Below are 56,139 nucleotides of genomic sequence, written 5' to 3'. Positions count from 1 at the left end.
ATGAAATAGCGCGTGTTAAGTGATCCGCCGTTTCTGGCAGCAGATAGCAAGACCGGTTTTGGGATCACCATGTTGGAAACATCGCCAAGCCCCATGGCAAGCCCTGCTTGCAGGCGAATTTTTTCAAGACGGGCCATAAACTCAAGGTCAGCATCCAGCTCAGCTGGGCTTTCGTACCCGGTTTTACCCAGTTCGTGGGCGTGTACCACGACCATCGGCATCGCCATATCAATGCAGGTCGCTGAGACGCCATCGAACACATCGCGCACATTGCCGGTTGGTAACAGGCTTCCGGTCTTTGCCCCGGCTGCATTGAGAAACGTCAGCTTGATTGGCGCGGCACTGCCGGGAACACCGTCAATACAGGTTGCACCGTCGTAGCGGACTTTACCCTTTGGGGTCATGACCTCAGAGTCGACAAATGTATGGGTGTTGAGGTTGCGAATGCGCACCCGGGTTACCGGTGATTTTGCATTGACTAATCCGTGCTCGATGGCGAATGGCCCAATGGCGCAGAGCATGTTGCCGCAGTTTGGGGCTGTATCGACACGCCGTTGGTTAACCAGAACCTGCACAAACAGGTAGTCGACATCAGCATCCGGGTGCGGTGAGGTACTGACTATTGCAACCTTGCTGGTTTGTGCACTGCCACCGCCAATGCCATCAATTTCAAGCTCGTGGCCCGAACCCATGATTTTGATCAGAAGCTCGTCGCGTAGCGCAGGATCGCTGGGCAGATGGTTCGCCAGAAACACTGGACCTCTCGATGTCCCACCGCGCATTAAAACGCAAGGAATGGCTTGCATGATGTCTCCGATGCATGAAATATCGTTATTGTTGCGTTACACAGATATTGCCAATTTGCTTTGATTTGTAAATTGCATATATTTGAAGAATTGTTTTGTTTGGTGCATTAATGTGCGAGTTGGAATTTACTCAGCACATGGCGATTTGCCAAAAATGAGCGGCTTCACCGGCTTCAAATGTTTTCGGTGCAATAAAGTTTTCTGATTAATAGGCTTTGCGCATGAATTACGAACTGCAAGACATACGTGCTTTCGTCAAAATTGCTGAGCACGGAAGCTTTCACGAGGCGGCTGATGCGATACATCTATCGCAACCTGCATTAACAAGACGCATGCAGAAGCTGGAGGAAGGGTTAGGTATTCAGTTGCTTGACCGCACGACAAGGCGGGTGAGCCTGACTGCTGTAGGACGTGACTTCCTGCCAAAAGCCCAGCGCTTGCTGGATGATTTTGAACGCTCGATTCTGGGTATTCAGGAGTTAGCGGAGCGTCAATCAGGGCAAGTAACCTTGGCTTGCATCCCCACCGCTGCCTTTTATTTCTTGCCGATCGTTATCCGTGAATTTAACCAGCAATACCCCAAAGTCCGTATTCGTATCCTCGACCACAGCGCGCATGAGGGGCTGGAAGCCGTATTACGCGGCGAGGCAGACTTTGGGATCAGTATGCTCAGCGGCCAGAGTGCCGAAATTGATTTTACGCCGCTGGTTAATGAGCCTTTTGTACTGGCTTGTAGACGCGACCATCCCTTGGCGAAGCAAGAGCAGGTGGCGTGGCGCGAGCTGAGTGATTACCGTCTTATCGGCGTTGGGCGTATGAGCGGAAACCGTGTGCTTCTGGACCACGGTCTGGCGAATCTGGATTGGCGCCCGAGCTGGTTTTATGAGGTCCAGCATTTGTCCACTTCGTTGGGCATGGTCGAAGCTGGGCTCGGCGTTTCGGCACTGCCCAGTTTAGCGATGCCTGCCGACGATCACCCGATATTGGTCCAACGCCCGTTGGTTGATCCGGTGATCAGCCGTACGCTGGGGTTGGTTCGCAAGCATGGCTCTTCGCTCTCGCCTGCGGCTGAAAAATTTATCGACACACTGCTCCGGCATTGGTCAGGCAATGCGTCATTGATCAAGCAGCCGAGTGAGTAAACCTTTACTGTTCTGAGTAACCACTGTGCTGCCCGCCTGTGGCCAGGCGAGCAGCTGCGACGCCGCTTGCTCAGCCCATCGTCAGGACAATCTTGCCGATATGCTCGCCGCCTTCCATGCGCTTGTGCGCCTGCGCCACTTCGGTGAAGGGGTAAACCTTATCGATGATCGGCGTGCAGCGTCCGGCGGCAAGCGCGGGCCATACCTGATCGCGCAGTTGTTGTGCGATTGCGGCTTTCTCAGCGTCGGTGCGCGGACGCAGCAGTGAGCCGGTAACGATTGCCCGCTTGCCCAGAATCGCCATCAGGTTAGCGTCCTGGGCTTTGGCGCCGCCTAGGAAGCCAATCATGACCAGGCGGCCGTCCATCGCCAGTGCGCTGATATTACTGTTGAAGTAAGAGCCGCCCATGATGTCGAGGATCACGTCGACGCCCTGGTTGGCGGTCTTGTCCATGATCACCTGTGCGAAGTCCTGTTCGCGGTAGTTGATCGGCTCAGCGCCGAGCTCGCGAATTGCAGCACATTTCTGCTCGCTGCCAGCGGTGGCGAAGGCTTCGATGCCAAACTCGCGGCAGAGCATCAGTGCGGTGGTACCAATACCGCTGGTGCCGCCATGAATCAACACCCGCTGGCCTTTGCTCGCTTCGCCAAGACCGAATACGTTAGCCCAGACAGTGAAGAAAGTTTCTGGAATCGCTGCCGCCTGAATCCAGTCCAGCCCATCGGGAATTGGCAGGGTTTGCCCGGCAGGTGCCACGCAGTACTGTGCATAACCACCGCCGTTGGTGAGCGCGCAGACTTTGTCACCAACCTTGAAGTCACGAACGCCAGCGCCCAGGGCGACTATTTCGCCAGCTATCTCCAAGCCGGGGATCGGACTCATGCCTGGCTTCATCGGGTATTTGCCTGCACGTTGGATTACGTCGGGACGATTAACTCCGGCAGCCTGTACATGGATCAATACTTCCCCAGCACCTGGGCTCGGCACTGCCGTTTGCCGGGGTTGCAAAACCTCTGGCCCACCGGGTTCGGTGATCTCGATCTGGGTCATTTGGGTTGGAACAGTCATGTTCGAATGCCTCCGTAGTCGATTGAGGTGAATGGTATTTGAAACCTGCGCCAGCTCCAGCATAAGTGCACAGCAGTGATTAAGCCTATCAGTGCCAAGATGTGCTGTGCAGCGCGAGGGCAATGTTTGAAGGCGTAGACTGATTGAATGATGTCTTTGCGCTAATATTCAAGTGTCGGCCAGTGAGTGTAATGAATTGTCAGTTCAGCAATCTCAATAGCATCAGGCGTGTTTGTGCACTGAGTGCTTTTGAGTCGCAGCGTCAGGTTCAATGCGTTTAAGTCCCGCTAAGGATGTTCTTAACACCACAATTATTAAGGGTGTTTATGCACCGCAAGGTATTCGCCAGTAAGGTGTTTGATCGCAAAGTCGTGCTGATTACCGGTGGTTGTGCGGGTATTGGTCGCGCAATAGCGATGCGTGCTGCTCAAGGCGGCGCCCGGCTGGTGATTCTTGACTTGCAGCAGGAGTCACTCGACAGCCTGGTTCAGCACCTCGAAGATCATCACAATGTTGAGGCACTGGGCCTGTGTTGCGATGTTGCCGATGCCCAGGCGGTCGAGGATGCCGTGGCGCTCGCAGTTGAGCGCTTTGGCGGGATTGATGTGCTGGTCAATAATGCTGGCATTACCCATCGCAGTAACTTTGCAGACACCGAGCTTGAAGTGTTTCAGCGGGTCATGGCGGTCAACTATTTTGGCGCGGTGCATTGCACCAAGGCCGCATTGCCTAGCCTGATTGCCCGTGGCGGGCAAGTTATCGTGCTCAGTTCATTGTCGGGTTTTGCGCCGCTGCTTTATCGCAGTGCCTACAACGCCAGTAAACATGCCCTGCATGGATTATTCGAGACCTTGCGCTCCGAACTCAAGGGCTCTGGCGTCAATGTGATGTTGGTTTGCCCTGGCTTTACCGCTACAGATCTGCGCAAAAATGCGCTGGTTGGCGATGGCTCCGTTGCACCGCAACCGCCACTGGCGATTGGCAAGGTTGCCTCCGCCCAGGATGTTGCCGAAGCCATCTATCAGGGGGCATTAAAGCGTAAGCGTCTGTTGGTCTTGTCCAACGTCAACTGGCGTGCGCGGTTGTTGGCGAGGTTCTTTCCGCGTTTATTCGAGCGTGTGTTATTGCCTCGTCTTTCTGGTCTTAAACCCGAGCGGATGGGGGCACGCCAGTGAGGGCCGCTTTACTGCTGGTTGCCATGCTGTCGAGCTTTCAGGTAGTTGCGGAGTCGTTAACGCTTAAAGTGATAACTGACGTCTGGCCACCGTTTCGTATGCTCGATGCCGACGGCAAGTTGTATGGGCTGGATATTGATTTGCTGCATGAGATCGAGCAGCGCAGCGGTTATCGATTTGTTGTCGAGCGGGCGCCTTGGGCGCGTGGCTTGGCCGCATTGAAGTCTGGACGGGCGGACATGATGGCCGGGGTGGCGAAGACTCCGGCGCGTGAGCATTACATCAACTATTTGGAACCGGCCTATTACGCCTGCGCGCCACGAATCTACATGGCGCCTGAGTCTGCACAATTGTTGACTCGCTACGAGCAACTTGCGGGTCTACGCATTGGCTATGTGCTTGATTCAGCTTACTTCGAGCCCTTTGATAGCGATACAACCCTGACCAAAATCGCCGTGTCGAGTGAGTCGCAGTTGCTGGGAATGTTAGCCCGTGGTCGTATCCAGGCATTTGTTGGCACTGATTGTCAGGTTGACTTTGAGTTGCGTGACCCAAAGAACGCCAAAGGTATAGCAAAGGCTGCCTATCGACCCGAGAGTTATACCAGTTTGTACCTGGGGTTTAGCCGTGAAGGCGATCATGCGGCAGCGATAAAGCGCGTTACTGAAACATTGCATCAACTACGTGCAACCGGCTGGGTAGCGCGTCGCGCAGAACACTATGGTCTAGAGAAATCGAGCCTGCCTGAATATCGTGCGCGCTTGTTGCCTGTGGCCGATTAGCCTTCAGCGGGTTGCTCTTTATGCAACATAAACATACGAAACAACACGACGCTGGCGAAAAGCTGCAAGAAGTTGTCGGTGCTATTGAGTAACACTTCAAACAAGCCGCTCGTATCCGGGCCTTGAGTGGTTTGCAGCCAGCCGCTGAGCAGCCACAGCGGCACCATCACGATAAGTACACAACCGGCAATTTGCCAGAAGTAGCCCCGTGTCATTTCAAAGCTCTCATGCAGCGCCTTGATCGGGCTGAGGCCGCGCAATACCAGCAGGTACTCAGCAAATGCCAGCTTGATCATGAACCATAAGCCCGGAATGATGAACAGCGACGCTCCAAGTGCAATCACCAGTGTGCTAATGGCGGTGAGCAGGGCAAACGTCGGCCACATGGTTAAGCTGGTGGCGAGCAGGTTGCGTACCTGCGGCGATTCATTGCGGCTGCGTGCATCGAGAAACAAAATCAGCGCGCCGGTATAAAGCGGATAGAACACCAGGCCGAGCATGATCCCGTAGACCATCTCGTTCTCTGGCCCCGCGATTGAGCTGACCCATTGATGCAAAAACGACTCAACAAGAATCAGCGGCAGGCACAGTTTGGCAATGCTCCGCAGGTTATTGCTAAAGAAAAACCAGGAGTCACGCAGAATCGCAGTGATATTCATCGTCGTCTTGATCATCTGTGGTGGGTCGCCAAAGGTTGTCACTCTAGCCGATCTGAGTGTGCCAGCCCAACCCCGGCGTGCTTCTCGCAGGAGTCCAAGCTGTAACCCTGTATGACCTGGCTCAGGCTTGGACGGCGAAACGCTCAAGTAACCTGGCGTAACTGACGACTTCGGCATACTCATCGCGAAGATTGGCCATCGCCATGTTATGCACCGCATCGGCGCTGCGCTGATTGCCGGCGAAATCGGTTTTATCGAAGGTGTAGCAGGCATCATTGACCACCACAGTTTTGAAACCCAGGTTACTGGCGCTGCGTGCTGTGGCTTCGACCGAGTTCTCGCTGGCCACGCCAACAATCACCAGTTGCTTGATACCGCGCACATGCAGCCAGCGTTCAAGTGCCGAGTGGCAAAAGGCGTCTGTGACATTTTTTTCCAGCACATACTCGTTGGCTAACGGCTCGAGTGCAGGTTGAAACAGCGCACCGCTCTGGCCCGGCGCAAATACGGAGCCAGCCTGCCTGGAAATATGGCGAATATGCACCAGCGGCCAGTCGAGGTTGCGCCAGTGCTTTTGCAGTGTCGCGATATGCTGCTCGGCCTCGGGGTTGTTGCGCGGCAGGTTGACGCGCTGAATGCCTTGCTGCATGTCGATTGTCAGCAAGGCGGCGGGCAAGTCAGGCAGGGCAATTGTGGACATGCTTCACCTTTTAATCTCAGGGTTGTAACTGAGTGAAAGTAACAGGCAAACGAACTACTGGTTTACAGCAGGTTTTATCGGTTTAGCGGCCTTTTTCCTGCGGTATGGATGCAGGGCTGGCATACTGCTGTGTATCTTGCATGCAGTTGCCCGTCTGCCGCCACCCGAGGAATTCCGGTGAAAAAAATCGCCCTATTCGCCGATGTACAAAACCTCTACTACACCGTACGCCAAGCCTATGGTTGTCATTTCAACTATTCGGCGCTGTGGGAGCAGGTCAGTCAGAACGGCGAGATTGTCGAGGCCTACGCCTATGCAATTGATCGTGGCGATCCCAAACAGCAGCAATTCCAGCAGATATTGCGCAACCTCGGCTTTACCGTAAAGCTCAAGCCCTATATCCAGCGCAGTGACGGTTCGGCCAAAGGTGATTGGGATGTGGGAATCACCATCGACATTATGGATGCCGCGTCACGAGTCGATGAAGTTGTATTGGCCTCGGGAGACGGTGATTTCGCGATCTTGCTGGATAAAATTCGCGCCAGCCAGGGTGTTGACGCCATTGCTTATGGCGTGCCTGAACTAACGGCCCAAGCCCTGATGCGTGCTGCCAGCAAATATGTGCCAATTGAAGGCAGCTTGCTGCTCAAGTAATTTTTCCAGTCTGGCTGAGTCGATACAGTGAACCTTGGCCAGCAGGCCAAGTCACTATGAAACTTGAATATCAGGATTTCCTGCGTGCAACCGATTGCCGTTATTGATTTTGAAACTACCGGTGTGTCTCCTGCACAACATGACCGAGCCACTGAAATTGGCGTTGCCATAGTGCAAGATGGGCAGATTGTCGCGCGCTATCAAAGCTTGATGAATACCGGCACCTGGGTGCCGCCGTTCATTGAGCAGTTGACCGGCATCAGCAACGCCATGCTGCGTGATGCACCACCCGCTGCCCAGGTGATGAACGAGGTCGCGGATTTTGTGGGTGATATCCCGCTGATGGCGCACAACGCCGCCTTCGACCAGAAATTCTGGGATGCCGAATTAGCCTTGGTTCAACGCAAGCGCGTGCAGCCGTTCGCCTGTTCATTGCTGTTATCACGCCGCCTGTTGCCGCAAGCACCGAGCCACAAGTTGGGGAATCTCAATCGCTGGGCGCAGCTACCTTCGACAGGTCAGGCTCACCGCGCCCTTGCCGATGCCGAGATGGCGGCGAACTTGACCTGCTACATGAGCACCCTGCTGCGTGAGCGTTACGGCATTAATGAAGTATCCCATGAGCTGTTTTGCTCATTGCAGAAAATTCCCGCGGCAAAAATGGGGCAGGCACTTGAAGGCCTGCGTCAGGCATGAGCTGACGCCACCTGAAACCTTGCTCGGCCTGCTAAACTACGCGGCATTATTTTTCGCGTTACTTCATCAGGTTATTCACCATGACTTTTGCTTCGCTCAACTTGATTGAGCCGCTGCTGCGCACCCTTGACGGCCTTGATTACAAAACCCCGACGCCGGTGCAGGCGCAAGCTATACCGCCGATTCTGCAAGGCCGTGATTTGATGGCCGCAGCGCAGACCGGCACTGGCAAGACCGCAGGCTTTGCCTTGCCATTGTTGCAACGCCTGATGATGGAAGGCCCCAGCGTTGCCAGCAATTGCATACGGGCGCTGGTGTTGGTGCCGACGCGCGAACTGGCCGAACAGGTTCAGCAAAGTTTCCAGACTTACGGTCAGCACCTGCCGCTGCGCAGCTATGCGGTGTACGGCGGCGTAAGCATCAATCCGCAGATGATGAAGCTGCGCAAAGGGCTGGATGTGCTGGTGGCAACGCCAGGTCGCCTGCTCGACTTGTATCGCCAGAACGCGGTCAAGTTTAATCAGCTGCAAGTGCTGGTTCTGGATGAAGCCGACCGCATGCTCGACTTGGGTTTCGCCCGCGAGCTGGATGATTTGTTCAGTGCTTTGCCAAAAAAGCGCCAGACGCTGCTGTTTTCCGCGACTTTTTCTGATGCCATCCGCCGTATGGCCGGTGAGATGCTGCGCGATCCGCTGAGCATCGAGGTCAGCCCGCGTAACGCGGCGGCTAAATCGGTCAAGCAGTGGCTGGTCACTGTGGATAAAAAGCGCAAGGCCGAACTGTTTCTGCATCTGTATGAAACCAAGCGCTGGCAACAGGTGTTGGTGTTTGTGAAAACCCGTAAAGGGGTTGATGAGCTTGAGGCCGAATTACAGCGCAACGGCATCAGTGCCGATGCGATTCACGGTGACAAGCCGCAGCCGACTCGCTTGCGTGCATTGCAGCGTTTTAAGCAGGGCGAGGTCAAAGTGCTGGTCGCCACCGATGTGGCGGCGCGTGGCCTGGATATTGACGACATGCCCTTGGTGGTCAACTTCGACTTGCCGATCGTGGCCGAAGACTATGTTCACCGTATTGGTCGTACCGGTCGTGCCGGTGCAACGGGGCAGGCGGTATCTCTGGTTTGTGCCGATGAAGTGCAACTGCTGGCGGCAATCGAAAGCATGATCCAGCAAGTTTTGCCGCGCGTGGATGAGCCCGACTTTATTCCCGATCACCGTGTGCCACAAACCGTTGCTGGTGGTGCGGTGATTAAAAAACCAAAGAAAGCCAAAAAACCTAAAGTGGTGGGCGGCAATAAGGCCGGTAGCCTGGGGCGTTGGTTGGAAAGCGATGAACCAGCAGAGCCACCGATCAAAGCCATCCGCAAGGTGCCAAGCTTTGGCGGCAAGCCGGTGAAACGCGGTAAATAAAGCCTTGGCTGCCTCGCAAGGCCCGCGAACCGTAAGGTGGATAGCGCTTTTTTATCCACCGTTTTCGGTTTGACGCACACCTACCGATCAGGAACCAGATAATGAGCCAGGACAAAGCCAAATTCTCGACCCAGGTGATCCACGCCGGTGACCAGTCGAGCTACGCTGATAACGCTATTTTTCCGGCAATTGTCACCGCCAGTTCTTTTGTTCAGCGTGGCCTCGATGAACCCAGCGAGTACGCATACAGTCGTGTCAGCAACCCGACGCGACATGCCTATGAAAGCTGCATCGCCCAGCTTGAAGGTGGCACTGGCGCGGTGGCATGCGCCTCCGGCATGGCCGCGACTTCAACTGTGTTCGAATTGCTGGAAAAGGACGCCCACGTCATTGTGATGGCGGGCGTCTACGGCGGCACCTTCCGCTTGCTTAACGATTACCGCAACAGAACCTCTGGCGTGACCGTAAGCTATGTCGATCTCAATGACCTTGACGCCTTGGCCGCCAGCCGTACCGACAAGACTCAGTTGATCTGGATCGAAACCCCCACTAATCCGATTCTGCAGCTCGTCGATATTGCCCCGGTGGCGGCGTTCGCCCGCGAACAGGGGATTCTTACCTGTGTCGACAACACCTTTTGCTCACCCTGGAACCAGCGGCCGATCGAACATGGGATTGATCTGGTCATGCACTCGGCGAGCAAATACATTGGTGGCCACTCCGACCTGATTGGCGGTGTGGTGGTGGCGGCCAATGAAGATTTGTTTAAGCGACTGCGTCATATCAGCATGGCCATTGGTGCGGTGCAAGGGCCATTCGATTGCTACCTGGCCTTGCGTGGCTTGAAGACGCTGGATGTCCGCATGGAACGCCAATCCAGCAATGCGCTGAGCGTCGCACAGTTTCTCAGCCAGCACCCGCAGGTCGATGCAGTGTTTTATCCGGGGCTGCCGAGTCACCCGCAACATGCCCTCGGCCAGCGGCAAATGCGCAGCGGCGGCGCGGTGGTGTCATTGCGCCTGAAGGCAGATCGCGCAGGCACTGCACGTTTTATCGAGCAGCTGTCGATCTTTGTTCTGGCGGACTCCTTGGGCGGGGTCGAAAGCATGATCAACCATTCCTACAGCATGTCGCATTGCTCGCTCAGCCATGAACAAAAAGCAGCGTTCGGGATTACCGAGAACCTGCTGCGGTTGTCGATCGGTATCGAGCATGTCGATGACCTGATTGCAGACTTGCAGCGCGGCTTCGCTGCTGTTTCAGCCGAGAAGGAAGGTCAATAAATGACGGATTATGGTCTCTGGTCAATCATGCCGCCGCTGCTGACAATCTTTCTGGCAGTGTTCACCCGCCAAGTCATCCTGTCGCTGGTTGCCGGTGTCATTGCCGGTTTCCTGGTGCTTTCGGACTTCCACATAGGCCCCGCTCTGGCCGGTTCGGCGCAGGGTTTGGTGGACGTATTTAAATCGGATGGTGCGGTCAAGACCCTGCTGTTTGGCTTGATGGTCGGCGCGATTATTCATTTGGCGCGCATCACCGGCGGCATGAGCAGCCTGGTTAATTTGCTGACGGCGCGTGAACGCGTGGTCAAAGGCCCAATCAGTACACAATTGCTGGGCATGGCCATCGCGACCTTGATCTTTATCGAAAGCAATTTGTCGCTGCTTACCGCAGGTACTGTGACCAGCGGCTTGGCCAGCAAGTACCGGGTGTCGCGCGAGCAGATGGCTTATGTGATCCAGGGTACTGGGCTTAGCGTGTGGTCGTCGATTTTATTCAACGGCTGGGGCGCGGCGATGATGGGCGTGATCGCGCTGCAGGTCGGCAAGGGTTTTGTCAGTGGTGAGCCGTTCAGCATTCTCGCCCAGTCAATGCTCTACAACGCCTACGCCTGGGCGTCCATTGGCTTTGTCTTGCTGAGCATATTCAGCCGTTTCTCGTTTGCCGGTATGCGTCGGGCCAACGCGCGGGCGGCGCAAGGCATCGAGCTGCGTGAAGGCGCGATTCCCTTGATGGCGGAGTTTGATGAAGAGTCGGTGCGTGAGCCGAGCACGCACAGCGTCTGGAACCTGCTGCTGCCGCTGTTGGCGATGATTATCAGTGTGCCCATCGGCTTGTATATCACCGGCGATGGCCAGTTGAGCAAGGGCTCTGGCTCGACGGCGGTGCTTTGGGCGGTGCTTTGCGGTCAGTTGGTCGGCGCGGTGCAATACGTGCTGATCAAGCGAATTTTTACCCTGGATGAATATTTTCGTGAGTTGCTGGCCGGGTATCAATCGATGATACCGCTGACGGTAGTGATGACCTTGGCCTTCATGATCGGCAATATCAGCGGCGATCTCAATGTCGGTGGTTATCTGGCGCAGCACATCAACGATTATGTGCCGGCTGGTTTGTCGGCAGCCTTTGTTTTTGTCGTGGCCTGTGCGATTTCGCTGTCGACCGGCACGTCTTGGGGCACCTTTGCGATCATGATTCCAATTGGTATCCAGATTGCTGCGGCCACCGGCGTTGACCCTTATCCACTGATTGGCGCGGCGATATCCGGGTCGATCTTTGGTGACTCAATTTCACCGATCAGCGATACCGGAATCGTCACTTCGATGGCCACGCGCAATGATCACATCGACCACATCAACACTCAGTTGCCTTATGGCTTAGCGGCAGGTGCGGTGGCGTTGCTGTTCTTTATTGGGGTCGGTCTATTTTGAACTGGATCTAGCCAACCAATCGAGCATACCCAGGCCTGCTTGTCGGCCGCTGGCAAAGCAGGCGGTGAGCAGGTAGCCGCCGGTTGGGGCTTCCCAGTCGAGCATCTCGCCGGCGCAGAATACGCCGGGCAACTTGTTGAGCATTAGCTGCTGATCTAGCTCGGTAAATGGCACGCCGCCAGCGGTACTGATCGCCTCATCAAGCGGACGGGCTCGAACCAGGGTGATAGGCAAGGCTTTAATGGCTTGGGCCAGCCGCGCCGGGTTGTGGAATACCTCTGCCGCCGTCAGTTCACGCAACAGCGCTGATTTAACCCCGTCAATATTAGCCTGGCGATGCAGGTGCTTGGCCATTGAGTGCGAGCCCCGTGGCTTACTCAGGGCTTTTTCCAGGCGGGCACTGTCGTTGTGCGGCAACAGGTCGAGGTAAACCGTGGCGCTGCCGTGCTGGTTGATCTGCTGGCGGATTTTCGCTGAAAGCGCATAGACCAAGCTGCCTTCGACGCCCTTGGCCGTGAGCACAAATTCGCCTTGGCGCGGTGCATCGTCTGCAAGGTTCAGGCTGACGTTTTTCAGCGGTGCACCGGCAAATTTGTCCTGCAAGAACGGGCTCCAGGCCGCTACTTCAAACCCACAGTTGCTCGGTTGCAAGGGGCTGATTTCAACACCACGAGCTTGCAGCAGTTCAACCCATGAACCGTCAGAGCCCAGGCGCGACCAGCTGGCGCCGCCGAGAGCCAGCAATGTTGCGTCCGCCGCCAGTTGAAACTCATCTTGGCCATTGCTCATGCGCAGCTGACCGTCGTCGGTCCAGCCCAGCCAGCGGTGGCGTGTATGGATATTTACACTGTGTTCACGCAGGCGTTTGAGCCAGGCGCGTAGTAGTGGCGCCGCTTTCATATCAGTCGGGAATACCCGGCCTGAGGTGCCGACAAAGGTCTCGATGCCCAGCTCGTGAATCCAGTTGCGCAGGGCATCGGCATCAAATGTTGTCAGTAGCTGGCCGATTTCTTCGCTGCGTTCGGCGTAGCGCTGGATAAACGCAGCTTTGGCTTCCGAATGCGTGATGTTCATGCCGCCAACGCCTGCCAGCAGGAACTTGCGCCCCACCGAAGGCATGGCATCAAACAGCTCGACCTTGACCCCGGCGAGCGCCAGCACCTCGGCCGCCATCAAGCCAGCCGGGCCTCCACCAATGATGGCGACCTGTGGTGCAGCGGGCGTGGCGTAAGGTGTCATTGCTCGGTCAGTCATATTGCGGGGGGAATGGCCGACATTCTACATCATGCGTTCAGCCCAAACCCGTGTGGCGCTGTGATGGAGAATGCCGTGGCGCGCCGCGAGCGCCTTGCGGTCTTTGTCGTAGCCTCCGCCGATCACGCCCATCACCGGAATATCACGACCAACGCAGTGGCGCAGTACCGCTTCATCACGCGCGGCGACGCCTTGGTCGGTGAGTTTCAGATAACCCAGTGCATCATCTTTATGCACATCGACCCCGGCGTCGTACAGCACGATGTCGGGCTGGTACAGCGGCAGCAGGTAATTTAGTGCGTCATCGACCACTTGCAGGTAGTCACTGTCGCCCATGCCCATCGGCAATGGGATGTCCCAGTCACTGTCGGCTTTGCGTGCCGGAAAGTTCTTTTCGCAGTGCAGTGATACGGTGATGGCTTCTGGCGTATCGGCGAGCAAGCGTGCGGTGCCATCGCCCTGGTGAACGTCGCAATCGAATATCAATACGCGCTGTACCTTGCCTGCTGCGAGCAGATAGCGGCTGATCACCGCAAGATCATTGAAAATGCAAAAGCCTGCGGGGTGATCATAATGGGCATGGTGTGTACCGCCGGCCAAATGGCAAGCCATACCGTGCTTGAGCGCCAGTTCAGTCGTCAGTATCGAGCCACCAACGGCGCGCACCGTACGTTGCGCCAGTGCTGCGCTCCAGGGCAGGCCGAGCCTGCGCTGGTCGGCGTGGGGCAATTCGCCGCTCATGTAGCGCTCGATGTAATCCGGGCAATGGGCCAGCGCCAAAATCTCGTTGGGGCAGAGTTCTGGGCGCTGCAGTTCTTCATCGCTCACGACGCCGCTGTCGATCAGGTGGTCATGCAGCAGGCGGAATTTCTCCATGGGGAAACGATGTTCCGCAGGAAATTCCGGGCTGTAGTCTGGGTGATAGACCAGCGGTAGGCGCATACAATGGCTTCTAAAGGGCTTCAGCGATCCAAGAGTATGGCGCTGCGGAGTATGACGACTCAAGTGGAGTAGCAATGAGCGAGTTGATCGAGCTGCAAACACAGCGCTTAATCCTGCGGCGTTGGCGCGAGGATGACCTGGCTGCATTCGCGACAATGAATGCCAATCCAGAGGTTATGCGCTACTTTCCAGCGTGCATGAGCATTGATGAAAGTGATGCGCTGGCGCGGCGGATTATCCAGCACTTTGCCGATCATGGCTTTGGCCAATGGGTGGTCGAGCGTGTTGATCAGCCAGGTTTGATCGGTGTTGTTGGCTTGCTGCATGTCAGCTTTGCGGCGGCCTTTACGCCAGCGGTTGAGATCGGCTGGCGACTGGATTCACGTTACTGGCGCCAAGGCTATGCACTGGAAGCAGCGCGAGCGGTGTTGCGTCACGGTTTTACTGAGCTTGGGCTTGAGCAGATCGTGGCCTTTACCGTCCCGGCAAACAGGCCGTCGCAGGCCCTGATGCAGCGCCTTGGCATGCAGCATGACAGCCAGGGTGACTTCCTGCATCCGCGCTTGCCGGTTGGCCATGCGCTGCGCCAGCATGTGCTTTACCGGCTACCCCGCGAACACTGGCAGCAAACCCATGAATGATCTGGTCAGGGCGTATCACCAACTTAGCAAACATCAACCCGGTCACTTTGCACCCGGCCCCGGTCAACTCGACTGGGCGACGCAGCCCGCGCCGTTTCGTCGCTATAACGCGGCGCGCTTGATCGAGTTGTGGCACCGCCCGCAGGAAGAGTCGCCAGCATACGACAGCGCCTTCAGTGAGCCGGCCCAGGTGCCAGCCGAGTTGAATCTGGCAAGTATTTCGCAGCTGTTCTATGACAGTTTGGCAGTGTCTGCCTGGAAAGAGGCGGGGGCGACACGCTGGGCGCTGCGGGTCAATCCGTCATCCGGCAATTTGCACCCGACCGAGGCGTACGCGCTGGTTCCTGCAGGTGTTCTTGAGTCATCAGCCTTGCTGGTGCATTACGCCCCCGATGCCCACGCCTTGGAAGTGCGCGGCGAGTTACCCGCGCCTTTGGCTAAGCAACTGGACAATGCATTGCCTGCGACTGGCTTGCTGGTTGGCTTGAGTAGCATCGCCTGGCGTGAAGCCTGGAAGTACGGCGAGCGCGCATACCGTTACTGCAACCACGACCTTGGTCACGCATTGGCGGCGCTGGCGATTGCGGCAAACATCCAAGGTTGGCAAGTACGCTTGCTGCATTCAGTCGCTGAGTCGCAGCTCGACGCTCTGCTGGGACTGGACCGGCCCGGGTTTGCCGAGGCCGAGCATGCCGATTGCTTGCTGTGGATTGGCCCCGCGCAAAGCGAGGAGTTCCCGTTACCCGCAAGTCTGCTTCAGGGGTTGGCTAACCTTGAGCTGGCTGGCACGCCGAATCGCTTGTCGCGCCAGTATCGCGATTGGCCAGAGTTGCAGCGCATACAGACGCTATGCCGTGCGCCAGCGCTGGCCAGGCAAAAGTGGCAGGCGGAGGCGGGGCGCATGCAGGCAGATAATCCGGGGTTGCCGCTGCGGCCAATCTTGCACCGCAGGCGCAGCACCCAGTCCATGGATGGCAAGACCGGCATCCATGCCGAGTTATTGCTGGACTGGTTGCGCCGCCTGATGCCGCACAACTCGCCGGTGCCATTTGCCGTGACCGGAGAGCCGGCGCAGGTCGATGTCGTGCTCTTTGTCCACCGCGTGCAAGGCTTGGCGCCGGGACTCTACTGGTTAGCACGCGTGACGGGCGAGCCAGAGCCTGGCTTGCGTGGTGATTTTAGCTGGCAACGGGTTGATGACGAGCTGCCGCTGTATCGCCTGCTTGAAGGCGACGCGCGTGAGTTGGCCGGTTTTTTATCCTGCGCACAAGATATTGCCAGCGATGGTTGCGTGGCCTTGGCCATGCTCGCGCGTTTTGATACTGCACTGGCGGCCGGGCAGTGGCGTTATCCGCGTTTGTATTGGGAATGTGGTCAAATTGGCCAATTATTGTATCTAGAGGCTGAAGCGGCAGGTTTATCGGCGACGGGCATCGGCTGTTATTTCGACGATGCCGTGCACGAATTGCTGGGCTTGGCCGACACGCACTGGCAAAGTCTCTACCATTTCACCTTGGGCAAGGCTGTTTGGGATGAGCGTCTGACAGCTCAGCCAGCCTACCCAAGGTTACGATTACCAGCCGCAGCAGGCGATGAGGAGCGGGTTGATGAGTAAAGTTCTAGATGATCTGGTGGCGTTGCTGAGCCTGGAAACCATTGAGGAGAACCTGTTTCGCGGTGTCAGCCAGGACCTGGGGTTTCGTCAACTGTTTGGTGGCCAGGTGCTCGGCCAGTGCATTTCTGCGGCAAGCCAGACCATGGACGACGCGCGGCATGTGCATTCGATGCACGGTTACTTCCTGCGCCCGGGTGATCCAACCCTGCCGATCGTTTATCAGGTTGATCGCGTGCGCGATGGCGGCAGCTTCAGCACACGCCGGGTGATGGCGATCCAGAAGGGCCAGCCAATCTTCACCTGCAGTGCATCATTCCAGGCCGACGAGCCCGGCTTTAGTCATCAGATCGAAATGCCGGATATTCCCGGCCCGGAAGATTTGCAGTCCGAGACAGAGTTGGCGCGCCAGGTCGCGCACCTGCTGCCCGAGCGTATGCGTGAGCGCGCGCTGAGTGACAAGCCGATTGATATTCGCCCGGTCACAGTCGGCAATCCGTTCAAGCCGGAAGTCACTGAGCCGGTCAAGTATGTCTGGTTCAAGGCGGATGGCACCTTGCCTGAGAGCCCGGCGCTGCATAAGTACATCCTGGGCTATGCCTCGGATTTCAACTTGCTCACCACCTCGATGCTGCCGCACGGTATTTCGGTGTGGCAAAAGTTTATGCAGGTCGCCAGCCTCGACCATTCCCTGTGGTTTCATTGCAATCTGCGGATGGACGATTGGTTGCTCTACGCCATGGACAGCCCTTGGGCGGGTAACGCCCGTGGTTTTGCACGCGGCAGCGTGTTCAACCGCCAGGGCAAACTGGTTGCCTCGGTGGCCCAGGAAGGCTTGATCCGCCTGCGTGAAGACTGGAAATGAGTTTGCAGCAAGCCCGCCACTGGGTATTCGACATGGATGGCACCCTGACGTTGGCGGTGCATGACTTCGAGGCGATCAAGCATGCACTGGAAATCCCGCTCGAGCAGGATATCTTGCACCACCTCGCGGCGCTGCCCACCGAAGAAGCCAAGGCCAAGCATGCCTGGCTGCTGGAACATGAGCGCGAGCTGGCACTCAATGCGCAGCCTGCCCCCGGTGCAATTGAACTGCTGCGTGAGTTGAGCGGGCGTGGTTACCAGTTGGGTATATTGACGCGCAATGCCCATGAACTGGCGCTGCTGACCTTGCAGGCCATTGGTGTCGGCGACTGCTTTGCCACGGCTGACGTGATCGGCCGGGATGAGGCGCTGCCCAAACCGGACCCCGATGGGTTATTGCGCCTGGCGCAGCGTTGGCAGGTTGCGCCCGCGCAGTTGGTCATGGTCGGGGATTATCAGTTTGACCTGCAATGCGCCCGCGCCGCTGGCGCCTACAGTGTGCTGGTCAATTTGCCGAGCAATCCTTGGCCAGAGCTGGTTGATCATTTTGCGCTGGATTGCGTCGCACTGCTCGGTCAGCTTGATGGACGTTCGAGCTAGCCATGGCGCTTGTGTTGCGCAAGGCTCGACAGGGCGACGCCACAGCGATCAGCGCGCTAATCATCAGTGCGATCAAGCAAACCAATGCCAAGGATTACCCCGCTGAGTTGATCGAGTCGCTGCCCGAACACTTTTCTGCCGAACAAGTCGCCATGCGCATGTCGACGCGAGACACCTATGTCGCCCTCGACGCAGGCGTGGTCATCGCCACTGCCAGTTTGGATGATATGACCGTACGCTCGGTTTTTGTCTTGCCGGAGTATCAAGGACGTGGTGCTGGCTTGGAGCTGATGATGCAAATAGAAGCGCTGGCGCTGCAACGCTCGATCAGCACCTTGAACGTACCTTCTTCAATCACCGCCGAAGGCTTTTATAAGCGCCTGGGCTACACAACCATTCGTGAAGTGTACGAGGGTGCGGAAAAAATCATTGTCATGAGCAAGACGCTTGATGCCTAACTGGGGTGGGTGTTGGTGGACAAGCCTCGCGTTGTCGCACCCTATGAGTGATGCTTATTTCGTAGGCCGGACAGCGCTTTTCTGTCCGCCATTTGCAGCACAAAACAGGATTTTTTGGCGCTTTGTGGTGGACAAGCTTCGCGTTGTCGCACCCTACGGATGGCCTCCGTTTGTGTTTGGCTCCAAGGCTTTAATGATCGGGCAGTCTGGTCGGTGATCACCGTGGCAATGATCGCTCAGCTCTTGCAGGGTGTCGCGCAGGCCCGTCAATTCAGCAATTTTACGGTTGAGCTCTTCAATATGCTCGCTCGCCAGCTTCTTCACATCAGCGCTGGCGCGGTCGCGGTCTTGCCACAAGGCCAGCAGCTTGGCGACCTCAGCCAGGGAAAAGCCCAAGTCCCTTGAGCGCTTGATAAAGGTCAGGCGGTGCAGGTCATCCGCGCTATATATTCGATAGCCGCTGTCGCTTCGGCCAGCCTCTGGCAGCAAGTCGATTGACTCGTAATAACGAATCATCTTTGCGCTAAGCCCAGTTTTTTTCGCGGCTTGGCCAATATTCATTTCACGTCTCCATCAGACATTTGGGCTGCACCAGCCGTTTCCATAAGGCGCAACACCTTTCAGGCATGACTCAGGGCCGCCAGCGTTTCAACATTAAGGCATTGGCCACCACGCTGACGCTGGAAAGCGCCATCGCCGCGCCAGCAACCATGGGGTTGAGGTAACCAAAGGCGGCTAACGGAATACCGACTATGTTGTAGGCAAAGGCCCAAAACAGGTTTTGCCGGATCTTGTTAAAGGTGCGGTTGCTGATGTCCAGCGCCGCAGCCACCAAGCGTGGGTCGCCACGCATCAGCGTAATGCCAGCCGCCTGCATCGCCACGTCAGTGCCTCCGCCCATGGCGATACCAACATCGGCTGAGGCGAGGGCGGGCGCATCGTTGATCCCGTCGCCGACCATTGCCACCACGCCGCCCGTTTTCAACTGGTTGATGATTGAGGCTTTGTCGGCGGGCAATACATTGGCGTGGGTTGAGTTAATTGCCAGTTGATCAGCGACGCTCTTGACGCTGCCGCGGTTGTCGCCGCTGATCAGGTGAGTGTCGATATCCAGCGCTTTCAATCGGCTGATCGCTTCTTTGGCGCCCTCTTTGAGAGTATCGCCGAAGGCAAATAAACCCAGCACCTGCGGCTGCGGCTTTTGTTCGATCAACCATGACAAGGTGCGGCCTTCAGCCTCCCAGGCTTCGGCCGTGGCGGCTAAGTCGCCTGGGCTCAAACCATGCTCGTCGAGCAGGCGTCTATTACCAAGTGCCAGGCTGCGTTCAGCCAGTGTTCCTGCGATGCCACGACCGCTCAAGGCCTTGCTGGCGGTCACAGCCAGCGGTTTGATGTTTTGTTCTGCACAGGCATCCAGCACGGCTTTGGCCAGCGGGTGTTCGCTACCGCTTTGTAAGCTACCCGCCAGTTGCAGCACGTTATGAGTATCGCCATCGACCGCTTGCAGATGAGCCACTTGCGGCGTGCCTGAGGTGAGGGTGCCGGTCTTGTCGAAGGCAACAATAGTGACCTTGTGCGCGACCTCAAGTGCCTCGGCATCCTTGATCAAAATACCGTGCCGCGCCGCCACACCCGTGCCCGCCATAATCGCTGTTGGTGTGGCCAAACCGAGAGCGCACGGGCAGGCAATCACCAGCACCGCAACGGCATTGAGCAGGGCGGTCTCAACGCCTGCACCCGTGATCAGCCAGCCAATCAAGGTGATCAGCGCTATGCCTAAAACGGCAGGTACAAACACCTGGCTGACTTTATCCACCAGCTTTTGAATAGGCGCTTTGGCAGCTTGGGCGTCCTCGACCAGTCGAATGATTTTCGCCAGCACGGTTTCTGTGCCCAGCGCTGTGGTTTCGATCAGTAAGCGACCTTCGCCGTTAATTGCACCGGCAGTGACCGAGTCGCCCGGTTGTTTGGCCTGCGGCACGCTTTCGCCACTGATCAGGGCTTCATCGGCATGGCTTTGCCCTTCAAGCACCTTGCCGTCTACTGGGAAGCGTTCGCCCGGTTTAACCACGATCTGATCGCCGAGCTCTAATTGGTTTAGGACAACGAGTTGTTCTTCGCCGTTCCTCAAGCGCAGGGCTCGGTCGGGGCGTAATGCTTGCAAAGCACGAATGGCGCTGGTGGTTTGCCGTTTGGCACGGCTCTCCATATATTTGCCGAGCATAATCAGCGCAATAATCACCGTTGATGCTTCAAAGTACAGATGCGGTGTTTGCCCGGCTGGCGTGATCATCCACTGGTAAAGGCTCAGGCCATAACCGGCGCTGGTGCCGATGGCGACCAGTTGGTCCATGTTTCCGGCGCCTGCACGCAATGCTTTCCAGGCGGCTCGGTAGAACCGTGCGCCAAGGATGAACTGCACCGGTGTGGCGATGACAAACTGCGCCCAGGCCGGGAGCATCCAATGCACGCCAAATGGCGCCAGCAGCATCGGCAACACCAGCGGAGCAGCCAATATCAAGGCAACAATTAATAACCCGCGTTCGCGTTGCAGGTTTTTTTCGGCGCTGTCCGGTTGGCCCGCCTGCTCATTGATTAGTGTCGCGCTGTAGCCTGCCGCGCTGACCACGCCGAGCAACAACTTGTGGTCAGTGCCTTGTGTAACCTTGAGTTGTGCGTGTTCGGTTGCCAGATTGACACTGACTTCGAGTACTCCGGGCTGCTTGGCCAATGCCCGCTCGATACGGCCAACACAGCTGGCACAGGTCATACCCTGGATCGCCAGTTCAATACGCTCGCTGGGGACTTCGTAACCCGCAGCTTCAATGGTGTCGAGCAATTTGAGCAAGCTGTCTGCTGGTGCTTCGATACGTGCTTGTTCGCTGGCGAGGTTAACGCTGGCAGCACTGACTTCCGGTAGTTGGCGTAAGGCGCGCTCGACCCGTCCGGCACAACTGGCGCACGTCATTCCGCCGATTGGCAGGTTAAATGTTTGGGTGGCGGACATGTGGCGATCTCCTTGAAGTTCACCGACATGATCAACCTTACCATCTTGGCAAGGTCAAGTGCTTTGGCAATATTGTCGAGCGCGGCTTTAGTTTATGGGGGGCGCAGGAATCAATTTATAACCGGCGTTGGTCTGGCTAATCCTGTAGCGGCTGATTTCCCCGGCTCTTAGCTGCAAGCGCTGGCCGTCCAACTGGTTGATGCCTGGATGGCAGGTTTTGTTGCCGACGGTGGCCAGGCGGACCGTAATCTCTCCCGGCGGCAGGTTGAATGAAGCTGACTGGCCTTGATCCAGGCGCGCAGTCAGTTCGTCTTGCAAATACAGGCCAATCTCACATTGGGTCGAGACTTGCAGGCGTTCACGAGAAATAATCAAAACCGCATAACCTTCAGCGCGGCTGTAGTCTCCAGCCTGTGCCGTGCCGTTCAAGCAACTGGCGGCGATGGCAGTGCAAATCACAGAGAGTGCTAATCGACGCATATTAATCACCGAAGAGTCAGGACCCGGGCAGTGGGTTTGGGTGCAGCAGGTCGTTGCCAAACAGCATAACCGCCAGCGCTTGACCTTCCCAGTGCGGCAAGCTTGATACTGCGCCAAACGATCCTGAATCAGTAACCTTGGAGATTGAACATGCAACTATTCAAAGTCGATGGTATGAAGTGTGGGCATTGCATAAAAGCCATTACCGACGCGATCAAAACCGCTGACGCACAGGCGCAGGTCGAGGTAGATCTGGCGAGCGCCGAGGTTCGTGTAGACAGCACCCTCGATGCAACTCAACTGGGTGCGTTAATCAACAATGCAGGCTACGCCGCGCATCTTCGGTAGCCGCTTGTTGGTCGATCACAGGGCGGATGAGCAAGCCGTCATCCGTCCTGTTTCGGAGTGGGTTAGGCGACGACCGGAATCAGTGGATCGGCTGCTGCCAAGGCGATCGCGCGGTCAGCTACAGGTGGGTAAATCCACTGGGTGTTGATCTGGGTTTTGAGCTGTTTGCCTTCCTCTTTTACCAGCTTGACCTGACGATCCCAGCCTTCGGTGTAGACCGCGCCCCATTGACCAAGGTCCAGGCAAGTCACGTACTTCTCCTGGCGGTAAGGAACTGGCGCGGTATCCAGCAGGCTGGCAGCCGTGTTGTTACCGGCGCTGCGGCCCAGGGCGATGGCGTGTTGGCAGGTCATCAGGGCGTAGTTGCCTTGATCGTCCGTGGCGGCGTAGGCCACATCGCCTGTGGCAAATATGTCGGCTTGGCCAATCACCTTGAGGTTAGCGTCGACATGCAGTCGACCATGGTTGTCACGTTCACCAGCGATTTGCTCAGTCAAGGCGCTGGCGCGAACACCGACGGTCCAGACCACGGTATTGGCCTCAATGCGCTGGCCGTCAGACAGGGTGACACCCCCTGCGTCGACAGCTGTAACCGCAACGCCCAGTTGCCATTCAACCCCCAGTTCTGCGGTGGCTTGGGCAATGATCGGGCTGATATTTTCACCCATTGCGGCGCCAACCTGCTGGCCCCGGTCAACAATAATCACCCGGATTTTTGCATCGCTGCCCAGCACTTCACGCAACCGGGCTGGCATTTCGGTAGCCGTTTCAATTCCGGTAAAGCCGCCACCGGCTACGACAACAGTGTTGCGCGCAGCGGATTCAGGTTGTTTGGCCAACGCCTTGATGTGCGACTCCAACTGTGCGGCTTGCTCTATCTGATCAACATCGAATGCGAACTGATTGATCCCGGGAATGGCAGGTCGTGCAACGGCGCTACCTGTCGCCAAGATCAAACGATCATAGGCTACTTGGTGCTTCTGGCCCTGGGCATCGCTGTAGCTGACACTTTTGCTTGCGGTGTCTATGGCCTGCGCTGCGCCCTTGATGAAGGTCACGCCAACGGCATCGAAAAGTGCATCGAGTGGCGCTTTCATGCTGTGCACTTCGGGCTCATAGAAGCGTGGGCGTACACGTAGCTCTGCTTGAGGCGCGAGCACGCTGACGGAAATATCGGTGCGCTTATGTTTATCCAGCAAGCGGACCGCGCTTAAAGCACTCCACATGCCCGAAAAACCTGCACCAAGGATCAAAATCTGCTGTTTCATGGCTAACTCCAAAAGGGTGAGTACGTTTGAACGTTTCGAGCTGAAGCGGCTTCGGGCTCTTCAGGGGGCTGTGATGAGCCTGTTCGCTGTGCTTGAGTAACTACGACTATATTGATCGTAGTTTAAAACGGCAAGCATTTTTGCAGCACCTTTGGTCGGATGCGCGCGTAACCCGAACCTAGAAATGCCTGCAGATTTGTCGGAAGCGGTATCAAGAACAGCCGTCTTGCTTGTTGCTGCGGCGGCTATTTGCTAGATTTGCGACTAGATTAGTCGGGGATTGTGATGTCTTTTTACAGTGCGGGCGTTGAGTACGGTATTCATTGCCTGCTGTTTTTAGTGGACGAGCAGGGCAACCCTCGTGAAGCCAGTGTGCGTGACCTGGCTGAGTTGCAAGGGGTGCCGCAAGAGTATTTGGCCAAGGTCTTTACCAAGCTGGCCAAGGCCGGATTAGTGGCGTCGACCGAGGGTGTGAAAGGCGGCTTTAAGCTGGCGCGCCCGGCCGACGAAATCAATGTGCTGGATATCGTGACCGCGATTGATGGACGCAAGGATATTTTTGATTGCCGCGAAATTCGCAGTCGCTGCGCATTGTTCGCAGGCTCACCGCCGACCTGGGCGCAGGCTGGCACCTGCACCGTACACGGGGTCATGCTGACTGCACAGAAGCGCATGGAGGAAGCGTTGGCACAGCAGACAATCCTCGATATAGCACGCCGCGTTGGGCGTGCTGTGCCTGAGGCGTTTGCTGGCCAGGTCGGTGAATGGATGGCCCAGCGCCGCGAACCCAAGCCCGCGCGCAGCGAAACAGTCGAGCACAAGCAAATTAGTTGAGCAAAAACCGCACGACAATGGTGCGTTTGCGCACCATTGGTCTAGTCTTGATGGGTTTATAGCAGCGCTGGGCTGGTTGGGGTTATGACGTTTGCCTCAACAGCCCATTAAATAAGGCGGCGAAAACCGGCCTGATGTCTTGATTCAGGTCGAACAGGCTTGGGTCGCGAAGGCTGTCGCTGAGCATGCCGACAATCAATGCATTAAGCATTCTTGCGGCCAAGCGTGGTGTGACTCCTGGCTGCAAACGCGCAGAAATGGAAGGTTGGCTGAAATATTGCTCACATAAAGTAATAAATTGATTGATGAACTCAGTATGGCGATCCATCGCCTCTTGCAGTTCTTCAGTCAATTCACAGCGATGCAGCAAAATCGTAAAGATTCGCTGTTTTTGCGGGTTAAGCGCCAGGTCTTGCAAGGCGTCTACACACAGGTCACGAAGCGCCAGTATTGGGTTGTTTTCAAAGCCTTTGCACAGTTGCTCGGTTATTTGCTCAATGGGCAAGCGTACCTGGTTGAGCATTTCATGAAACAAATGTGCTTTATTTTCAAAGTGCCAGTAAACCGCGCCACGTGTGACACCGGCGTGCCTGGCAATGTGCTCCAAGCTGGTCTTGGCTACGCCATGCTCCAGGAATAATGTTTCGGCCGCCATGAGAATGGCGGCACGGGTTTTTTCTGCTTCTTCTTTAGTTCGGCGCATGTCGGATTAGTTATTTATGGCTAGGCTCAGGTTATCGAAATGATTGTAGATAAATTAGCTGTATAGTTCTATTTACAAACACACCTGTATGTAATTAGCATTCTCGCCTTTAGTTTGCGCGCTGCGTTGTCTCGGAGACACCTATGGTTTTTGCACGTTCTTTCCCGGTCGCCCTGGGGTTCCTGGCTTTTTGCACTTTGAGCGCACAGCTTCGTGCTGAAGATGCGCCTCCTGCACCTGAGGTTTCAGTCGAAACAGTCAAGGTTGCACCTCTACCGCTAGAGCTGGAATACCCTGCTCGTACTGCAGGCTTTCGTGAAATTGAAGTGCGTGCACAAGTCAGCGGTATTCTGCAGGAGCGTACCTACCTGGAAGGTAGCAGCGTCAAGCAAGGTCAGTTGATGTTCCGCATTGACCCGCGTATCTACCAGGCTGCGCTGGCTCAGGCCAAAGGTGCATTGGCTCAGGAACAGGCACGCTATCGTCAAACCGAGCGTGACCTTAGACGTATCCGTGAGTTGCAGAAAAAGGGCTACGCCAGCGAGAGCGAACTGGATAACGCTGTCTCTAACTTCGAGCAAAGCAAAGCCAATATCCAGGCCGCCAAGGCCGAAGTACAGGCCAAGCAGATTGACCTGGACTACACCACGGTTACCGCGCCGATCTCGGGTATCACCAGCAAAGAGACCGTGTCTGAAGGCAGCTTGATGGTTGCCGGTGACCCGAATGCGAGCCTGCTGACCAAGATTACCCAGCTGGATCCGATCTACGTCAACTTTGCTGCGCCTGACAGTGATGTCGAGAGCATGCGCAACGGTTTGGCTGATGGCTCATTAGTACTTGATGGCGAGGCCGTGCGCGTGGGCATCACCTACGGCGATGGCTCGACTTATCCGCTAGAAGGCAAGGTCAACTTTACCGATAGCTTGATCGATCGCAGCACCGGTACCGTAAGCACCCGTGCCGTGGTGCCAAACCCGAAACAAACCCTGTTGCCGGGGCAGTTCGTTCGCGTGCAGATCAAAGGCATTTCCATTCCGGATGCATTGACCGTGGCTGAGCGTGCTGTTGCGCAAGGGCCAAAAGGCACCTTTGTCTATGTGGTCGACGACCAAGGCGTCGCCCGTGTTCGTCAGGTCACCACGGGCCGTACTTCGAAAGGTCGCTGGGTGATTAGGTCTGGTGTCAGCGCGGGTGACAAGGTCATTGTTGAAGGCCTGACCAAGGTTCGCCCGGATACGCCTGTCAAGGTCGCGTCGGACGTTGCCACCGCCGATAAGAAATCGTAAGGGGTATCTAGGTGATTTCTCGCTTCTTTATTGAACGACCGGTCTTCTCGACGGTTATTTCGGTGGTGATTGTGCTCGCTGGCCTTATGGCCATGCGCTCGTTGCCAATTGCTCAATACCCACAAATTCTCCCGCCGCAGGTGTCGGTGACCGCAACCTATTCGGGGGCGAGTGCGCAGGTCATTGCGGAGACAGTCGCCGCGCCGCTTGAGCAAGAGATCAACGGTGTCGAGGGGATGATTTACCAGCAGTCAAACTCCGGTGGCAACACCATGAGTTTGTCGGTCTACTTTCAGGTGGGCAGCGATCCCGATCAAGCAACCATCGACGTCAACAACCGGGTACAGGCTGCACTGGCCAAGTTGCCTGAAGAGGTTCGCCGCCAGGGCGTGAAGGTGGAGAAGAAGTCTTCGGACATTCTTCAGGTCGTGACCTTGTTTTCACCGGATGACTCGCGTGATCCGGTGTTTATCAGTAACTACGCGCTGATCAACGTGATCGATGAGTTGAAGCGCTTGCCGGGCGTGGGCGATGTGACCCAGTTCGGCTCCAAAGACTACTCGATGCGTATCTGGCTGCGGCCGGACAAGTTGGCCCAGTTCAACCTGACGCCGACCGATGTAGTCAATGCGATTCGTGAGCAAAACTCGCAGTTCGCTGCCGGTAGCTTTGGCCAGCAGCCGCTGAACAAAGAGCAGGATTTCACCTATACCGTTACCACCCAAGGGCGCTTTTCCAAGCCCGAGGAGTTCGAGAACGTTATCCTGCGCTCCGATGCCACAGGTGCAAGCCTGCGCTTGAAGGATGTGGCGCGGGTTGAGTTGGGGGCTCAGGATTACTCCCTGATGACCTCAATGAATGGCCAGCAGAACGCCGCCTTTGGTGTGTACCTGCAGCCGGGTGCGAATGCGCTGGATACCGCCGAGGCGGTTCAGTCGACCATGGAACGTGTGTCGAAAAACTTCCCGGACGGCATGGCGTATAAGATTCCGTACGACACCACCAAATTCGTAAAGGTATCGATCGAAGAGGTAATCCACACCTTTTTCGAAGCCTTGGTACTGGTTATTCTGGTGGTGTTCCTCTTCCTGCAAAACTGGCGTGCAACCCTGATTCCAGTTCTGGCAATTCCGGTCTCTCTGATCGGTACTTTTGCCGGTATGTATGCCTTGGGCTTTTCAATCAACCTGCTGACATTGTTCGGTTTGGTACTGGCAATCGGTATCGTGGTGGACGATGCGATTGTGGTGCTTGAGAACGTCGAGCGGGTCATGGCCACCGACAAGATTGGTCCGAAAGAAGCCACCATCAAAGCCATGGAGGAGGTGACGGGGCCAATCGTGGCCATCGTTCTGGTGCTCTGTGCGGTGTTCGTACCGGTTGGCTTCCTTGGAGGCCTGGCCGGGGAGATGTATAAACAGTTTGCCGTGACTATTGCCGTGTCGGTGGTGATCTCGGGTATTGTCGCCCTGACCTTGAGCCCGGCGCTTTGCGCCTTGTTACTCAAGCCAGGCCATCAGGAGCCTGCTGCACCGTTCCGTTGGTTTAACCGTGGCTTTGACAAGTTCACCAATGGCTATACCGCGGGTGTGCGTTTCTTCCTCAAGCGTTCGGCTATTGGCTTGCTGCTGTTTGGCGGCATGATCGTGTTGATGGTGTTGTTGTTCGGCCGGGTACCGAGTTCGTTGGTGCCGGATGAAGACCAGGGTTATGTGATCAACGCCTACTTCTTGCCGCCAGCAGCATCGCTGACCCGTACCGAGAAGCTTACGGGCGATGTGACCCAGCAACTGATGAAGCATCCAGCGGTTGAGGATGTGGTGACCTTTGCTGGTTTCGACATCCTGACCTTCGGCACCCGCAGCAACGCCGGTGTGTCCTTTGTCCCATTGAAAGACTGGAGCGAACGTACCACTCCGGAGCTTGATGCGCGCAACCTGACCCATGAGTTCATGGGCATGGGCGCCTCGCAGAAGGACGGTGTGGTATTGACCTTCAACCCGCCACCGATTACCGGTATGAGCACCACCGGTGGTTTCGAAGGCTACATTCAAGACCGTAGCGGCGGCACCACTGAGCAATTGTCGGCCAAGGTTAAGGAGTTTCTTGCCGCAGCGAGCAAACGCCCGGAATTGGCTGGCCTGCAAACCACGTTTAACGCTGATGTTCCGCAGTACTACATCGACCTGGATCGAACCAAGGCGCGTTCGCTTGGGGTAGCCGTCAGCGATGTGTTCACGGCGATGCAGTCGACCTTCGGCAGCTACTACGTCAACGACTTCAGCCTTTATGGGCGTACTTGGCAGGTCAGCCTGCAGTCTGAGCCTGAGTTCCGCCGTAAGCCGTCGGACTTGTCCCAGGTCTATGTGCGTTCAGCGTCCGGAGACCTGGTGTCATTGGCGTCGCTGGTTAAGGTCGAGCGTATCCTTGGCCCTGATACCTACGCACGCTTCAACGTATACCCATCGGCGAAGATTCTCGGTGGGCCTGCCCCTGGCTATAGCTCGGGCCAGTCGTTGCAAGCTATTCAGGAAGTGGCCAACGAGGTGCTCGGTAGCGACTACAGCATCGGTTGGACCGGTTCGGCATTCCAGGAGCTGGCAACTCAAGGCTCGGGCAGCTTGGCGTTTGTCTTCGGCCTGATCATGGTGTTCCTGATCCTGGCGGCTCAATATGAACGCTGGACATTGCCGCTCGCGGTTGTCACCGCTGTACCTTTTGCGGTATTCGGTGCGATTCTCGCAGTTTGGCTACGCGGCATCGAGAACGATGTGTACTTCCAAGTCGGCCTGATCACCCTGATTGGCCTGGCTGCGAAGAACGCGATTCTGATTGTCGAGTTTGCGGTGATGCTGCGCCGGGATGGCATGGGCATCTTCGAGGCTGCATTGGAGGCAGCGCGCTTGCGCTTCCGGCCAATCGTGATGACTTCGTTGGCCTTTATCCTCGGTGTTGTACCGTTGGCCATCAGCAGCGGTGCGGGTTCTGCTAGCCGACACTCGATTGGTACCGGGGTAATCGGTGGCATGTTGGCGGCAACGCTGCTGGCGACCTTCCTGATTCCAATGTTCTTTATGCTGGTTGAATCGCTTGGCGAGAAACTCAGCAAAAAAGGAAAAAAGGATCAGCCGGTGCATAGCGACTCGGTGTAAGTCTGCGCTAGTCCAACGCCGCCACTCGCAAGAGTGGCGGCGTTGTTGTTTGTACAGTTAACGCGTGATTAGGATGCCTGGGGCTTTAGATGAAATTATCCACCTTACTGATTCTCGGTGCCCTGAGTGCTTTCGGGCCGTTGGCAATTGACTTTTATTTGCCTAGTTTCCCGAGCATTGCCAGCGCGTTTGCAACCGATGTCGAACATGTACAGCAATCGCTTGCGGTGTACTTCCTTGGCTTGGCAATTGGCCAACTGGTCTACGGGCCATTGGCGGATCGTTTTGGCCGACGCAAGCCATTGTTGATCGGCGTGAGCCTGTTTTCGCTGGGCTCGCTGGCATGTGCGTTGGCACCCAGCCTTGAGTGGTTGATTGCCGCGCGTTTCGTGCAAGCCCTGGGCGGCTGCGCGGGTATGGTGATTTCGCGCGCTGTGGTGCGTGACTTGTGCGACCCGATCACATCGGCAAAAGTGTTCTCGCAACTGATGCTGGTGATGGGCTTGGCGCCGATCCTGGCGCCGGTGCTTGGCGGGATGTTGCTGGGCAGTTTTGGCTGGCAATCGATTTTCGTCTGCCTGACTATTTTCAGCGTGCTCTGCACCCTCGCGGTTTGGCGCGGGCTGCCGGAAACCTTGGACAGCACAGTTCCTGGCGCGCCATTGTCGGGAGCGCTTGGGGCTTATTTGCGCCTGTTTTCCGACTGGCCATTTATTGGTCATGCATTGACGGGTGGTTTGGCTGTGGCTGGCATGTTTGCCTATATCGCCGGTTCACCTTTTGTATTCATCGAACTTTATGGTGTGCCAGCCGAGCATTATGGCTGGGTTTTCGGCAGTAATGCGGCTGGTTTTATCCTGATGGCGCAAGTCAATGCATGGTTGGTCGCCAAGCATGGACCAAGCTTTTGCTTGCGCCGGGTGGTCTGGTTTTATCTGGCCTGCGGCTCGGCGCTGTTGATCATCGCCCTAAACCAGCCGGCGCATTTGTGGCCGTTGCTGATTCCATTGTTTGGCTGCATCGCCAGCTTGGGTGTTTTGCTGCCCAATGCCTCCGCCTGCGCGATGGCTGGCCAAGGCCGTCATGCAGGTAGCGCTTCTGCGTTGCTGGGCAGCTTGCAGTTCTCTATTGCAGCCAGTGCCGCAGCGCTAGTGAGCTATTTGCATAATGGCACTGCATGGCCAATGGCCTTGGTGATTTTCGGCTGCGCCTTGTTAGCGGCATTGTGCTCGCGCTTTACCGTTTGGGCCGAACACCGCGCGGGATACCCTGCGATTTAGCTAGATCTCGCTGAAATGGCTATTTCAGCGAGATCCTATTTGTCTGACGCGTCTGTTTGCTGGGGCCGCTCATCGCTGGGCAGCTCGTGTGGCGCTTGCAGGCGTGCTTGCAAGGTGGAGACAAAATTACGCGCCTCGGTTTCATTGTTGAAGGTGACTTTATGACCGTCAAAAGTGACTTGCCAGCGCGAATCCTGACGTTTGCTGAGTTGGCTGATCCTGATATCCATTTGGTTCGCCTCCTGCGGTTGGTCATGCCAGTTTAGACCCGGGATATGAAATTTCACTGACACACATCAATTTCGCGATTGGCGGTTAGAACCGATAATCTGAAATATTTTTTGCCGCGTGACTGCGAAGCAGTCAAATTCGACAAAGGCCTTAGCCGGCAGCTAAAAGCCGCCGGCTTGAGCGCTAGAAGCCTTCCAGAACGATTTTGCCCTTGGCCTTGCCCGATTCCAGCAGTGCGTGTGCACGGCGCAGGTTTTCAGCATTGATCACGCCGTAGTGTTCGCCAAGCGTTGTCTTTATCTCAGCAGTATCAACCAGCTCTGAGACTTTATTGAGCAGGCGACCCTGTTCGATCATATCGGCCGTACCGAACAGCGAGCGGGTGAACATCAGCTCCCAATGCAGCGAAAGGCTCTTGCGCTTGAGTTGCATGATATCCAGCGGCTCGACCGGGTCATCAATCAATGCCAGGCGGCCTTGTGGCGCGAGCGCTTCCACCAACTGGGCAAAGTGCTGGTCAGTCTGGGTCAGGCTGGCGACATGGCTGACATTTTCAAGGCCGATACGCTGCAATTCTTGATGCAAGGGTTGGCTATGGTCTAGCACATGATGGGCGCCAAGCTCGCGCACCCAAGCCTGGGTTTCAGGGCGCGAGGCGGTGGCGATTACGGTCAAGCCTGTCAGCTTGCGGGCCAGCTGGATCAACATCGAACCCACGCCGCCAGCGCCGCCCACAATCAGCAGGCTTTGGCCTTGATCAATGTTGCCCTGGACAATTTGCAGGCGGTCAAACAATAACTCCCAGGCGGTGATGGTTGTCAGAGGCATGGCAGCGGCCTCAGCAAAAGACAGGCTTTTGGGTTTATGACCGACGATCCGTTCATCAACCAGGTGCAACTCGCTGTTGGCACCCGCACGGTTGATGGCTCCGGCGTAAAACACATGATCGCCGGGTTTGAACAGGCTGACATCCGCACCGACCGCCTTGACCACGCCCGCAGCGTCCCAGCCGAGTACCTTGGCTTCAGCATTTTCCGGGGCGACGTTCCGGCGGATCTTGGTGTCCACAGGGTTTACCGAAATCGCCTTGACCTCAACCAGCAAATCACGCGGGCCCGGAGTCGGGGCTGCAAGTTCGACATCCACCAGCGACTGTTGATTGTCAGCCGGCAGGGATTGGTAGTAAGCAACTGCTTTCATCGTTAGCTCCTTAGGCAATCTGGGTTAATAACTTGAGTTCAACGCCTTGCAGCAGTGCGCCACAGCTCGTCGAGAAGTGTTGGTAGTGCGCGGTTTGCTTGTGTTCTGCAAGGGCGGCTGCGTCGCGCCACTGCTCGATCATGACAAATACGTTGGGCGCATCTTGTTGCTGGTGCAGGTCGTATTGAATGCAGGCGACTTCTTCACGGCTGGCAGCCACCAATGTACGCAAATGGGCTTCCACAGTGGCCTGATGCTGGGGAAGTGCGGTGATCGTAGCGACTAAAGCCAATGGTGTACTCATGATTGAAGCCTCAAATGCCGGAGCGATGTCGCCATGTTGAATTAATTGATCCTTTAGAAAAAGCCGGAGAAACTAGAGTCTATTTCAATATAATTTTGATAATAGGCCGTCCAGATGCTTCGTTTTGACGATTTGCAATTGTTTGTGCGCACCGCTGAAACAGGCAGTTTGTCAGCCGCCGCCCGCTTGCTTGAGATCTCTCCGGCGGTTGCCAGCGCCGCATTAAAGCGCCTGGAGCTGCAGCTTGATGCGCGTTTGTTCGCGCGTTCGACCCGTAGCTTGCGCTTGACCGCGCAAGGCCAGGCTTTCCTTAGCCACGCGCATCAGGCATTGCAGAGTATTGAAGCAGGCCGTCTGCAGCTGGCGGGCAACAAGGTAGGGATCAGTGGCTTGATGCAGCTGTGTGCGCCTTCGGATTTTGGCCGCAACACCTTGCTTCCCTGGCTTGATGAGTTTCAGCAAGCCCATCCGCAACTCCATCTGCGTCTGTTGCTGGGTGATCGGGTTACTGATTTCTTCCGCGAGCCTGTGGACATCGCCTTGCGCTATGGCGCGCCAGAGGATTCAAGCCTTGTGGCGTTGCCAGTTGCGCCAGCCAATCGTCGGGTGCTTTGTGCCTCGCCGACCTACATTGCGCGCCACGGAGAGCCACAAAATCTGGAGCAGTTGGCTGCCCACAACTGCCTGCTGTACATGCTTGGCGGTCGTATACATGACCGATGGCAGTTCAGCATCGGCAAGCGCCAACAGAGCATTACCGTGCAAGGTGACCGTCAAAGTGATGATGCCGATGTGGTGCGGCGCTGGGCGGTCGCAGGGCAGGGTTTGGTCTACAAGTCGTGGCTGGACGTTGCTGCCGATGTTCAGGCGGGGCGCCTGCGCGTGCTTATGAGTGACTACCTTGGCGAGTTGACGCCACTTAACCTGATCTGCGCCCACCGCTCGCAGTTAAGTAAACCGGTGCATGTGCTGCGCGACTTTGTTCAGGCGCGCTGTAGCGCATTACTGGCTAAAGCGCCATGGGCCGATTAATATTGCACTGCGCTGTAACAGTCGCAGATGCTCCATACGCTTAGTTTTAGAGTTGCCCAGCATGAAAATAACCCGAGCAGATCGTTCGCTGATTGCCTGGATACTGTACGCCAGTGTCCTGTTCAGCGCGTTCGCCTGCAGTATCAGTCATGGGCAGATGACAGCGTTGCAGCTGAGTGGCATCGACGGCGCTTATTGTTCCGCTCAGGGCAATAGTGGCGGTGCCCTGGATATTAGCGATTCCGACACTGCGTTGTTCAATCCGGCGACGGGCTTTGGCTGTTCAATGTGCTCGACATTCGTCGGCATCGCCCTTGCCGCATTCTTTGGTGTACTTGGTCTATTCCTGAGCCCACAACGCAGACTGATTTCACCTGCGCCATTATCAAGGCGGCCAGTCCGCTACCTCTGGCCCTCAGCCAATCCCCGCGCCTCTCCCTTCACCGCATAGGTTCTCTATTGTCTGCCTGCGGCAGCAACCATAAGAATTGCTTGGCACTTGCCAGCGTTGTGCGCTGGGCAAGTGCATTGGGATTGGGGAAAACTGATGCGTGATATACAGATTTCAGAGCAGCCGGCAACGGCTGGCTCATCGAGGCCGTCGTTCTATAACTTGGCCTGGCGTTGGCACTTTTACGCGGGATTGCTGGTCATCCCGTTCATGATCATGCTGTCGGTTACCGGAATTATCTACCTGTTCAAACCGCAGCTGGATTCGCTGATGTACGACGATCTGTTGCAGGTGCCAGTCGCTGAGCAGCGCATCAGTGCTGATCAGCAAATGGCGATGGTCAAGCAGGCGTATCCGCAGGCCAGCATTAACAAGTACTTGCCACCAGTAGATAAGCAGGGCAGTGCTCAGTTTGTCGTGGCAACGCCCGAGGCCACGCTCAATGTATTTGTGAACCCCTATAACGGTGACATTCTCGGCGTGCAGGATGCCGAGAAGAACTTGCAGGCAATCGCGCGCAAGATCCACGGCGAGTTGATGATTGGCACCGTTGGCGATCGGTTGGTGGAGTTGGCCGCCGGTTGGGGGATTGTTCTGGTTATCTCGGGGTTGTACCTATGGTGGCCACGGGGTTCCAGTAAAACGGCGCTGTTTTGGCCGCGCTTGGCCAGTCGTGGACGGCTGTTCTGGCGTGATCTGCATGCTGTTGTCGGTTTCTGGGGCTCGTTGCTGTTGCTCTTCATGTTGTTGACCGGCATGACGTGGACCGGCTTTTGGGGCGCCAAGTTTGCCGGTGCCTGGAATCACTTTCCGGCTGCCATGTGGGATAACGTGCCGCAATCGACCAAACTGGCCGGTAGCCTCAACACCAGCTCCAGCCAAACGGTGCCTTGGGCGGCGGAAGTCACGCCGTTGCCTGAGTCCGACCCCCATGCCGCGCATAAGGGCATGGCGCAGATGCATGCCAACTCCAGCAGCGCACAGGTCAGTTTGCAGCAGGTGGTTGATAGCGCTGATGCGCTCGGTGTTCATCCCGGTTATAGCGTGACCCTGCCTGCGGGCGAGCGCGGGGTTTATAGCGTTAGTGTGTTTGCCGACGATCCGCGTAACGATGCCACGCTGCATATCGATCAATACAGCGGCAAGGTGCTCGCTGATATCCGCTGGAGTGATTACGGACTGGTCGCCAGAACCGTGGAAACTGGCGTTATGTTGCATGAGGGCAAGATGTTTGGCCTAGCCAACCAACTGCTAATGCTGGGGGTGTGCCTTATGATTTTGCTCAGCAGCATCAGTGGTTTGGTACTGTGGTGGAAACGTCGCCCACAAGGCCGCCTTGGTGTACCGCCAGTTCGCCATGATCTACCGCTCTGGCGTGGGGCTGTTGTGATCATGTTGCTGATAGGCTGTTTGTTCCCCTTGGTTGGCGCTTCACTATTGCTGGTCGCACCCTTGGACTGGCTGTATTCACGTCAGCGTTCAAGCGCTCAGCTGCAAGCCAGTTGAACCCGAGCATTTAAACAGGCGGGTTCGCCCGCCTTACTCAATGTCACTGGAGGTTTTCAATGCTAAATAAAATACTGTTGATCGCAGCGCTGATGAGCCCTGCCTTTTTAGCCAATGCCCATGAGTTCGACCTTGGCGACCTGCACATTGAGCATCCGTGGTCACGCGAGATGCCGCCCGTTGCGCCCACCGCGGCGGCTTATTTTGTTGTGGATAACAAGGGCAAGGAGGCTGATCGTCTCATTGCCGTCCACACTCCGGTTGCTGGCAAGGCCGAGATACATGAGCACGTACATGCTGGCGATGTGATGAAAATGCAGCAGGTGCAAGGCGTGGACATTCCTGCTGGCGGCCAGGCCAGGTTCGAGCCCATGGGTTACCACGTCATGCTGTTCAACCTGGAGCAGCAGATGAAGGCCGGTGAGCACTTCCCAATGACCTTGACCTTTGAAAAGGCCGGCGATGTCGAGGTGCAAGTCAATGTGCAGAAGGACGCACCCGCCGCAGGCGAAGCGCACAAACACTAGTCGCAGGGCGCGAGGGTGTGGCAACGCGAAGCTTGTCCATCGCGACTCGGCCAGCAATCGAGTTTCGTGTATTAAATGGCGGACAGAAAAGCGTTGTCCGCCCTACGGAGTAAGCATCGTCCGTAGGGTGTGACAACGCGAAGCTTGTCCACCTCAGCCGTTTTAAGCCAAACGTGCGTCAAGGCTGTTTTGCGCGAGGCGCTTGGCTTGGTCCTGGCTCATGCCGAGGCTGGCATGCAGGGCCGCGAAGTTCTCGGTGACATAACCGCCGAAATAGGCAGGGTCGTCGGAGTTGACTGTGACCTTGACGCCGCGCTCAAGCATTTCAAGGATGTTGTGCTGGCGCATGTCGTCAAACACGCAGAGCTTGGTGTTGGACAGCGGGCAAACGGTCAGTGGAATCTGCTCGTCAATGATGCGCTGCATCAGGCGCTCGTCTTCAATCGCCCGGACGCCGTGATCAATACGTTCGATTTTCAGCAAGTCCAGCGCTTCCCAGATGTACTCCGGCGGGCCTTCTTCACCTGCGTGGGCCACGGTCAGATAGCCTTCGCTACGCGCCTTGTCGAACACCCGTTGAAACTTGCTCGGAGGGTGACCCATTTCTGAACTGTCGAGGCCGACGGCGATAAAGGCATCGCGAAAGGGGGCTGCTTGCTCGAGGGTTTTGAAGGCCTCTTCCTCGGATAAATGGCGCAAAAAGCTGAGAATCAAACCATGGCTGATACCCAAGTGCTTTTTACCGTCATCCAACGCCTGCTTGATGCCGCTAAGCACTACCTCAAATGGAATGCCGCGATCGGTATGGGTTTGTGGGTCAAAGAAGGGTTCGGTGTGAACCACGTTCTGCGCCTTGCAGCGCTCCAGGTAAGCCCAGGTCAGGTCGTAGAAATCCTGCTCGGTGCGCAATACGTCGGCACCGCGATAATACAGGTCGAGAAATTCCTGCAGATTGTTAAACGCGTACGCAGCACGCAGCGCTTCAACGTCATGCCAGGGCAACGCGATCTTATTGCGCTCAGCCAGCGCAAACAGCAACTCAGGCTCAAGCGAACCTTCAAGGTGCAGGTGAAGTTCGGCTTTGGGCAGGGCGTTGAGCCAATCGTACATGGTCAGTTCTCGTCAGCTATTTGAGTCAGGCCCTAGTTTAACCACTGAGTCAGGAATCGGCGAGGGCCGTGTCTTGGTCCACGCCGTTCATCTCGCGGGTTAGTGTTCAGCCCTCGGCTGGTTCGGTGCGGCGGTAGGCGTAAGTATCGGCGAAGCGGGAAAGCAGATATTCGGCACTGGTGGTGACCGCGTACTTGGCCGGGTTGTTGGCGTCAGAGCAGCCGGGCAGGCAACTGATTTCGGTGTCGGGGTGCGGTTCGGCGAAGAAGGGCATCGAATAGCGATCCACGCCCAGCGGGCTGATAACCCGGTGCGGTGTCGACTTGTAACGGTCGTTGCTCCAGCGCGCCATCATGTCGCCGATATTGACCACAAAGCTGCCTTCGATGGGCGGCGCATCAATCCACTCGCCGTTGACATTCTGCACCTGCAAGCCGCCTGCATTGTCTTGGTAGAGCAGGGTGACGCAGCCGTAATCGGTGTGCGCGCCAGCACCTTGCTGATCTACGCTGCTGGCTGTGTGGCGTGGTGGATAATGGATCATGCGGAACACGCTGATCGGCTCTTCGAAGCGCGAATCGAAAAAGTCGCGTTCAACCCCCAAGGCGATAGTCATGCTGCGCAGCAAGGTTTTGGCCAGCTCGTGCATGTCGTCGTAGTGCTGCTCCAGTAGCTCGCTCCAGCCGCTTATTTGCGGGTGGCGATTGGGGCCGCGCAGGGGCTTGCCGGCAAGTACATCGGGGTGATCCGCGGCCATGTTGAAACCCATGTCGAAGGTTTCTTTCAGGTCACTGGGCTTGCTCGGGTCGAGTTGCTCGGTGGCAATAGCGCCGTAGCCCCGATGAAGCTGGGTCTGGGTGATATCAATCTTGAGCTTTTCAGCATCGGGCAGGGCGAAGAAGCCTTTTGCTGCATCAGCCAGTTGGGTCATGCGTTGAGCGCTGATCGGGTGGCCGGTGATATAGAAAAAGCCCCATTCGCGGCAGGCTTGGTCGATCAGCCTGGCAACCTGCTGCCAGGCGTTTTCATCAGTGCTGTAGAGCGGGGCGATATCGATCAGAGGCAGTTGATTTGGATTCATGATCATCTCTGAGAATAAACTGCCGGCGTTGCAGGCCGGCAGTTTCAATCAGTTATTAAGAGTCAATTTGCATCGCTACACGTTACTTGGGCAGCTCAGCTTTGACGTTCTCGACGTAGTAGTTCATCGAGGCCAGCTCGGCATTGGTGGCTACGACACCGTCGGCGATTTTGACGGCGCCGCTCTGGTCCTTGATCGGGCCAGTGAACGGATGGAACTCACCGCTCTTGATACTGGCTTCAATTTGCTCGGCTTCAGCTTTGACATCCGCTGGCACCAGGTCGCTGATTGGCAACTGGATGGTGTCGTCATTCAAGCCGCCCCAGTAGTCCTGGGATTTCCAGTTACCATCAATCACCGCCTGGGCTGACTTGATGTAGTGCGGGCCCCAGTTATTGACGATCGAGGTGAGCACCGCTTTCGGGCCAAAGTGCTGCATGTCGGAGGCATAACCCACTGCATACACACCGCGACGCTCAGCTGTCTGGATTGGTGCCGGGCTGTCAGTGTGCTGGAATACCACGTCGACGCCTTGGTCGATCAGTGCGTTGGCCGCGTCCGACTCTTTACCCGGATCGAACCAGGAATTGACCCACACCACTTTGATTTCAGTGCCCGGGTTGTACTTGTCGAGCGCCAGTTGAATCGAGTTGATATCGCGGATCACTTCTGGAATCGGGAAGGAGGCGATATAACCGATTTTCTTGGTCTTGGTCATCTTCGCGGCGAGGTAGCCCCCGACATAACGACCTTCGTACGAGCGCGACAAATAGGTGCCGAGGTTCTTGGCTTGCTTGTAACCTGTGGCATGCTCAAAGGTTACTTTCGGGAACTGCTTGGCGACTTTCAGCGTTGGGTTCATGTAACCAAACGACGTGGTGAAAATCAGGTCGTAACCACTTTTCGCCATGTTGCGAATCACGCGCTCAGCGTCAGCACCTTCCGGCACGTTTTCGACGAAGCTGGTTTCGATTTTGTCGCCCATCTGCTCGACCATCATTTTGCGGCCTTGCTCATGCTGATAGGTCCAGCCGTGATCGCCGATAGGGCCGATATAGACGAAACCGACCTTCAGCGGGTCAGCTGCGGAGGCGCTCATGGCGGCGCTAAAACTGAGGGCGGCGACGAGGGCACGCAGCAGTGGCTTTTTACTCTTCTTCTGCATAGCGGGTATTGCTCCGTAGGTGAAATTAATTGCGGCTAAGCGCTGAATTCTTGTTGGCGCTAAGTCGGTTGCAAAAAACTGACCAACTAGACAATTACCCGTGCTCAGGCGATTCCTTTGTCCTGAACACACAAAACCCCGTTTTACCGGGGTTCTGTGTTGGTGCAACTAGGCTGACGAAAACCACCTGCGTGCTGCCAAGTGGTGCAAGTGCTTGGTTAGCCTGCAATCAGCTCTTTGGCCGCTTGGCGGTGATCGGCAATCAATTGAGCCACATCAAGGCCCTCGATTTGACCGTCAATCACCCGCCACTGGCCGCCAATCATCATCCGGTCAGCACGGTCCGCGCCGCACAGCAGTAACGCTGAGATCGGGTCATGGCTGCCGGAGAAGCGCAGTTCATCGAGCTTGAAGAACGCCAGATCCGCCTGTTTGCCCACGGCCAGTTCGCCAATGTCAGTGCGCCCAAGCAAGCGCGCCGAGCCTTTGCTGGCCCAGCCGAGCGCTAGTTCGGGGGTGATCTTTTCTGCGCCGTAGCGCAGGCGCTGGATGTACAGCGCCTGACGGGCTTCGAGGATCATGTTCGAGGCATCATTAGACGCCGAGCCATCAACGCCCAGGCCGATTGGCGCGCCTGCCGCTTCCAGGTCGATCGTCGGGCAGATCCCCGAAGCGAGGCGCATATTGGAGCTTGGGCAGTGGCAAATACCGGTGCCGGCCTGGCCCAGGCGTTCGATCTCATCCGGGTTGAAATGGATACCATGGGCCAGCCAGGTGCGCGAGCTGAGCCAGCCAACACTGTCGAGGTAGTCAACGGTGCGCAGGCCAAAGCGCTGCAGGCAGAAGTCTTCTTCATCCAGGGTTTCGGCCAAATGGGTGTGCAGGCGTACATCCATCTTTTCAGCCATGTCAGCGCTTTCACGCATGATTTCCTGGGTCACCGAGAAGGGCGAGCAGGGCGCCAGGGCGATCTGGATTTGCGCGCCATCGCCACGCTCGTGATATTTGTTGATCAGTCGCAGGCTGTCTTCCAGGATGACCTGGCCTTGCTGCACGGTTTGCTGCGGCGGCAGGCCGCCATCGGCTTCGCCCAGGCTCATGGAACCCCGGGTGAGCATGGCGCGCATGCCCAACTCGCGAACAGCCTCGACTTGCACGTCAATCGCGTTTTCCAGCCCGCCCGGAAACAGGTAATGATGGTCGGCGGCAGTGCTACAACCGGACAACAACAGTTCGGCCAGCGCGACTTTACTGGCCAGTGCGAGTTTTTCCGGGGTCAGTCGAGCCCATACCGGATACAGGGTCTTCAGCCAGGGGAACAGCGGCTGGTTGACCACTGGGCCCCATGCGCGGGTAAGTGTCTGGTAGAAGTGGTGATGGGTGTTGATCAGCCCCGGCAGCACCACGTGCTCACGCGCGTCGAAGACCGCATAACCAGGTTTGGCAGGCTGCTGGCCTGCGCCGAGAATTTCGCTGATGACGCCATGTTCGACAACAATACCGCCCGAGGCATCAAGGCCGTTGGCAGTGAACGTGGCGAGCGGGGTTTTGATCCAGATATGAGAATTAGGCACCTTGCAGGCCCTCTGAGTTGATTTCAGGTAGCCAGCTCAGTGTTAACCCTGTCTGCTGATCCAGGTGCGCCGCAAGGGGTTGCGACAGGTGCTTACGATAACCGTCAACGCGCTCTTGATCAACAACACCGCGCTGAGGCTCACCGGTCTTGGTAACCGGGCCGGTGTATTACCAGGGAATTGCCTGGCCTTGGTAGTCAACGAAATGATGACCGCCTTTGCCAGCAAAGCGCTGTACTTGAGCGGCTAATCCTGCGCAGCTGGTTTCAACCTCGATCTCGGCATTCGGTCCGCCCATCTCTGTTCTGACCCAGCCCGGATGCAGTGAAAGTACGGTCGGGCGCGGCTCAGGCAGCGAACATACAAAGCTGTTGGTCAAGGAGTTGAGCGCCGCCTTGCTGGCCTTGTACAGCGCCAGGTTGTTGCCTTCGGGGTTGGTGACGCTGCCCAGCACCGAGCTCATAAACGCCAGCACACCAGTGGTTGGGCGAAGCTGATCGACCAGTTTTTCGGCCAAGCGAATCGGCGCGCTGACATTGGTCATAAACAGCTGGCCCAATTCTGCCTGCGTCGCAGCGGCGGCCGACTGATGCTCGGGGCCCAGCACGCCTGCGTTGACGAAGATCAGGTCGAACACCTGGCCGCGAAGCTGTTCGGCCAGTGCATCCAATGATTCGCTATCGTCGATATCCAGGGTTTCAATCTGTATCCCGTGCAGCGCTTTTAGTTCATCCGCCCGTTGTGGGGCGCGCACTGTTGCCGTGACTTGCCAGCCTGACTGGTTGAATTGCTTCACCAGGCCAAGGCCCAGGCCGCGTGAGGCGCCGATGATTAATGCGGTATTTTGCCCGGTCATGAAATGCTCCTGAGTCAACGAGGTCTGGATATTGTGCATGATCTGGCTTGAGCAACCATCAGGCAATAAAAAACGCCCCGAATCTTCGGGGCGTTTTGTTGTTGCTGATTGGGTTAAGGTTCAGAAATCTTGAACCAGAAACCGAAGGTGTCGAGGTTGCTCAGCATATCTTTGAACTTGGCCGCATCGCCGTCGATTTTCACGTCGCCGCTTTCAGTCAAGTTACCCATTTTCAACTTACCCAAGGCAATGTTATCGAGCACACTGCGATTGAGGGTGACAGAACCGTCAACTTTTTCGCCGACTTTGTCTTTGTTGTAGTTGAGCACCCCATTTTTCACCGTCAACAGAAACTTCTCTTTGGTGTCGGGAAATTCAAGGTTATAGGCATAGCTCTTATCGCCGACCTTGGGACCATTGAGGTGAATGGCCAGGAAGTCGAGGAACATTTCAGTGGTCATGCCACGAATGATGTCAGGCGAGCTGGTGTTCGGTGTCGTCATCTCCTTTACGCCGTTACGCAGTTCCTGGGCGCCGCTGAGGTAGAAGTTACGTGCCGGGCCAGATTCAGCCTGATAACCCATTTGCTCCAGTGCATCGGCCTCAAGATCACGGGCTGCCTGGTTTTTCGGGTCAGCAAACACCAACTTGTTCGATACGGTTGCCGACCAGCGGTAATCGCCTTTGGCATATGCATCCTTAGCGGTTGCCAGCATCTTGTCAGCGCCGACCATCTGAACATATTTCTTGGCTTCCTCTACCGGCGGCAGCGGGTCGAAGTTGGCTGGATTGCCGTCCCAGAAACCAAGGTATAGCTGATAAGTTGCGCGTACGTTGTGCTTGAGGTCGCCGTAGTAACCGCGGTTGTAGAATTCTTTGGCCAGGCTGTCTGGCAGGACGAACTCCTCCGCAATTTCGTGCATGGTCATGCCTTGGTTGGCCATGCGCAGGGTTTGATCGTTGATGTATTTATACAGGTCGCGTTGTTTTTCCAGGTGTTCGACAACCCTGTCCTTGCCCCATTGTGGCCAATGGTGACTCCCAAAGGAGACCTCGGCTTTGTCGCCCCACATGTTGATAGTTTCATTCAAGACGCTGGACCACTTTTGTGCGCTACGTACCTTGGCGCCGCGCAGTGTGAGGATGTTGTGTAGGGTGTGGTTGGCGTCCTCGGCCAAATCCAGCGCTTTAAACTGCGGGAAGTAGAACAGCATCTCGGCAGGCGCTTCAGTGCCTGGCGCCATCTGGAACTCAACGTCGATACCGTCGACGGTCAACTTCTCGCCAGTCTTGCTGATCAGCTTATTCGGTTCAATCAGGGTGATGTCACCCGCGGCGGTGGTAATGCCCAAGCCACCACCGACGTTGCCTTGTGGGTTTTTCGGCAGCAGGTTGCCGTACATGTACGACGCGCGGCGGCTCATGGCTGTACCGGCAAACACGTTCTCGCTCACGGCTTCTTCCATAAAGCCTTCTGGCACTATCAGTGGGACCTTGCCGGATTTCACGTCAGCTTCGTCAACGACCGAGCGCAAGCCCGCGAAGTGGTCAACGTGCGAGTGGGTGATGATCACCGCAGAAACAGGCAGCTTCTCAACTTTCTCGTTGATCAGGTCCAGAGCGGCCTTGGCGGTTTCGTCGGAGGTCAGTGGATCGATCACAATCCAGCCGGTCTTGCCGCGAATGAAGGTCATGTTCGCCAGGTCGATATTGCGCACCTGGTAGATGCCATCGACCACTTTAAACAAGCCGCGAATCGCCAGAAGCTGGGACTGACGCCACAGGCTTGGGTTTACAGTTGAAGGTGTGTCGCCTGCTTTTTTGAGGAAGTCATATTGGCCAAGGTCGATAACCGTATTGCCGTCTTTGTTTTTAATGACCGAGCTTGGCAGATCGGCGATGAAGCCGCGCTTTGCGTCTTCGAAATCTTGTTTGTTGGTGAAGGGCAAATAGTTTGCAATGGCGTCGTTGGCTTTTTTGGTCGCATCGGTTGCTTCATTGGGCGCGGCGAAAGCGCTGGTGGCAATGACGGCGCCGGAAATCACGGCAATAGTTAAACGTCTTGAAACAAATGCAAGCATGTGTACGACTCCTTGATATCCATAATTTCAATGACCACTGAGGGTCATATCTGTTGGAGACAGCATATTTAGAACTTGCACCTAGGCTGCTTTTACCTATGCGCACTCTAAGACTTGAATGCGTTTGCCCTGCATAATTGCGCGTGGGAAATCACTCTTGAGTAAGTCTCTAACTACAGTAGTCCAAGACATTTGGTGCAACTGTATCCAAAGTGACAATTTGTAAAAAAGGCGAAGAAATGGAGTTTCTTGAGGCAGCGCAAACACTGCAAGAGAACGGTTGGCTGTCGCACACGCCAGTGGCTTTTCAGGATGCAGTGTTAAGTCGTGCGACCTTTCATCACTACAGGGCGGGCGAGGTTATTTTGCGCTGCGCACAACCGGGCAATGCTATCGTCGGCCTTGCTCAGGGCTGTCTTGCTTGTCAGCTGCCGCCGCGAGTCGATGCATCGAGCCTGGTGCATTTGTTTGCGCCGGGCTCATGGACGGGGGAATTGGCTTTTTTCTGCGGCGGCGTGCGTCGGGTCGACACAATTGCCTACACCGACAGTTATTGCATGCGGTTAAGCAAGACCAATCTGGACAAAATCCTTAAGGATGATCCCGGTTACTGGCAGTGGTGCAACCTGCTCACCGCGCTTACCTTTGATGTAACCCTGATGACCCTTGATGCGCTGACCACCTTTGATGCCACCGCGCGAATCGCAAAAACCTTAAAGCGGCTGGCGATCATTAGCGAGAAAACCTCGCTTGCGAAAACCTCACAGGCTGATATCGGTGCGATGGCCGGGCTATCACGCAAGGGTGCCCATGATGCATTGAAGCGCCTGGAGCAAATGGGGGTTGTGCGTTGTGGTTATGGAACCGTTGATATCTTGTGTCTAGACGCACTTGAGCAAGTCATCCAAGGGGTTAAGTCGAAGGCTTGAAGGCTATCTCGTGGTGGCGATTATTATCAGGGCAGACCAAGGCGGTCTGCCCGAGTGGCCATTATCAATGACCGGGCTGCCAGGGTTTGCCCAATGATACTGGCGCGAACAAGCGCGTCTTGATTGGATCACGCGAGAGCAAGACCAAGACCACAATAGTTGCAAGGTAAGGCAACATCGCCAGCAGGTTCGATGGAATCGACAGGCCAACACCTTGGGCGACCAAATGAATGATGCTTGCCAGGCCAAACAGATAAGCCCCAAGCAGCACACGAAATACTCGCCAGCTGGCAAACACCACCAGCGCCAGAGCGATCCAGCCGCGCCCTGCGGTCATATTTTCTGCCCACATAGGCGTGTAGGCGAGCGACAAATAAGCCCCGGCCAGCCCGGCCATTGCACCGCCGAACAGCACGGCCAGGGTGCGCACGCGCAGTACAGGTAAGCCCATGGCGCTGGCGGCATCCGGGTTCTCGCCAACGGCTTGAATGATAAGGCCGACGCGGGTTTTCAGCATCACCCAGGCAACCAATGCAAACAAGACAAATGACAGGTAGATAAGTAGATCCTGAGCGAACAGCATGCGGCCGATCAGCGGGATATCACTTAGAAAGGGAATAATCACCGGTTCAAAGCCGGTGAGCGGTTTACCCACCCAGGCGGCGCCGACAAAGGTCGATAATCCAACGCCGAAGATGGTCAGGGCCAAGCCGGTCGCCACTTGATTGGCGTTAAAACCCAAGGCCACGGCCGCGAACAGCATCGATAAGAGCATGCCCGCCGCCATCGCCAGCACGACCCCAAGCCAAAGGTTGCCGGTGCTGAACGCGATGATAAAACCCATCACCGCGCCAAACAGCATCATGCCTTCCTGACCCAGGTTGAGCACGCCGCTTTTCTCGCAGACCATTTCACCCAATGCGACCAGCAACAGCGGCGTGCCAGTGCGTACCATGGCGAATAAAATGTTGCTCAGTAGATCAATATCCATACAGCTTCCTCACATTCTTCTAACGCATCTGGCCTGGCCAGATGCAGCTGTTCTCAGGCCAAGGCGTTTTGGGTGGCTGTGCGTTTTGTCCATTTCCACTTAAACCGTGGGCGATACAGAATCAGCACATCGCAGGCGAGCAGGAAGAACAGCATCATGCCCTGGAACAATTGGGTAATGGCCTGTGGCAGGTTCATCGCCATCTGCGCGGTTTCGCCACCCAGATACAACAGCGCCATAAGCAGGCTGGCGAAGAGGATGCCCAGTGGATTCAGGCGCCCGAGAAATGCCACTGTGATTGCTGCATAGCCGTACCCGGGCGACACCTGCGGCACCAGTTGACCGATTGGCCCGGCGACTTCGCCAACCCCGGCCAGGCCCGCCAAAGCGCCGCTGACGAGCAGGGCGAACCAGACCAGGCGTTTCTCCCTGAAACCGACAAAACCTGCCGCGCGGCGATCAAGGCCGAGCACCTTGATCTGAAAGCCAAGGAAGCTTTTTTGCAGCAACACCCACACTGCGACCAATGCCAGCAGAGCAAAATACAGTCCTGCATGGATTCGCCCGTCCTCACTGAGCAGTGACAGCCGGCTGAAATCACCAAACATTGCTGACTCTGGGAAGTTGTAGCCTTCGGGGTCTTTTAGCGGGCCGTGGACGCAATAGAGCAACAGGTTGAGGGCGATGTAGTTGAGCATGATGCTGGTGAGGATTTCATTGGCATTGAACTGCGTACGCAGCCATGCCGTGAGTCCTGCCCAGGCCGCACCTGCGGCTACGCCGGCACTGATGACCAGCACCAGCGCCCAGCGGCTTTCCCAGTCGATGATATGTACCGCCACGGCGCTACCGGCCAGGGCACCGAGCAACAACTGGCCTTCGGCGCCGATGTTCCAGATCCGGGCGTGGTAAGCCACGGCCAGCCCCAGCGCACAGAGCAGAATTGGCAAGGCCTTGACCAGTAACTCAGACACGCCATACCAGTCGCTCAGTGGCGCAATCAATAAGGTGTGCAAGGTCAGCAGCGGGTCGTGGCCGAGCACTAAAAACAGTAAGGAGCCACAGAACAAGGTCAATGCAGCCGCCAGCAAGGGAGAAAACCAGAGCATGGCGCGTGATTGCTGGCCGCGAGGTTCAAGGGATAACAACATAAAAACTCCGTCAGCTCAGAACTGCATCAGTGTTGAATTGGCCAGCCATCCAGCGACCGACCTCGACCGGGTTGGTCTCAAGGGTGTTGGCCAGCGCCGACAGTTTGCCGCTGCTGAGCGCGCCAATGCGGTCGCAAATCTGGAACAGTTCATCAAGGTCTTCGGATATCACCAGAATCGCCGCGCCAGCATCACGCAGGGCAATCAGTGCACGATGAATCGCCGTTGCTGCGCCCACATCAACTCCCCAGGTCGGGTGCGCGGCGATCAGCAGTTTGGGGTTTTGCATGATCTCGCGCCCGAGAATGAATTTCTGCAGATTGCCGCCTGACAAGCTCTGCGCAGCAGTGTCAGCATTCGGTGTTTTAACAGCGAAACGGCGGATGATCTCTTCAGCGAACGCCACCACTTTGCTTCGTTTAATCAAGCCCTTACTGACCAAGCCTTGCTGGAAGGCAGTGAGCAAGGCGTTGTCGCTCAGGCTCATATCCGGTACTGCGCCATGCCCGAGGCGCTCGGCTGGCACAAACGCCAGGCCCAGTTGACGACGTGCATCCGGTTTCAAGTGCGCCACCGGTTGACCGGCAAAGTTGATACGCATGGCGTCGCGCTTTGGCAGCGCTTGTTCACCGCTGAGCAGCGCCAGAATCTCATCCTGGCCATTGCCCGCAACACCTGCGATACCAACGATTTCGCCACTGCGCACATTGAGCTGTATATCTTTGAGCGAAGTGCCAAATGGGTCGGGGTTGTGCCAGGACAGTTGGTCGACCTTCAGAAACGGGTTGCCGCCGCTGACTTTCGGATGGCGTGTTTCAAGCCCTTGCGCGTCGCCAACCATTAACCTGGCCAACTCCAAATCTGTGCAGTCTGCCGGAATGCAGTGGCCTGAGACTTTGCCGCCGCGCAAGACAGTCGCACTTTGGCAGAGCGCGCGAACCTCGCCGAGCTTGTGGCTGATAAACAGGATGCTGCAGCCTTCAGTTGCCAGCCTGCGCAAGGTGGTGAATAACTCGTCGGCCTCTTGTGGGGTCAGCACCGAGGTTGGCTCATCGAGAATCAGCAGCTTGATGTCTTGCATCAGGCAACGCACGATTTCGACACGTTGGCGCTCACCAATCGACAAACTGTGCACCAATCGCTCCGGCTCAAGCGGCATGCCATAGCGCTTTGAAACTTCGCGTATCTTCGGCTCCAACTGCTGCGCAGTCCCGGCCTGGCGGCCCATTGCCAAGGCGATGTTCTCGGCAACTGTAAGTGTTTCGAACAGCGAGAAGTGCTGAAACACCATGCCGATTCCAAGGTTGCGCGCCATGGACGGGTCGCGCATGGACAGCGCTTCGCCGTGCCAGTGTATTTCGCCTTCATCGGGCTGGGTAACGCCGTAGATGATTTTCATCAGGGTGCTTTTGCCGGCGCCGTTTTCGCCAAGCAATGCATGGATTTCACCGGCTTGGATGTTTAGATCAATCTGATCATTGGCCACGCAGCCAGGATAACGTTTGGTGATGCCGCGCAATTGCAGGCGCGCAAGTGGGGTTGAGCTAGACATGGGCAGTGACTCAAAAAAACGACTGCCGCTACTAAAGCAAAAACTTAGCCAGTCACTGTAAAAACTTGGCCGACAGGTCAGAAAAGCCTGTCTCAACGATGTCGTCGACCAGGCGCTGTAATGCAGGCTGCTTTATTGCGCCAGTTTGGGGCGGGGTTGTGATTGCTGGGAGCAATTTCAGTGCGTGCAGTGTTACTGCATGACTCGCGCCTGATCGGATATCAGCGCGCTGATGCGCTTCAAGGGGCAACCAGTACTTCACGGCCACGGGTGAGGTCGGCGATGAGCTGGGCGAAGTCGTCGAAGTGCTCGGCATTGATCGCCAGGTCCAAGTCAACGCCTTGTGCTGTGAATGCCTCGTGCTCAATCAACACATCAAACTCGGCAAGCCGTGGCTTGAGGCGCGGCAACTCAGCGAACTGACAATGGCAGCTGCAACGGATGCGTTCGATCAATTGCTGGCGCTCGCCCGCTTGCAAACATTTGTTGGCGCCGCCGCCATAAGCGCGAGATAAACCGCCGGTACCCAGTTGGATGCCACCGTACCAGCGAATAACCAAAACCACGACCTGATCGAACCCCTGGCCTTCGATCGCTGCCAGAATCGGTCGTCCGGCAGTGCCTGTTGGCTCGCCATCGTCATTGAAACGGTATTGCTGGCCAACCTTCCACGCCCAGCAGTTATGGGTGGCGTTGCTGTCACTGAACTGGTCAATAAATGCCTGGGCGGCTGCCGGGCTGTCCGCATGCCCGGCCAGGGTGATAAAGCGGCTTTTGCGTATCTCTTCGTGAAACTGACAGGGGCTGGCGAGGGTATAAGGCATCAGACCGTTGGCGGCGTTAGCCCGCAACCTTTGAGGATGATGTGGATCAGGTTATTGGTTGCCTCTTCGAAGTCTTGCTTGGTCAGGCGCGAGCGACCGCTTACCCGGCAAATCTGCGCGGCAAAGTCTGCGTAGTGCTGGGTGCTGCTCCACAGCAGGAAAATCAAATGGGTGGAGTCCACCTGATCGATCTTGCCGGCTGCAATCCAGGCATCGAATACTGCCGCACGGCCACGGAACCAGGTGAGGTAGTCTTCATTGAAGTATTCATTGAGGCACTCGCCACCGCTGATCACTTCAATTGCAAAGATGCGCGAGGCTTTTGGCTGGCGCCGTGAGAATTCCATCTTCGCCCGAATGTAGCGGCTCAAGGATTCTGCAGGGTCATCTTCAACTGTCAGGTTGTTAAAGGTGCTGTCCCAAAGCTCGATAATATTGCTCAGAACCGCAAGGTAAAGCCCAAGTTTATTGGTGAAGTAATAGTGCAGATTGGCTTTGGGCAGCCCCACATTTTGCGCAATGGTGTTCATGCTGGTGCCTTTGAAACCATGGCGGGCAAACTCTTCTTCCGCCGCACGTAGAATGGCTTCTTCATTTTTCTGGCGGATGCGCCCTGCAGGTTTACCGCTGTTGTTGGCGCTATGGGCTGGCACTTCGAGAGTCATGAGCAGTTCCGATTCATTCTGTTAGCTGGGCGAGTGAACAGATACCCGAGTGGCGCCTAGGTGACAAGCTCGGCAGGTAAAAAAATACAACGGTGTCATTATCACCACAAATTTGCACGGCTCTGGTGCGTATTTTTCGACGGTGCGCAATCTTGAGGCTTCTGGCTGCCAGAATCTTCTAGTCCAATTTATCCGAAGGCTCTGCAACGCCACTTTGTTGATATTGGCACAGCCTCTGCAAGACCTTGCGTGAGTAGAAGCGGTCAGTGTCGGCAACGACGCGGGACATTGCTCTTGTAACCACCCCGGTTACACACCCGGTATTTGGGTGCTTGATTCTGGCTTTGAGCCGAGAACGAGAGAGGTGTCAGCTATGCGCTACTTGCCAGTTTTTCGTTCCCTGTCTTTGTGCAGTTTCAGCCACATGGCGTCTTTGCGCGTGCTGCCTCAATCAGCCCCTACCGGTTTCCCTCGCAGTCAGACTCATACCGAGTTTGGCGCGGCTTTCTATGTGTCTTCCCCTTGGGAGAGTTTTGCCATGAAATCACGCAGTGCTTTGGGTTCTACCGCTTCGTTACTCCGTTGCTTGCTGCCGGTCGCGCTGCTAGGCGCCAGCATTGCCGCTCCTGTGGCACAGGCCAATGACAAAATCGTCTTGCTGACATCCTGGTATGCCCAGGCTGAGCATGGCGGCTTTTATCAGGCTGTCGCCAAGGACATTTATGCCCAGAACGGTCTCGATGTGACCATTAAAATGGGCGGGCCACAGGTCAATGGTATGCAGCTTTTGCTCAATAAACAGGCTGATGTCATCGTCAATTACGACCTGCAAGTGCTCAAGAGTGTCGAGCAAGGCATGCCGGTTGTGGCTATCGCAGCGCCATTTCAGGGCGACCCGCAGGGCATGCTGACCCATGACGATGTTACGGGGCTTGATGGGCTTGAAGGCAAAACCGTGCTGGTTTCAACCTCTGGGCAAACCACCTGGTGGCCGTGGTTGAAAGGCCAATATGGGTTAAGCGATGCCCAGGCACGGCCTTATACCTTCAACCTGCAACCGTTTTTCAACAACCCCAATGCGGTGCAGCAGGCATACGCCAGTTCCGAGTTGTTTCAAGCCACCAAGGCGGGAAAAAATCCAAAGTTCTTCCTGTTCGCTGATGCCGGTTATCCACCTTATGGCTCGACCTTGGTCACCCGTGAAGATGTGATTGCCCAACGCCCTGAAGTGCTCAAACGCTTTGTCGCGGCCACCATGCAAGGCTGGAAAAGCTACCTGGCCGACCCCGCACCGGGCAATGCGCTGATCAAAAAAGACAACCCGAGCATGGACGATGAACTGCTCGCCTGGGGCGTCAGCAAACTCAAGGAGCTGAAGCTGGTTGAGGGCGGCGATGCAGCCACCTTGGGCATCGGCGTGATGACCGATGCACGTTGGCAGGCGACCCGCGATTTCATGGTCAAAAGCGAGCTGCTCAAAGCTGGCACCGACTGGAAAAAGGCCTACAGCACTGAGTTTGTTCGTGACCTGAGCGTACTGCCGCAGGCCAACGATACCGCCGCACGCTGATCCCTATTACCGCGCTGCCAGCAACGTATTGGCAGCCTGTAGAACCGAATTAGAGGAATGCTCCATGTTAGTGACTCAACAACCTGTATTGCGTCGTTTCTGGTATGCGCTGATGCCTGTCAGCCAACTGGCCGAGGGCCCGCAGCCGTTCACTTTGTTAGGTGAACGCTTGGTTATATTCATGGGCAAACAAGGCCCGGTTGCGCTGGCTGATCGCTGCTGCCACCGCACTGCGCAGTTGTCCAAAGGCTGGGTTGAAGATGGCGTTATCGTCTGCGGGTATCACGGCTGGCGCTACGACCAGAGCGGTGCCTGCGTGTGCATTCCGCAACAGGCCGAAGGCGCGCCAATTCCAGCTGGCGCGCGTACTGATGCTTATCATTGCACGGAGAAATATGGCTACGTCTGGGTTTGCCTGGGCGAGCCGCTGCAAGCTATTCCTGTGTTTGAAGAGGATGGCGCCCCTGCTTATCGGCGTATCTTCCAGTTTTACGAAGAGTGGCAAACCAGCCCGCTGCGGTTTATGGAAAACAGCTTCGACAACTCGCATTTTTCCTTCGTACACAAAGCCAACTTCGGCATGATCAACCAGCCGCAGCCGTCGAAATACAATCTCGAACAAACCGAGTGGGGCTTTGAGGCTGAGACAATCGTGCCGATCAATAACCCGCCTGCTGGGCACCGGGTGACGGGCACTGATACGCCAACCACCACGCGGCATTTGTTCAACCGTTGGCATCTACCCTTTGTGCGCCGCTTTGGTTGCACCTATCCCGACAGCGGTATTCACCACATCATCTACAACTGCGCGACGCCGATTGATGACAAGCGGATTCAGTTGGTGCAGTGGTTGTATCGCAACGACAGCGAAGCAGCGATCAGCACTGAAGAACTGATCGCTTGGGATGCGCCCATCACCCGTGAAGACCAAGAGATTCTCGAGGCCACCGACTACGATGCCTGCGTCGATACCCGTCGCCGCGTGGAGTTTCACATGGAGTCTGACCGGCCAGGTTTGATCATGCGCAAAATGCTTTTCGAATTGCTGCAAAAGCACGGTGAAGAAGAGCAATTCCGCCCAGCCGGTACACCGCTATGAACGCAGTGTTGGATGCGGCGGCTGTGGCGCAGAGCAACCTGCACAACCCTGTACATGATGTGCCTGTGTTGTTGGCCAATGGCGTGGAGAAAACCTACGGCAATGGCACACACGCCTTGCAGCGACTCAAGCTGGAAATCGGTCGCGGTGAGTTTGTATCCCTGCTGGGGCCTTCCGGTTGCGGCAAGAGTACCTTGCTGAAAATGTTTGCCGGGCTTGAGCAGCCCTCCGCTGGGCATGTGCGTTGGTGGGGCAAGGGCCAGATCAACCACTTCGCCGCTGAGCAGAAATTGGCAATGGTGTTTCAGGAGGCCACGCTGATGCCCTGGGCAAAAGTGGCCGATAACGTGCGCCTGCCGTTGGACCTGGCCGGCGTCCCGCGTGGGCAAAGCCAGCGGCGAGTGGATGATGCGCTGCAATTGGTCGGTTTGGGGCAGTTTGGTCATGTCTATCCACGAGAGCTCTCTGGCGGCATGCAGATGCGTGCATCCATCGCCCGGGCTCTGGCCACCGAGCCTAATTTGCTGCTGATGGATGAGCCCTTTGGTGCGCTGGATGAGTTCACCCGCAATCGCCTCGACAGCGACTTGCGTCAACTCTGGGCTGCGCGCGACCTGACTGTGGTGTTTGTCACCCACAGTATTTACGAGGCGGTGTATCTATCGTCGCGGGTGGTGGTGATGGGCGCCCGGCCCGGCCGGGTGATTGCTGATGTGGCGATCAACGGGCCGCAGCAGCGTGATGAGGCCTATCGCACCTCCGCCGAATTTATCCAGCAATGTGCGCAACTCTCGGCCTTATTGGCCGAAGCCAACGCGGAGGGCGGCCATTGAATATTCAATTTGATCAGCCGGTCGAGCGCGAATTGACAGCCTGTGGAGGTGGAAAATGACGACGGCGCATGTGCCATTACTGGCCAACCCTGCGGTGCAACGCATCGCCGCCCCATTGCTGGTCGGGGCCGTCTTGCTCGGCATTTGGCAGATGCTGTGTGTCGCCTTGGACGTTCCGGTGTATCTGGTGCCGAGCCCGGCAGACATAGGCCGAACCTTGGTGGCTGATGGGCCTTTGTTGCTCGGGTCGCTGTGGGTAACCCTTAAAATCACTTTGTTGTCATTCTTGCTGGCCGTGGTGCTCGGTGTGCTGGCTGCATTTGTGTTTGTGCAGAGCCGGGTGATCGAGGCCAGCCTGTTTCCCTACGCGATTTTATTGCAGGTCACGCCGGTGGTGGCGATTGCGCCGCTGATCATCATCTGGGTCAGCAACACCACGCTGGCGCTGGTGGTTTGTGCGACGCTGGTGGCGATATTTCCGGTGATCTCAAACACGGTATTGGGGCTGCGCAGTGTTAATCCGGGGCTGCTCAACCTGTTCAAACTGAACCGTGCGAGTCGCTGGCAAACCCTGTTGCGCTTGCGTATTCCCAGCGCGCTGCCGTTCTTCTTTGGCGGCCTGCGCATTGCCAGCGGGCTGGCGCTGATCGGTGCGGTGGTTGCTGAGTTTGTCGCGGGCACTGGTGGTACCGGAGCTGGGCTGGCGTATCAGATCTTGCAGGCTGGGTTTCAGATGAATATTCCACGCCTGTTCGCTGCGCTGGTGCTGATTTCCCTGACCGGGGTGCTGCTGTTTAGTGTGATGGCGGCGCTGGCTCGGGTGAGTCTGGGCCATTGGCACGACAGCGAACAAGGATGACTTGGCTGGTTAATGCCAGCTTGATCAGGAGAGACTTAATGAATGCGAACAACAGTTGGCTGATCCGCAACGCCAGCGCCATCATGACCGGTATGTCTGGCAGCGCAGCACGGGCTGACGGGCCAGATATCCGGATAATTGACGGGCGTATTGCTGCGATTGGTCAGTTACAGCCACAGGTCGGCGAGGCGCAAATTGATGCCCGCGATTGCGTGGTGTACCCGGCGTGGGTCAACACCCATCATCACCTGTTTCAATCCTTGCTCAAGGGTGAGCCACAAGGGCTTAACCAGAGCCTGACCCAATGGCTGGCTTCGACGCCTTACCGCTTTCGGGGGGCCTTTGATGAGCAGAGCTTCCGCTTGGCGGTGCGCATTGGTTTGGTCGAGCTGGCGCGTTCGGGCTGCGCCACTGTCGCCGATCACCATTATTTGTATTACCCGGGCATGCCCTTTGACAGCGCCGCGATTCTGTTTGAAGAGGCCGAGGCGCTGGGTTTGCGCTTTGTCCTGTGCAGGGGAGGCGCCACGCAGACACGCCAGCTTGAAGCCGAGTTGCCGCAGGCCATGCGCCCGGAAAAAATCGATGATTACCTGGCCGATGTCGCTCGCCTGACTCAGCAGTATCACGACCCGGCAGCCGATTCATACCGGCGTATCGTCATGGCGCCGACCACCACGCTGCACTCGACCACGCCGGATGAGCTGCGCGAAACCGCCCGTGCTGCCCGCCAGTTGGGTATCCGCATGCACAGCCATCTTTCTGAAACCGTGGATTATCTGGACGCCGCCCGCGGCAAGTTCAACATGACGCCGGTGCAGTTCTGCGCTGAGTATGAATGGCTAGGCACTGACGTCTGGTTTGCGCATCTGGTCAAGTTATTGCCTGATGAAATTCGTATGCTCGGCCAAACCGGCACCGGTATCGCCCATTGCCCGCAGAGTAATGGACGACTCGGCAGTGGCATCGCTGACATCCTTGCGCTGGAGGCTGCCGGAGTAGCGGTGTCGATTGGGGTGGACGGCGCGGCATCGAATGAGGCGGCTGACATGCTCAGTGAAACCCATGCTGCCTGGCTGCTGCAGCGTGCCCGTAAAGGCCAGTTGGCCGAGCCGCGCTATGCCGGTGGCCAGTTCGAAGGCGGAGCTGATGCGGCAAGCATTGAAGACGTGGTGCGCTGGGGCACCACCGGCGGCGCCAAGGTGCTCGGGCTGGATGCCTTAGGTGGCCTGGCCGTTGGCATGGCGGCGGACCTGGCGATTTATGCCCTGGATGATCCTCGTTATTTTGGCCTGCATGATTTAGCCATTGCTCCGGTCGCCTGCGGCGGTCGCGCCCGGTTGCAGGCGCTGTTGGTCGGCGGTAAGCGGGTCGTGGAGAATGATCATATCGCCGGGCTGGACATGGCTGCGCTAGGCCGTGAAGCGGCTGCGGCAGTGCGTGGACTGCAGCAACGCGCAGGGTTGCGCGCATGAGCTGGGTCGAGATGAAAGTCCGTGGTTTACGCGAGGAAGCCGAAGGCATCCTTGGCCTCGAGCTGTGTCCGGTAAATGACGATGGCTTGCCCTTTAGCTGGACTGCCGGGGCCCATGTCGACCTGCAGTTGGGCAGTGGTTTGGTGCGCCAGTATTCCCTGACCAACCTGGCTGGGGAAGGCTGTTTACGTTTGGCCATCAAGCGCGAACCTGAATCCCGTGGCGGTTCGCAATGGCTGCATGAGCAACTGCGTCTGGGTGCGCGTATGCAGGTTGGAGTGCCGCGCAATGTGTTTGCTTTGGCGCCGGGCAATGCGCCAGTGGTGCTGGTCGCAGCGGGGATTGGTGTGACGCCGTTGCTCGCCATGTACCGCGCCTGCCGGGCGCAGCAACGCTCGGTCCATTTGTATTACTTCAGTCGCAGCCGTGCTCAAAGTGCTTTTCTTGACGAATTGCAAGCGCAGCCTGATGTCAGCTTGTTCTGCGGGTTATCCAGTGTCGAAATCGCTCGACAATTGCCTGCGCTGTTAGCTAA

Annotated in this window: 54 protein-coding genes (2 of these 54 running past the window's edge); 29 read left to right on the top strand and 25 right to left on the bottom strand. The window is 56.6% G+C overall.

All coding sequences use genetic code 11. From position 1 onward, the window contains the following. Nucleotides 1–806 carry the 5' portion of a 4-oxalomesaconate tautomerase gene (locus AACY26_RS19325; RefSeq protein WP_339516437.1) on the bottom strand. Its footprint begins 262 nt before the window's first position, so the window shows 806 of its 1,068 coding nt (coding positions 1–806); its start codon is at nt 804–806; the stop codon falls past the left edge of the window. Between the two features lie 221 nt (nt 807–1,027). Here AACY26_RS19325 and AACY26_RS19320 point away from each other — a divergent pair, with 221 nt between their 5' ends. Then, a complete protein-coding gene (locus AACY26_RS19320; protein ID WP_339516435.1) occupies nt 1,028–1,948 on the top strand; it encodes a LysR family transcriptional regulator in 921 nt (306 codons plus the stop codon). A 70-nt stretch (nt 1,949–2,018) separates the two neighbouring features. On the opposite strand, the gene AACY26_RS19315 is transcribed toward AACY26_RS19320, so the two are convergent. Continuing rightward, the gene (locus AACY26_RS19315; protein WP_339516433.1) at nt 2,019–3,017 is read right to left on the bottom strand and encodes an NAD(P)H-quinone oxidoreductase; all 999 of its coding nucleotides are present in this window, start codon (nt 3,015–3,017) and stop codon (nt 2,019–2,021) included. A 326-nt stretch (nt 3,018–3,343) separates the two neighbouring features. Between AACY26_RS19315 and AACY26_RS19310 the strand changes: the two genes are divergently transcribed. Together AACY26_RS19310 and AACY26_RS19305 are read left to right on the top strand one after the other, a co-directional pair. Next, nucleotides 3,344–4,192 (top strand): SDR family oxidoreductase, encoded by an 849-nt coding sequence (locus AACY26_RS19310; protein WP_339516431.1) that lies wholly within the window; start codon nt 3,344–3,346, stop codon nt 4,190–4,192. Beyond that, entirely contained in the window at nt 4,189–4,974 is a 786-nt protein-coding gene (locus AACY26_RS19305; RefSeq protein WP_339516429.1) for a substrate-binding periplasmic protein, read from the top strand. Before AACY26_RS19310 ends, AACY26_RS19305 begins: the two co-directional genes overlap by 4 nt. Here AACY26_RS19305 and AACY26_RS19300 read toward each other — a convergent pair. Both AACY26_RS19300 and AACY26_RS19295 read right to left on the bottom strand, forming a co-directional pair. Next, nucleotides 4,971–5,633 (bottom strand): YciC family protein, encoded by a 663-nt coding sequence (locus AACY26_RS19300; RefSeq protein ID WP_339516641.1) that lies wholly within the window; start codon nt 5,631–5,633, stop codon nt 4,971–4,973. The genes AACY26_RS19305 and AACY26_RS19300 overlap by 4 nt on opposite strands. 121 nt (nt 5,634–5,754) lie before the next feature. Continuing rightward, complete coding sequence (locus AACY26_RS19295; protein ID WP_339516427.1) at nt 5,755–6,333, bottom strand: cysteine hydrolase family protein; 579 nt, start codon at nt 6,331–6,333, stop codon at nt 5,755–5,757. Nucleotides 6,334–6,510: 177 nt separating this feature from the next. On the opposite strand from AACY26_RS19295, the gene AACY26_RS19290 reads away from it, so the two are divergent. The 5 genes from AACY26_RS19290 (at nt 6,511) to AACY26_RS19270 (ending at nt 11,806) form a co-directional block, all read left to right on the top strand. Then, the gene (locus AACY26_RS19290) at nt 6,511–6,987 is read left to right on the top strand and encodes a LabA-like NYN domain-containing protein (protein ID WP_339516425.1); all 477 of its coding nucleotides are present in this window, start codon (nt 6,511–6,513) and stop codon (nt 6,985–6,987) included. Nucleotides 6,988–7,071: 84 nt separating this feature from the next. Continuing rightward, a complete protein-coding gene (locus tag AACY26_RS19285; RefSeq protein ID WP_339516424.1) occupies nt 7,072–7,683 on the top strand; it encodes a 3'-5' exonuclease in 612 nt (203 codons plus the stop codon). An 80-nt stretch (nt 7,684–7,763) separates the two neighbouring features. Further along, nucleotides 7,764–9,095: a DEAD/DEAH box helicase gene (locus AACY26_RS19280; RefSeq protein WP_339516423.1), complete on the top strand. Its 1,332-nt coding sequence runs from the start codon at nt 7,764–7,766 to the stop codon at nt 9,093–9,095. A 101-nt stretch (nt 9,096–9,196) separates the two neighbouring features. Further along, on the top strand, nt 9,197–10,378 hold the full coding sequence (locus tag AACY26_RS19275; protein WP_339516422.1) for a trans-sulfuration enzyme family protein: 1,182 nt from the start codon (nt 9,197–9,199) through the stop codon (nt 10,376–10,378). After that, the gene (locus AACY26_RS19270) at nt 10,379–11,806 is read left to right on the top strand and encodes a Na+/H+ antiporter NhaC family protein (RefSeq protein ID WP_339516420.1); all 1,428 of its coding nucleotides are present in this window, start codon (nt 10,379–10,381) and stop codon (nt 11,804–11,806) included. Here AACY26_RS19270 and AACY26_RS19265 read toward each other — a convergent pair. Next, on the bottom strand, nt 11,798–13,045 hold the full coding sequence (locus AACY26_RS19265; protein WP_339516418.1) for a TIGR03862 family flavoprotein: 1,248 nt from the start codon (nt 13,043–13,045) through the stop codon (nt 11,798–11,800). The genes AACY26_RS19270 and AACY26_RS19265 overlap by 9 nt on opposite strands. A 39-nt stretch (nt 13,046–13,084) precedes the next feature. Next, nucleotides 13,085–14,002, bottom strand: coding sequence for a histone deacetylase family protein (locus tag AACY26_RS19260; protein WP_339516416.1), 918 nt, complete (start codon nt 14,000–14,002; stop codon nt 13,085–13,087). 74 nt (nt 14,003–14,076) lie between these two features. Here AACY26_RS19260 and AACY26_RS19255 point away from each other — a divergent pair, with 74 nt between their 5' ends. Genes AACY26_RS19255 through AACY26_RS19235 form a run of 5 tightly spaced genes read left to right on the top strand, consistent with a single transcriptional unit; the run spans nt 14,077 to nt 18,177 of the window. After that, nucleotides 14,077–14,643 carry a GNAT family N-acetyltransferase gene (locus AACY26_RS19255; RefSeq protein ID WP_339516413.1) on the top strand — a complete coding sequence of 189 codons (567 nt, stop codon included), beginning with the start codon at nt 14,077–14,079 and terminating at the stop codon, nt 14,641–14,643. Then, nucleotides 14,636–16,258: a SagB/ThcOx family dehydrogenase gene (locus AACY26_RS19250; RefSeq protein WP_339516412.1), complete on the top strand. Its 1,623-nt coding sequence runs from the start codon at nt 14,636–14,638 to the stop codon at nt 16,256–16,258. The genes AACY26_RS19255 and AACY26_RS19250 overlap by 8 nt, the downstream gene beginning before the upstream one ends. Continuing rightward, nucleotides 16,251–17,120, top strand: a complete 870-nt coding sequence (gene tesB / locus AACY26_RS19245) for an acyl-CoA thioesterase II (protein ID WP_339516410.1) — start codon at nt 16,251–16,253, stop codon at nt 17,118–17,120. Before AACY26_RS19250 ends, tesB begins: the two co-directional genes overlap by 8 nt. Further along, nucleotides 17,117–17,719: an HAD family hydrolase gene (locus AACY26_RS19240; protein WP_339516407.1), complete on the top strand. Its 603-nt coding sequence runs from the start codon at nt 17,117–17,119 to the stop codon at nt 17,717–17,719. The genes tesB and AACY26_RS19240 overlap by 4 nt, the downstream gene beginning before the upstream one ends. Before the next feature lie 2 nt (nt 17,720–17,721). Beyond that, entirely contained in the window at nt 17,722–18,177 is a 456-nt protein-coding gene (locus tag AACY26_RS19235; RefSeq protein WP_339516405.1) for a GNAT family N-acetyltransferase, read from the top strand. Between the two features lie 153 nt (nt 18,178–18,330). Here AACY26_RS19235 and cueR read toward each other — a convergent pair whose 3' ends face one another. The 3 genes from cueR to AACY26_RS19220 form a co-directional block, all read right to left on the bottom strand. Continuing rightward, nucleotides 18,331–18,738, bottom strand: coding sequence for a Cu(I)-responsive transcriptional regulator (gene cueR, locus AACY26_RS19230; protein ID WP_339516403.1), 408 nt, complete (start codon nt 18,736–18,738; stop codon nt 18,331–18,333). A gap of 70 nt (nt 18,739–18,808) precedes the next feature. Then, nucleotides 18,809–21,184: a heavy metal translocating P-type ATPase gene (locus tag AACY26_RS19225; protein ID WP_339516401.1), complete on the bottom strand. Its 2,376-nt coding sequence runs from the start codon at nt 21,182–21,184 to the stop codon at nt 18,809–18,811. A gap of 87 nt (nt 21,185–21,271) precedes the next feature. Next, nucleotides 21,272–21,664: a hypothetical protein gene (locus tag AACY26_RS19220; RefSeq protein WP_339516399.1), complete on the bottom strand. Its 393-nt coding sequence runs from the start codon at nt 21,662–21,664 to the stop codon at nt 21,272–21,274. 150 nt (nt 21,665–21,814) lie between these two features. Here AACY26_RS19220 and AACY26_RS19215 point away from each other — a divergent pair, with 150 nt between their 5' ends. Beyond that, entirely contained in the window at nt 21,815–22,012 is a 198-nt protein-coding gene (locus AACY26_RS19215) for a heavy-metal-associated domain-containing protein (RefSeq protein ID WP_339516397.1), read from the top strand. Between the two features lie 62 nt (nt 22,013–22,074). Here the strand turns inward: AACY26_RS19215 and AACY26_RS19210 are convergent, their stop codons facing one another. Beyond that, nucleotides 22,075–23,280 (bottom strand): NAD(P)/FAD-dependent oxidoreductase, encoded by a 1,206-nt coding sequence (locus AACY26_RS19210; RefSeq protein ID WP_339516395.1) that lies wholly within the window; start codon nt 23,278–23,280, stop codon nt 22,075–22,077. 285 nt (nt 23,281–23,565) lie between these two features. Between AACY26_RS19210 and AACY26_RS19205 the strand changes: the two genes are divergently transcribed. Further along, nucleotides 23,566–24,114 carry an RrF2 family transcriptional regulator gene (locus tag AACY26_RS19205; protein ID WP_339516394.1) on the top strand — a complete coding sequence of 183 codons (549 nt, stop codon included), beginning with the start codon at nt 23,566–23,568 and terminating at the stop codon, nt 24,112–24,114. Between the two features lie 82 nt (nt 24,115–24,196). Here the strand turns inward: AACY26_RS19205 and AACY26_RS19200 are convergent, their stop codons facing one another. Beyond that, nucleotides 24,197–24,817, bottom strand: coding sequence for a TetR family transcriptional regulator (locus AACY26_RS19200; RefSeq protein ID WP_339516393.1), 621 nt, complete (start codon nt 24,815–24,817; stop codon nt 24,197–24,199). 143 nt (nt 24,818–24,960) lie between these two features. Here AACY26_RS19200 and AACY26_RS19195 point away from each other — a divergent pair, with 143 nt between their 5' ends. The 3 genes from AACY26_RS19195 to AACY26_RS19185 all read left to right on the top strand — a co-directional run bounded on the left by AACY26_RS19195 (nt 24,961) and on the right by AACY26_RS19185 (nt 30,538). Then, complete coding sequence (locus AACY26_RS19195; RefSeq protein WP_339516391.1) at nt 24,961–26,106, top strand: efflux RND transporter periplasmic adaptor subunit; 1,146 nt, start codon at nt 24,961–24,963, stop codon at nt 26,104–26,106. An 11-nt stretch (nt 26,107–26,117) separates the two neighbouring features. After that, a complete protein-coding gene (locus AACY26_RS19190; RefSeq protein ID WP_339516389.1) occupies nt 26,118–29,258 on the top strand; it encodes an efflux RND transporter permease subunit in 3,141 nt (1,046 codons plus the stop codon). A gap of 89 nt (nt 29,259–29,347) precedes the next feature. After that, nucleotides 29,348–30,538, top strand: a complete 1,191-nt coding sequence (locus AACY26_RS19185; protein ID WP_339516386.1) for a multidrug effflux MFS transporter — start codon at nt 29,348–29,350, stop codon at nt 30,536–30,538. A gap of 35 nt (nt 30,539–30,573) precedes the next feature. On the opposite strand, the gene AACY26_RS19180 is transcribed toward AACY26_RS19185, so the two are convergent. The 3 genes from AACY26_RS19180 to AACY26_RS19170 all read right to left on the bottom strand — a co-directional run bounded on the left by AACY26_RS19180 (nt 30,574) and on the right by AACY26_RS19170 (nt 32,273). After that, on the bottom strand, nt 30,574–30,768 hold the full coding sequence (locus tag AACY26_RS19180; protein WP_339516384.1) for a hypothetical protein: 195 nt from the start codon (nt 30,766–30,768) through the stop codon (nt 30,574–30,576). A 184-nt stretch (nt 30,769–30,952) separates the two neighbouring features. After that, complete coding sequence (locus AACY26_RS19175; RefSeq protein WP_339516382.1) at nt 30,953–31,969, bottom strand: zinc-binding alcohol dehydrogenase family protein; 1,017 nt, start codon at nt 31,967–31,969, stop codon at nt 30,953–30,955. Nucleotides 31,970–31,979: 10 nt separating this feature from the next. Continuing rightward, a complete protein-coding gene (locus AACY26_RS19170) occupies nt 31,980–32,273 on the bottom strand; it encodes a putative quinol monooxygenase (RefSeq protein ID WP_339516380.1) in 294 nt (97 codons plus the stop codon). Nucleotides 32,274–32,387: 114 nt separating this feature from the next. Between AACY26_RS19170 and AACY26_RS19165 the strand changes: the two genes are divergently transcribed. The 4 genes from AACY26_RS19165 (at nt 32,388) to AACY26_RS19150 (ending at nt 35,789) form a co-directional block, all read left to right on the top strand. Further along, the gene (locus AACY26_RS19165) at nt 32,388–33,305 is read left to right on the top strand and encodes a LysR family transcriptional regulator (protein WP_339516379.1); all 918 of its coding nucleotides are present in this window, start codon (nt 32,388–32,390) and stop codon (nt 33,303–33,305) included. Nucleotides 33,306–33,366: 61 nt separating this feature from the next. After that, on the top strand, nt 33,367–33,756 hold the full coding sequence (locus AACY26_RS19160) for a DUF2946 domain-containing protein (RefSeq protein ID WP_339516378.1): 390 nt from the start codon (nt 33,367–33,369) through the stop codon (nt 33,754–33,756). Between the two features lie 96 nt (nt 33,757–33,852). Then, nucleotides 33,853–35,262 (top strand): PepSY-associated TM helix domain-containing protein, encoded by a 1,410-nt coding sequence (locus AACY26_RS19155; protein WP_339516377.1) that lies wholly within the window; start codon nt 33,853–33,855, stop codon nt 35,260–35,262. A gap of 59 nt (nt 35,263–35,321) precedes the next feature. Next, a complete protein-coding gene (locus tag AACY26_RS19150; protein ID WP_339516376.1) occupies nt 35,322–35,789 on the top strand; it encodes a copper chaperone PCu(A)C in 468 nt (155 codons plus the stop codon). Between the two features lie 162 nt (nt 35,790–35,951). Here AACY26_RS19150 and AACY26_RS19145 read toward each other — a convergent pair whose 3' ends face one another. From AACY26_RS19145 to AACY26_RS19120, 6 genes are all read right to left on the bottom strand, one after another. Continuing rightward, nucleotides 35,952–36,899 (bottom strand): adenosine deaminase, encoded by a 948-nt coding sequence (locus AACY26_RS19145; RefSeq protein ID WP_339516375.1) that lies wholly within the window; start codon nt 36,897–36,899, stop codon nt 35,952–35,954. Nucleotides 36,900–37,005: 106 nt separating this feature from the next. Continuing rightward, nucleotides 37,006–37,980, bottom strand: coding sequence for a 2-oxoglutarate and iron-dependent oxygenase domain-containing protein (locus AACY26_RS19140; RefSeq protein ID WP_339516374.1), 975 nt, complete (start codon nt 37,978–37,980; stop codon nt 37,006–37,008). Between the two features lie 82 nt (nt 37,981–38,062). Then, the gene (locus AACY26_RS19135) at nt 38,063–39,145 is read right to left on the bottom strand and encodes a BMP family ABC transporter substrate-binding protein (protein WP_339516373.1); all 1,083 of its coding nucleotides are present in this window, start codon (nt 39,143–39,145) and stop codon (nt 38,063–38,065) included. Between the two features lie 218 nt (nt 39,146–39,363). Then, the gene (locus AACY26_RS19130) at nt 39,364–40,719 is read right to left on the bottom strand and encodes an 8-oxoguanine deaminase (RefSeq protein ID WP_339516372.1); all 1,356 of its coding nucleotides are present in this window, start codon (nt 40,717–40,719) and stop codon (nt 39,364–39,366) included. 169 nt (nt 40,720–40,888) lie between these two features. After that, nucleotides 40,889–41,641, bottom strand: coding sequence for an SDR family oxidoreductase (locus AACY26_RS19125; RefSeq protein WP_339516371.1), 753 nt, complete (start codon nt 41,639–41,641; stop codon nt 40,889–40,891). 47 nt (nt 41,642–41,688) lie between these two features. After that, nucleotides 41,689–43,656, bottom strand: a complete 1,968-nt coding sequence (locus AACY26_RS19120; RefSeq protein WP_339516370.1) for an alkyl/aryl-sulfatase — start codon at nt 43,654–43,656, stop codon at nt 41,689–41,691. Between the two features lie 239 nt (nt 43,657–43,895). Here AACY26_RS19120 and AACY26_RS19115 point away from each other — a divergent pair, with 239 nt between their 5' ends. After that, nucleotides 43,896–44,585, top strand: a complete 690-nt coding sequence (locus AACY26_RS19115) for a Crp/Fnr family transcriptional regulator (RefSeq protein ID WP_339516369.1) — start codon at nt 43,896–43,898, stop codon at nt 44,583–44,585. Between the two features lie 64 nt (nt 44,586–44,649). On the opposite strand, the gene AACY26_RS19110 is transcribed toward AACY26_RS19115, so the two are convergent. The 5 genes from AACY26_RS19110 to AACY26_RS19090 form a co-directional block, all read right to left on the bottom strand. Continuing rightward, nucleotides 44,650–45,576 carry an ABC transporter permease gene (locus AACY26_RS19110; RefSeq protein ID WP_339516367.1) on the bottom strand — a complete coding sequence of 309 codons (927 nt, stop codon included), beginning with the start codon at nt 45,574–45,576 and terminating at the stop codon, nt 44,650–44,652. A 53-nt stretch (nt 45,577–45,629) separates the two neighbouring features. Then, the gene (locus AACY26_RS19105) at nt 45,630–46,727 is read right to left on the bottom strand and encodes an ABC transporter permease (protein ID WP_339516365.1); all 1,098 of its coding nucleotides are present in this window, start codon (nt 46,725–46,727) and stop codon (nt 45,630–45,632) included. Between the two features lie 10 nt (nt 46,728–46,737). Further along, nucleotides 46,738–48,279, bottom strand: a complete 1,542-nt coding sequence (locus AACY26_RS19100) for an ABC transporter ATP-binding protein (RefSeq protein WP_339516363.1) — start codon at nt 48,277–48,279, stop codon at nt 46,738–46,740. A 239-nt stretch (nt 48,280–48,518) separates the two neighbouring features. Further along, nucleotides 48,519–49,103, bottom strand: a complete 585-nt coding sequence (locus AACY26_RS19095) for an IMPACT family protein (protein WP_339516361.1) — start codon at nt 49,101–49,103, stop codon at nt 48,519–48,521. Next, nucleotides 49,103–49,768 (bottom strand): TetR/AcrR family transcriptional regulator, encoded by a 666-nt coding sequence (locus AACY26_RS19090; protein WP_339516359.1) that lies wholly within the window; start codon nt 49,766–49,768, stop codon nt 49,103–49,105. The genes AACY26_RS19095 and AACY26_RS19090 overlap by 1 nt, the downstream gene beginning before the upstream one ends. Nucleotides 49,769–50,306: 538 nt before the next feature. Between AACY26_RS19090 and AACY26_RS19085 the strand changes: the two genes are divergently transcribed. The 6 genes from AACY26_RS19085 to AACY26_RS19060 form a co-directional block, all read left to right on the top strand. After that, complete coding sequence (locus AACY26_RS19085) at nt 50,307–51,338, top strand: ABC transporter substrate-binding protein (protein WP_339516358.1); 1,032 nt, start codon at nt 50,307–50,309, stop codon at nt 51,336–51,338. A gap of 64 nt (nt 51,339–51,402) precedes the next feature. Further along, nucleotides 51,403–52,437 carry an aromatic ring-hydroxylating dioxygenase subunit alpha gene (locus AACY26_RS19080; protein ID WP_339516357.1) on the top strand — a complete coding sequence of 345 codons (1,035 nt, stop codon included), beginning with the start codon at nt 51,403–51,405 and terminating at the stop codon, nt 52,435–52,437. Then, the gene (locus tag AACY26_RS19075) at nt 52,434–53,270 is read left to right on the top strand and encodes an ABC transporter ATP-binding protein (RefSeq protein ID WP_339516356.1); all 837 of its coding nucleotides are present in this window, start codon (nt 52,434–52,436) and stop codon (nt 53,268–53,270) included. The genes AACY26_RS19080 and AACY26_RS19075 overlap by 4 nt, the downstream gene beginning before the upstream one ends. 151 nt (nt 53,271–53,421) lie before the next feature. Further along, nucleotides 53,422–54,129, top strand: coding sequence for an ABC transporter permease (locus AACY26_RS19070; protein WP_339516640.1), 708 nt, complete (start codon nt 53,422–53,424; stop codon nt 54,127–54,129). Between the two features lie 38 nt (nt 54,130–54,167). After that, nucleotides 54,168–55,604 (top strand): amidohydrolase family protein, encoded by a 1,437-nt coding sequence (locus tag AACY26_RS19065; protein WP_339516354.1) that lies wholly within the window; start codon nt 54,168–54,170, stop codon nt 55,602–55,604. Next, on the top strand, nt 55,601–56,139 hold the 5' portion of the coding sequence (locus AACY26_RS19060) for a PDR/VanB family oxidoreductase (protein ID WP_339516352.1). It continues 427 nt past the right edge of the window; 539 of the gene's 966 nt are visible here — the first part of the coding sequence; its start codon is at nt 55,601–55,603; its stop codon lies off the right edge, out of view. The genes AACY26_RS19065 and AACY26_RS19060 overlap by 4 nt, the downstream gene beginning before the upstream one ends.

It is taken from the genome of Pseudomonas sp. RL_15y_Pfl2_60 (assembly GCF_963970595.1).
Classification (GTDB): Bacteria; Pseudomonadota; Gammaproteobacteria; order Pseudomonadales; family Pseudomonadaceae; genus Aquipseudomonas.
The sequence above is the reverse complement of the archived record's forward strand: the minus strand, read 5'-3'. Positions and strand labels throughout refer to the sequence as shown.

What these genes read in the sequence shown, in the direction of transcription:
- AACY26_RS19280 (WP_339516423.1), top strand. Translation starts at nt 7,764, where the DNA reads ATGACTTTTGCTTCGCTCAACTTGATTGAGCCGCTGCTGCGCACCCTT.
- AACY26_RS19295 (WP_339516427.1), bottom strand. Translation starts at nt 6,333, where the DNA reads ATGTCCACAATTGCCCTGCCTGACTTGCCCGCCGCCTTGCTGACAATC.
- AACY26_RS19100 (WP_339516363.1), bottom strand. Translation starts at nt 48,279, where the DNA reads ATGTCTAGCTCAACCCCACTTGCGCGCCTGCAATTGCGCGGCATCACC.
- AACY26_RS19315 (WP_339516433.1), bottom strand. Translation starts at nt 3,017, where the DNA reads ATGACTGTTCCAACCCAAATGACCCAGATCGAGATCACCGAACCCGGT.
- AACY26_RS19215 (WP_339516397.1), top strand. Translation starts at nt 21,815, where the DNA reads ATGCAACTATTCAAAGTCGATGGTATGAAGTGTGGGCATTGCATAAAA.
- AACY26_RS19105 (WP_339516365.1), bottom strand. Translation starts at nt 46,727, where the DNA reads ATGTTGTTATCCCTTGAACCTCGCGGCCAGCAATCACGCGCCATGCTC.
- AACY26_RS19075 (WP_339516356.1), top strand. Translation starts at nt 52,434, where the DNA reads ATGAACGCAGTGTTGGATGCGGCGGCTGTGGCGCAGAGCAACCTGCAC.
- AACY26_RS19140 (WP_339516374.1), bottom strand. Translation starts at nt 37,980, where the DNA reads ATGAATCCAAATCAACTGCCTCTGATCGATATCGCCCCGCTCTACAGC.
- AACY26_RS19120 (WP_339516370.1), bottom strand. Translation starts at nt 43,656, where the DNA reads ATGCTTGCATTTGTTTCAAGACGTTTAACTATTGCCGTGATTTCCGGC.
- AACY26_RS19155 (WP_339516377.1), top strand. Translation starts at nt 33,853, where the DNA reads ATGCGTGATATACAGATTTCAGAGCAGCCGGCAACGGCTGGCTCATCG.
- AACY26_RS19110 (WP_339516367.1), bottom strand. Translation starts at nt 45,576, where the DNA reads ATGGATATTGATCTACTGAGCAACATTTTATTCGCCATGGTACGCACT.
- AACY26_RS19300 (WP_339516641.1), bottom strand. Translation starts at nt 5,633, where the DNA reads ATGAATATCACTGCGATTCTGCGTGACTCCTGGTTTTTCTTTAGCAAT.
- AACY26_RS19165 (WP_339516379.1), top strand. Translation starts at nt 32,388, where the DNA reads ATGCTTCGTTTTGACGATTTGCAATTGTTTGTGCGCACCGCTGAAACA.
- AACY26_RS19175 (WP_339516382.1), bottom strand. Translation starts at nt 31,969, where the DNA reads ATGAAAGCAGTTGCTTACTACCAATCCCTGCCGGCTGACAATCAACAG.
- AACY26_RS19260 (WP_339516416.1), bottom strand. Translation starts at nt 14,002, where the DNA reads ATGCGCCTACCGCTGGTCTATCACCCAGACTACAGCCCGGAATTTCCT.
- AACY26_RS19070 (WP_339516640.1), top strand. Translation starts at nt 53,422, where the DNA reads ATGCTGTGTGTCGCCTTGGACGTTCCGGTGTATCTGGTGCCGAGCCCG.
- AACY26_RS19200 (WP_339516393.1), bottom strand. Translation starts at nt 24,817, where the DNA reads ATGCGCCGAACTAAAGAAGAAGCAGAAAAAACCCGTGCCGCCATTCTC.
- AACY26_RS19255 (WP_339516413.1), top strand. Translation starts at nt 14,077, where the DNA reads ATGAGCGAGTTGATCGAGCTGCAAACACAGCGCTTAATCCTGCGGCGT.
- AACY26_RS19185 (WP_339516386.1), top strand. Translation starts at nt 29,348, where the DNA reads ATGAAATTATCCACCTTACTGATTCTCGGTGCCCTGAGTGCTTTCGGG.
- AACY26_RS19270 (WP_339516420.1), top strand. Translation starts at nt 10,379, where the DNA reads ATGACGGATTATGGTCTCTGGTCAATCATGCCGCCGCTGCTGACAATC.
- AACY26_RS19225 (WP_339516401.1), bottom strand. Translation starts at nt 21,184, where the DNA reads ATGTCCGCCACCCAAACATTTAACCTGCCAATCGGCGGAATGACGTGC.
- AACY26_RS19160 (WP_339516378.1), top strand. Translation starts at nt 33,367, where the DNA reads ATGAAAATAACCCGAGCAGATCGTTCGCTGATTGCCTGGATACTGTAC.
- AACY26_RS19275 (WP_339516422.1), top strand. Translation starts at nt 9,197, where the DNA reads ATGAGCCAGGACAAAGCCAAATTCTCGACCCAGGTGATCCACGCCGGT.
- AACY26_RS19210 (WP_339516395.1), bottom strand. Translation starts at nt 23,280, where the DNA reads ATGAAACAGCAGATTTTGATCCTTGGTGCAGGTTTTTCGGGCATGTGG.
- AACY26_RS19205 (WP_339516394.1), top strand. Translation starts at nt 23,566, where the DNA reads ATGTCTTTTTACAGTGCGGGCGTTGAGTACGGTATTCATTGCCTGCTG.
- AACY26_RS19240 (WP_339516407.1), top strand. Translation starts at nt 17,117, where the DNA reads ATGAGTTTGCAGCAAGCCCGCCACTGGGTATTCGACATGGATGGCACC.
- AACY26_RS19170 (WP_339516380.1), bottom strand. Translation starts at nt 32,273, where the DNA reads ATGAGTACACCATTGGCTTTAGTCGCTACGATCACCGCACTTCCCCAG.
- AACY26_RS19320 (WP_339516435.1), top strand. Translation starts at nt 1,028, where the DNA reads ATGAATTACGAACTGCAAGACATACGTGCTTTCGTCAAAATTGCTGAG.
- AACY26_RS19085 (WP_339516358.1), top strand. Translation starts at nt 50,307, where the DNA reads ATGAAATCACGCAGTGCTTTGGGTTCTACCGCTTCGTTACTCCGTTGC.
- AACY26_RS19135 (WP_339516373.1), bottom strand. Translation starts at nt 39,145, where the DNA reads ATGCAGAAGAAGAGTAAAAAGCCACTGCTGCGTGCCCTCGTCGCCGCC.
- tesB (WP_339516410.1), top strand. Translation starts at nt 16,251, where the DNA reads ATGAGTAAAGTTCTAGATGATCTGGTGGCGTTGCTGAGCCTGGAAACC.
- AACY26_RS19145 (WP_339516375.1), bottom strand. Translation starts at nt 36,899, where the DNA reads ATGTACGATTGGCTCAACGCCCTGCCCAAAGCCGAACTTCACCTGCAC.
- AACY26_RS19115 (WP_339516369.1), top strand. Translation starts at nt 43,896, where the DNA reads ATGGAGTTTCTTGAGGCAGCGCAAACACTGCAAGAGAACGGTTGGCTG.
- cueR (WP_339516403.1), bottom strand. Translation starts at nt 18,738, where the DNA reads ATGAATATTGGCCAAGCCGCGAAAAAAACTGGGCTTAGCGCAAAGATG.
- AACY26_RS19310 (WP_339516431.1), top strand. Translation starts at nt 3,344, where the DNA reads ATGCACCGCAAGGTATTCGCCAGTAAGGTGTTTGATCGCAAAGTCGTG.
- AACY26_RS19265 (WP_339516418.1), bottom strand. Translation starts at nt 13,045, where the DNA reads ATGACACCTTACGCCACGCCCGCTGCACCACAGGTCGCCATCATTGGT.
- AACY26_RS19220 (WP_339516399.1), bottom strand. Translation starts at nt 21,664, where the DNA reads ATGCGTCGATTAGCACTCTCTGTGATTTGCACTGCCATCGCCGCCAGT.
- AACY26_RS19095 (WP_339516361.1), bottom strand. Translation starts at nt 49,103, where the DNA reads ATGCCTTATACCCTCGCCAGCCCCTGTCAGTTTCACGAAGAGATACGC.
- AACY26_RS19090 (WP_339516359.1), bottom strand. Translation starts at nt 49,768, where the DNA reads ATGACTCTCGAAGTGCCAGCCCATAGCGCCAACAACAGCGGTAAACCT.
- AACY26_RS19065 (WP_339516354.1), top strand. Translation starts at nt 54,168, where the DNA reads ATGAATGCGAACAACAGTTGGCTGATCCGCAACGCCAGCGCCATCATG.
- AACY26_RS19250 (WP_339516412.1), top strand. Translation starts at nt 14,636, where the DNA reads ATGAATGATCTGGTCAGGGCGTATCACCAACTTAGCAAACATCAACCC.
- AACY26_RS19080 (WP_339516357.1), top strand. Translation starts at nt 51,403, where the DNA reads ATGTTAGTGACTCAACAACCTGTATTGCGTCGTTTCTGGTATGCGCTG.
- AACY26_RS19195 (WP_339516391.1), top strand. Translation starts at nt 24,961, where the DNA reads ATGGTTTTTGCACGTTCTTTCCCGGTCGCCCTGGGGTTCCTGGCTTTT.
- AACY26_RS19150 (WP_339516376.1), top strand. Translation starts at nt 35,322, where the DNA reads ATGCTAAATAAAATACTGTTGATCGCAGCGCTGATGAGCCCTGCCTTT.
- AACY26_RS19235 (WP_339516405.1), top strand. Translation starts at nt 17,722, where the DNA reads ATGGCGCTTGTGTTGCGCAAGGCTCGACAGGGCGACGCCACAGCGATC.
- AACY26_RS19180 (WP_339516384.1), bottom strand. Translation starts at nt 30,768, where the DNA reads ATGGATATCAGGATCAGCCAACTCAGCAAACGTCAGGATTCGCGCTGG.